Here is a 57,671-nt window from a genome sequence, read left to right on the forward strand (position 1 = left end):
AAAAGGACTTAGTCCTGTGCAATACAGAACTAAATCCTTCACTTAAATTATTTGTCTAACTTTTTGGGGTCAGTACATTAAAACTGTCTTTTTTGTTAACTAGAAAAGAGGTTGGTAGTGGTACCAACCTTCATTTTAAAATTTTTCGTTTAATAATCTTTCGTTGGAGTTGGAGGAGTGTCAAGCTTGCCCCCATAGCAGCAACAAATGATAAAGCTGTGTTCAATTTTAAGGCTAAAAAGATAAAACTAAAAAACACCATAAAAATACAAAAACAAGCAATATTTACAAAAAATAAAATCTCTTTTAAATTGGAGCTAACAGGTGCTTCCAGTGTATAGTCTTGATAAAGCGGAGTTTGATTCGATTCGGGAGTTTGTTCAAACTCATAAGCTTCTAATTTTCTTGCGGGCATGATTCTCTCCTTAACAGTACATAACTATTTTATCATTTTTTATGCAGAGAATTATTACAGAATTGTTACAAAACTACTAAAGTCTCTTATCATCTTCTAAGTCGCTCTTCTTGACACCCACTAGGGAAAGTGATAGCATGGGTGTTACACTTAAAACAGATGACCTGACCTTCTCTATTATAAATATACTGAGTAAGGAAGGGATAACTTATATAAATTGATAGCAAGATGAGGCTTTTTCCTAAGATGATTTGTTGAGTTGCTACCTGGATACTTTTGAAGAGTATTGGTAGGAGTTGTTTTGAATGGATGGAAGGACAGAGATTCTGTCTATTGGACTGGGTGGCATTTTGTTACCTCTGGGAAAGGTTAAAGGAGATAAGCATGTATCTTGCTATCAAAGAAATAGTACGAAACAAACTTCGATATAGTTTGATTCTGACTACCATTTTTCTTATCGCTTTTATGGTCTTTTTTATGACCAGTCTAGCTCTTGGTCTCGTGCGAAACAACCGAGCCGCTATTGATAACTGGCAAGCGACGGGTGTCGTTTTATCCGACTACGCAAATGATAATTTGACAGCATCCTTTATTCCTGAAAAGGACTACAAGGATAAAAATTCTGAAGAGGCTGCTCCATTGGGCTATATGTTTGCTGTAACCAATCTAGTCGATGGTAGTGAAAAGGTCAATGTTTCCATTTTTGCTCAAGAGTGGGACTCTTTTATCTCTCCGAGTTTGACGGAGGGCCGTTATCCTGAAAGAGATGATGAGGTTGTCGTGGATCAGTCCTTTGAGAACTATGGGATGAAGCTAGGTGATGCCATTCAGCTCAATGGAAGCGAGGCAGGTTATAAGATTGTAGGTCTGACTCAAGGAAATAAATTTTTCACCGAGCCTGTTGTCTTTACGAGTCTGACAACTTATTGGACCTTACAAGGAACCTTGAAGGCCAATCGTTCCATCTCTGCCTTGGTATTGAAAAATAACATAGAAGTGGTTGGGGATGGACTGAAACAGATTTCTATTCCAAAAATGATATCAAAAATTCCTGGTTACACACCTCAGGTCAATGTATTTTCAGGAATGATTCTCGCTATGATTGTCATTACAGGCTTGATTGTGGGTATTTTTGTTTATATCATTACCATCCAAAAACTAGGTCTTTATGGAATAATGCGAGCTCAAGGGATACAGATCAAAACCATTGTATGGTCTCTATTCTGTCAAATCTTCCTCCTAGCTGGTATGGGGATTGCTTTAGCCTTGCTGGCAATCGGAGGAGTGATTTTAGTCTTACCAGCTACCTTCTTTTTCTATCCAAGTTGGATAGCCTACTCTGTCCTAAGCTTGGTAATTTCCTTGATGGCCCTTCTAGGTGGTGTCATTTCACTTCCACGCTTGCTAAAGGTGGACCCGATTACTGCGATTGCAGAGTGATAAGGAGAATAGTATGACAGCATTGATTGAAATGACTCAAGTTACAAAAACCTACGGGGAAGGAAAGATGAAAGTCGCTGCCCTGCATGAGACGAATTTTCAGCTAAATGCGGGAGAGTTCGTAGCTATTGTTGGACCTTCGGGATCTGGAAAGACGACCTTTCTAACAACTCTAGGACAACTTCAGGAAGCATCTAGTGGAAAGATTCTAGTAAAGGGGAAGGAAACAGGCAGTTTGACGGAGAAGGAGAAAACAGACCTCCGTTTTAGAGAGTTTGGTTTCATTCTCCAGGCTTCAAACTTAATTCCATTTCTAACGGTCAAGGAACAGCTGGATTTGATTGACAGACTGGATAAGGGAAAAAATAGTAAAAGTGACCGAAAAGAGCTCTTTGAGTTGTTGGATTTGGAAAAAGTACAAGATCATTATCCCAAGGCTCTATCGGGTGGCGAACGTCAACGTGCGGCGATTGCTAGAGCGCTTTATAATAATCCGAGCATCGTTCTTGCAGATGAGCCGACAGCCAGTCTAGATACCCAGCGTGCTTACCAAGTAACGGAGATGTTGGCTGCCATTGCCCATGAACAAGGAAGAGGAGTTGTTATGATTACGCATGATACTCGTCTTCTTGATAAGGTTGATCGTATTTATGTCATGAACGATGGCCACCTAGTTGAAGAAATACATGCATAAAAGAAAGTGGACGGTACTGGTTACTGTTCACTTTTTGATTGGGAAAGATAGAAACAAGTTTAACTTTTTGTGAAACTCTCAATATTCATAGCTGATTTTTGAGAATTGTGGTATAATTTTCCTTATGGAAAAGATTATCATTACAGCAACTGCTGAAAGTATTGAACAAGTTGAACAACTGCTCGAAGCTGGCGTAGATCGTATCTATGTCGGTGAGAAAGATTTTGGTCTTCGTCTGCCAACGACCTTTAGTTATGAAGAGTTGCGCACCATCGCTAATCTCGTTCATGATGCGGGTAAGGAATTAATTGTTGCAGTCAATGCCCTCATGCACCAAGATATGATGGATCGTATCAAGCCTTTTCTAGACTTCTTGGAAGAGATCAAGACAGATTATATCACTGTTGGAGATGCCGGTGTCTTTTACGTAGTCAATCGTGATGGCTATTCCTTTAAGACTATCTACGATGCTTCAACCATGGTGACAAGCAGTCGTCAGATTAACTTCTGGGGCCAAAAGGCAGGAGCTTCTGAGGCGGTTTTGGCGCGTGAAATTCCATCTGCCGAGCTCTTCAAGATGCCAGAGATTTTGGAAATTCCTGCTGAAGTCTTGGTTTATGGTGCCAGTGTCATTCACCATTCTAAGCGTCCGCTCTTGCAAAACTACTATAACTTTACGCATATCGATGATGAAAAGACGCGTAAGCGTGACCTCTTCTTGGCAGAACCAAGTGATCCAGAGAGTCATTACTCGATTTTTGAGGACAATCATGGTACCCACATTTTTGCAAATAACGACCTTGATTTGATGACTAAATTGACAGAGTTGGTGGATCACGGCTTTACTCACTGGAAACTAGAAGGTCTCTACACACCTGGTCAGAATTTTGTAGAAATTGCCAAACTCTTTGTCCAAGCACGCAGCTTGATTCAAGAGGGGAATTTCAGTCATGACCAAGCCTTCTTGTTAGATGAGGAAGTGCGCAAGTTACACCCTAAAAACCGTTTCCTCGATACAGGATTCTATGATTACGATCCTGATATGGTTAAATAGGACATAAAAACCCGAAATAAAAATGTTCGGGTTTTTCCAGTGTATCCATGAAATAAAAACGGATACATGTTATAATAAAAATAGCTCTTTAATGGAGGTGTTTGAGTGGAAAATCTGAAGAAAATGGCAGGTATCAAGGCTGCTGAGTTTGTCAAGGATGGCATGGTAGTCGGACTTGGAACGGGCTCTACTGCCTACTATTTCGTAGAAGAAATCGGTCGTCGGATTAAGGAAGAAGGATTGCAGATTACTGCTGTAACGACTTCCAGTGTGACCAGTAAACAGGCTGAAGGTCTTAACATCCCGCTCAAGTCGATTGATCAAGTGGACTTTGTCGATGTGACAGTCGATGGAGCGGATGAAGTAGATAGCCAGTTTAACGGGATCAAAGGCGGTGGTGGTGCCCTTCTGATGGAGAAGGTTGTCGCAACGCCCTCAAAAGAATACATTTGGGTGGTAGATGAAAGCAAACTGGTAGAGAAACTAGGTGCTTTTAAATTGCCTGTGGAAGTGGTTCAGTATGGCGCAGAACAGGTTTTTCGTCGTTTTGAGCGAGCTGGCTACAAACCAAGTTTCCGTGAAAAAGACGGTCAGCGTTTTGTAACCGATATGCAGAATTTTATCATTGACCTAGCCTTGGAAGTCATCGAAGACCCAATTGCTTTCGGACAAGAGTTAGACCATGTCGTTGGTGTCGTAGAGCATGGCTTGTTTAACCAAATGGTGGATAAGGTCATCGTTGCTGGACGAGACGGGGTTCAGATTTTAACTTCAACAAAAGCAAAATAATCAAAATAATAAGGAGATACACTATGTCAAAATTTAATCGTATTCACTTGGTAGTACTGGATTCTGTAGGAATCGGTGCGGCACCAGATGCCAATAACTTTGTCAATGCAGGGGTTCCAGACGGAGCTTCTGACACACTGGGACACATTTCCAAAACAGTTGGTTTGAATGTGCCAAACATGGCTAAAATTGGCCTAGGAAATATTCCTCGCGAAACACCGCTGAAGACTGTACCAGCTGAAAGCAATCCAACAGGTTATGCAACGAAATTGGAAGAAGTATCACTTGGTAAGGATACCATGACTGGACACTGGGAAATCATGGGACTCAATATTACCGAGCCTTTCGATACTTTCTGGAACGGATTCCCAGAAGAAATCTTGACAAAAATCGAAGAATTCTCAGGACGTAAGGTCATTCGTGAAGCCAACAAACCGTACTCAGGTACAGCTGTTATCGATGACTTTGGACCTCGTCAGATGGAAACTGGGGAGTTGATTATCTATACTTCAGCTGACCCTGTTTTACAAATTGCTGCCCACGAAGACATCATTCCTTTGGATGAATTGTACCGTATCTGTGAATACGCTCGCTCAATTACACTTGAACGACCTGCCCTTCTAGGCCGTATCATTGCCCGTCCTTATGTGGGTGAGCCAGGTAACTTCACTCGTACAGCTAACCGTCGTGATTTGGCCGTTTCTCCATTTGCCCCAACTGTTTTGGATAAATTGAATGAGGCTGGTATCGATACTTATGCTGTTGGTAAAATCAACGATATCTTTAACGGCGCGGGTATCAATCATGACATGGGCCACAACAAGTCAAACAGCCACGGAATTGATACATTATTGAAGACCATGGGACTTGCTGAGTTTGAAAAAGGATTCTCCTTCACAAACTTAGTTGACTTTGATGCCCTTTACGGCCACCGTCGCAATGCCCATGGTTACCGTGATTGCTTGCATGAGTTTGATGAACGCTTGCCTGAAATTATCGCAGCCATGAGAGAGAATGACCTTCTCTTGATTACAGCGGACCATGGAAATGACCCAACCTATGCAGGAACAGACCACACTCGTGAATATATTCCACTTTTGGCATACAGCCCTGCCTTTAAAGGAAATGGTGTCATTCCAGTTGGACATTTTGCAGATATCTCAGCGACTGTTGCCGATAACTTTGGTGTGGAAACTGCCATGATTGGGGAAAGTTTCTTAGATAAATTGGTATAAGATGACGCGCTATGCTTTACTGGTAAGGGGCATTAATGTCGGTGGGAAGAATAAGGTTGTTATGTCGCAACTACGTCAAGAATTGACAGAGTTGGGACTGGGAAAGGTTGAAACCTACATCAACAGTGGCAATATTTTCTTTACTTCGACAGATCCCAAAGCCCGATTGGTTGAAAAGTTAGAGGTTTTCTTTGCAGTCCATTATCCATTTATTCAGAGCTTTTCTTTGCTGAGTCAGGAAGATTATGAAGAAGAGCTGAAGAATCTGCCAGATTGGTGGACCAAAGATTTGGCACGAAAGGATGTCCTCTTTTACACGGAGGGCTTGGATGTGGATCAAGTCATGGCGACAGTTGATAGTTTAGAACTGAAAGATGAAGTGGTTCATTTTGGAAGACTTGGGATTTTCTGGGGGAAATTCTCTGAGGAATCCTACTATGCAACTGCCTATCATAAGTACTTGCTCAAGATGCCTTTTTATAGCAACATCACCATTCGCAATGCCAAAACCTTTGACAAAATCGGTCAAATGCTAAAAAATAATAAAGGAGATACAGAATGACATTTTTAGATAAGATCAAGGAAACAGCTGCTTTCTTGAAAGGCAAGGGAATCCAAGCTCCCGAGTTTGGTCTAATCCTTGGATCAGGTCTTGGAGAACTTGCAGAAGAAATCGAAAATCCAGTTGTAGTAGACTATGCAGATATCCCAAACTGGGGCCGTTCGACAGTAGTCGGTCACGCTGGTAAATTGGTATATGGTGAACTTTCAGGGCGCAAGGTCTTGGCTCTTCAAGGTCGCTTCCATTTCTACGAAGGCAATCCTCTTGAGGTCGTGACTTTCCCAGTTCGTGTGATGAAAGTTCTCGGATGTGAAGGTGTCATTGTAACCAATGCAGCTGGCGGTATTGGATTTGGTCCTGGTACATTGATGGCTATCTCAGACCATATCAATATGACAGGCCAAAATCCATTGATGGGTGAAAACTTGGATGATTTTGGTCCTCGTTTCCCAGATATGTCTAAAGCTTACACACCAGAATACCGTGTTACTGCCCATGAAGTGGCTAAGAAACTTGGTATTGAGCTTGATGAAGGTGTCTATATCGGTGTAACTGGTCCGACATATGAAACCCCAGCAGAAATTCGTGCCTATAAGACATTGGGAGCAGATGCAGTTGGTATGTCCACTGTTCCTGAAGTTATTGTGGCAGCCCACTCTGGCTTGAAAGTTCTAGGAATTTCATGTATCACTAACCATGCTGCAGGTTTCCAAGAAGAACTCAATCATGAAGAGGTTGTAGAAGTGACTGAACGTGTTAAAGGTGACTTCAAAGGTTTGGTTAAAGCTATTCTTGCTGAACTCTAATCCTATGAAAGCACGACTCCAAAGCCTGCCCTACGGACTGAGGCTACTTCTAGCCACTCTATCATTGGGAATAGGGACGGGTCTGGTCGGAATTGCTTGCCATTATTTACTAGAAAGTGTGCAATGGCTGGCCTTTGGCCAAACTAGTTCGGATTTGCTCCAGCAATTTCAAGAAGCTGGGGGTCTCCGTAGATTCCTCGTTCTGTGTGTGACAGGGGTCTTGGCAGCTGGCTTCTGGTATGTCCTACAAAGGCGCCATAAGATTTTGTCTATTCGTCAGCAAATTATATTAGCTGGAGACAGGGAGCCAGCGCTCTTAGCCCACCTCTTTCATGCAGGTATGCAGGTTGCGATTGTCGGAGCAGGCGCATCGGTCGGAAAAGAAGGAGCACCACGCGAGGTTGGGGCCCTTCTAGCTGGTTGCTTGTCAAAGGGGTTCTCTCTAGCCCTTAAAGAACGAAAGGTGTTGGTTGCCTGTGGAGCAGGAGATGGTCTAGCTGCGATCTATCAGGTTCCCTTTGCTAGTAGTTTGTTTGTCTTTGAGACCTTAGAACTTACCTATAGTTGGCAGAACTTTTTGCTGGTTTTGGCTAGTACCTATCTGGCAACCTGGGTGGCTCAGCCCATTGTTGGTCAGGATGCTATTTATCACCTATCTGCGGTCTCTTGGTCGTCTAGCAGTTTCTTGCAGGCGATTCTGATTGCTTCATTGGTTACTCCACTTGCGCTGGGCTTCCGATTTTTAGCTAAACGGGCGGACCACAAGCGACGGAAGAATGGGACAATTCTTTGGGCTCTTCCTCTAGCCTTTCTCGTGCTGGGGAGCCTGGCAGTCTTTTTCCCTATCTTTATGGGAAATGGCCAGGTACTAGCCCAAGCCTTGTTGTCTAGCCAGCCAATTCCCTATCTTCCATTGACTCTTGCGGTGAAGGGGCTTTTAGTTTATTTCCTCTTGCGTAATGGTGCCTATGGAGGAACCTTGACGCCATCATTTGCCTTGGGAATTGGATCTGGCTATTTAGTGACTTTGCTTTTGACAGTAGTTGGCATTCATCTGGATCCAGCTCTAGGAATGCTACTAGGAGCAACAGTCTTTTTAGGAACGACCTTACAAGCTCCTCTGACGACTATTGCTCTGAGCCTTGGATTTACAGGCCAGAATTGGAGTTTGACAATACCGCTTGTACTAGCGGCAGGAATGTCTTACGTAATTCGAAAGAGATGGGAGAAGAAACAATGAAGGTACATTTTGTACTGCATGAAACATTTGAGGTTCCGGGAGCTTATCTAAAATGGGCTCTGGCACGAGGGCATCACATTACATCAACAAAGGTTTACGAAAAAGAACCTCTTCCTGAAACAATTGACGGAATTGATTTTCTGATTGTTATGGGTGGCCCTCAATCACCTGATGAGGATAGAGAAAACTTCCCATACTATGATCCTAAGGCCGAGATTGCTTTTATGAAAGAAGCGATTGCTGCAGATATTTATATTGTTGGTGTCTGTCTTGGTGCGCAGCTCCTGTCTGTTGCCTATGGTGCGAAGTATGAACATAGTCCAGAACGCGAGATCGGCGTTTATCCTGTGACATTGACGATGCAAGGCCTAACAGATCCTCATGTCAGCTTGTTCGGAGAAACCTTAGAAACCGGCCACTGGCACGGTGATATGCCAGGGCTGACAGAAGATGCTGTTGTTCTTGTGACGAGTCAAGGTTGTCCACGTCAGATTATTCGCTTCAGTTCGAAACATTATGCCTTTCAGGCTCATTTGGAATTTGATCCCGAAGCAGTAGAACTCTTAATTACTGCGGATGGTGAGGAGCAATTAAAAGAGCAAAGTGAAAAGTTACCTTTTGTTCAAACACCAGAAGAATTACGTGGGAACAATTACTCTGAAATGAATGTAAAACTGTATGCATTTTTAGATTCGTTGGTAAACTAGGAACTACAGAAAGGCAGGATTCCAGCTTTGGAAGAGAACTTGGAATCATCTTACTATGAAATCAAAAGGTGTAGTAAGTATTTAATACTACCCCTCTTTAAACTTTATATAATATATAAAAAGAAAGGTAGAGCGAGATGTTCTGATTTGAACACGAGCGGAAAACTTTTCATAACAATAAAAGAAAGGATGGGTAAACTGTATTCACTGAACTGAATACGGGCGGAGAACTGTGTAAAAAAGATAAACTGTCTAGCATCTACGATGCCTCGTCAGTTTCCTATTTTTACTTTGTTTTCTGTCGCTATCCTAAATATACAATAAAGAAAGGTAGAGCAAGGTGTTCTAATTTGAACACGAGCGAAAAACTTTTCATAACAATAAAAGAAAGGATGGGTAAACTGTATTCACTGAACTGAATACGGGCGGAGAACTGTGTAAAAAAGATAAACTGTCTAGCATCTGCGATGCGTCGTCAGTTTCCTATTTTTACTTTGTTCTCTGTCGCCCTTTATATCTTAACTATGTCTATCCATATTGCTGCTAAGCAGGGTGAAATTGCTGATAAAATTCTTCTTCCAGGGGATCCTCTTCGTGCTAAGTTTATTGCGGAGAATTTCCTTGAAGATGCTGTTTGTTTTAACGAAGTGCGTAACATGTTTGGTTACACTGGTACTTATAAGGGTCACCGTGTATCTGTCATGGGAACTGGGATGGGGATGCCGTCCATTTCGATTTATGCGCGTGAGTTGATTGTGGACTACGGTGTGAAAAAATTGATCCGTGTGGGAACTGCGGGTTCATTAAATGAGGATGTTCATGTCCGTGAATTGGTTTTGGCGCAAGCAGCTGCAACTAACTCAAACATCATCCGCAATGACTGGCCACAGTATGATTTCCCACAAATCGCTAGCTTTGATTTGCTAGACAAGGCCTACCATATCGCCAAAGATCTCGGTATGACCACCCACGTTGGGAACGTTTTGTCATCTGATGTCTTTTACTCAAACTACTTTGAAAAGAACATTGAGCTTGGTAAATGGGGAGTTAAAGCTGTGGAAATGGAAGCAGCAGCCCTTTACTATCTTGCTGCCCAACACCACGTTGATGCACTTGCTATTATGACCATTTCTGATAGTTTGGTCAACCCAGATGAAGACACTACTGCAGAAGAACGCCAAAATACCTTCACCGATATGATGAAGGTTGGATTGGAAACCTTGATTGCAGAGTAATCAGAGAATAGATTTTCAATTACATTAGTTACAAGGACTGTTGTAAGTGATTTATTTTCAATATCTAAGCAATGATAAAGAAAGAGTTGAAAATCCAACTATTGATTTTCAACTTTTTTAGAACCCAGCTTAAGGAGAGATGTGATGGATAAAATAGAACTATTACAAGATTTGATTGATAAAAGCCACAGAATAGTCTTTTTCGGAGGGGCAGGAGTGTCAACCGAGTCTAATATTCCAGATTTTCGTAGTTCAGATGGTGTTTATAGTCATCAGTTAGGCCGTCATTTTACGGCAGAACAACTCGTTTCTCGGACCATGTTTGAGCGCTATCCAGAAGATTTTTTTGACTTTTATAAGAAATACCTGATTTATCCAGAAGCCAAGCCTAATGCTGCTCATACTTATCTGGCTGCTTTGGAAAAGACAGGCAAGCTAAAGGCTGTTGTGACACAAAATATTGATAGTCTTCATGAAATGGCAGGCTCCCAAAAGGTCTTTAAATTGCATGGGAGCGCGGACCGAAATTACTGCTTAGGTTGTCAACGTTTCTATAACTTAACTGGTTTTCTGGCCCTCGAGGGACCTGTTCCCCACTGCCTAGACTGTGGCAAGGTGGTCAAGCCTGACGTGACCTTGTATGAAGAATCACTTGACATGGATGTTTTTAGTCAAGCTGCACAAGCTATTCGGCAAGCAGACTTGCTGATTATTGGTGGGACTTCCTTGGTTGTTTATCCTGCAGCTAGCCTAGTAAACTATTTTTCTGGGACAAATCTGGTTGTTATCAATAAAACCAGTATTCCACAAGACAGCCAAGCTACATTGGTCATTGAAGGCAAGATTGGGGAAGTCTTTTCGAAATTGAGACAATAAAAGAATTTTAGAAGATAGCAACAAAACCTTGTTACTTGAAAGAGAAAACTATCTCATTTATTGACCACTATCTCGCTCTTTAAGAGTTATTAAAAACTGGCTGAGAAAATCAAAACACCTTCACCGATATGATGAAGGTTGGTTTGGAAACCTTGATTGCAGAGTAAAATGTAAAAGAAAATCCTGATTTCAAGTGGAATCAGGATTTTTTCATAGATGCGATTTTTTCTGGATCTGGTGTAACTCGGAGGGTCTTTTGTCCAGTATAGGTCACAAAGCCGGGTTTGCCACCTGTTGGTTTGTTGAGTTTTTTGACTTCTATCATGTCAACCTGCACCAGATTTGACAGACGTCCCTTGGAGAAGTAGGCAGCTAGTTCGGCCGCATCTGTCTTGACTTCGTCAGAAGGATTGAGATTTCCTGAGATGACGACATGGCTGCCAGGGATGTCCTTGGCATGGAACCAAAGTTCCTCCTTGCGGGCCATTTTAAAGGTTAGTTCCTCGTTTTGCAGGTTATTGCGTCCGACATAGATGATGGTCTTGCCATCGCTCGCCAGATACTGTTCTGGTTTTTTGCGTTTCTGGATTTTTTCACGTTGGCGTCTTCTAATGAAGCCTGTTTGGATTAATTCTTCACGGATTTCAGCGATTTCTTCCAGCCCAGCTTGGTTGAGGACGGTCTCCACGCTTTCCAGATAAAGAATGGTTGCCTTGGTTTCTTCGATCAGCTCAGTCAAGTATTTGACGGCTTCTTTGAGTTTCTGGTAACGTTTGAAATAGCGTTGGGCATTCTGGCTGGGTGTTAGCGCCTTATCAAGCGTGATGGTGATAGGCTGGTTGGTGTAGTAATTATCCAAGGTAACCTGCTCTTGGTCATTGGGAACCTGATGGAGAAAAGTTGTCAGTAATTCTCCTTTTTGGCGAAACTCCTCAGCGTTGTCTGTCGCCAGCAGTTCTTTTTCTTGTTTTTTGAGTTTGTGCCGATTTTTCTGAAGTTCATTTTCAACACGGCGAATGAGTTCGCTGGCTTGCTGTTTGACACGGTCGCGTTCAGCCTTGTCCCTATAGTAGGTGTCCAAGAGCTCTGAAAGGTTGGTAAAAGGCTCTCCTACACGATTCGCAAAAGGAACTGGGCTGAAAGAAGTCTCTGTCAAAAATGGTTTGCTTGCTTGACTGAAAAAGTTACGGAAATTGGAAAGTTTTTCACTAACCAGTATGCTTTCCAATTCATTTGCCGTATCGCGTCCTAGACCTTGAAAGAGACTTTGAAGATTTTTAGCTGTTAATTCCCGTGTTTGCAGGATTTCAAAGAGCTTTTCATCCTTGACAGTAAAAGGATTGAGAGCATCCGTACTAGGTGGAGCGATATAGGTCGATCCAGGAAGCAAAGTGCGGTAGCTATTTTGTGAAAAGCCGACGTGTTTGATGACTTCGAGAATTTTATGACTGCTTTTATCAACCAGTAGAATGTTACTGTGTTTTCCCATGATTTCGATAATCAGGGTAGCCTGGATATGGTCTCCAATCTCGTTTTTATTGGAAACAGTGATTTCCACAATGCGGTCATTTTCCACTTGCTCAATTGACTCAATCATAGCACCCTGCAAATACTTTCTCAAAACCATGATAAAAGTCGAAGGTTGGGCTGGATTTTCAAATGTTGTTTGGGTCAGCTGGATGCGACCAAAAACTGGATGGGCAGAAAGGAGCAGGCGATGGCTTTGGCGATTGCTACGGATTTGCAAGACCAACTCTTGTTCAAAAGGCTGATTGATTTTCTGAATGCGACCATTGACCAACTCGCTTCGCAATTCCTCAACCATGTGGTGTAAAAAAAATCCGTCAAATGACATCGTTCTCTCCTTGTGATTGTATTCCATAGTATTATATCAAAAAGGTAGAATAAAATCATGGAAATATGGTATAATAAAGCCAAGTAAAGAGAATCGAGAAGTACATGTATATTGAAATGGTAGATGAAACTGGTCAAGTTTCACAAGAAATCTTGCAACAAACCCAAGAAATTTTGGAATTTGCAGCCCAAAAAATAGGAAAAGAAGACAAGGAGATGGCAGTCACTTTTGTGACCAACGAGCGTAGCCACGAACTCAATCTCGAGTACCGTGATACCGATCGTCCGACGGATGTCATCAGCCTTGAATATAAGCCAGAGTTGGACATTGCCTTTGACGAAGAGGATTTGCTGGAAAATCCAGAATTGGCAGAAATGATGTCTGAGTTTGATGCCTACATTGGGGAGCTTTTTATCTCTATCGATAAAGCGCATGAGCAGGCCGAGGAATACGGTCACAGCTTTGAGCGTGAGATGGGTTTCTTGGCAGTACACGGCTTTTTACACATTAACGGCTATGATCACTACACTCCGGAAGAAGAAGCGGAGATGTTCGGTTTACAAGAAGAAATTTTGACAGCCTATGGACTCACAAGACAATAAACGAAAATGGAAAAATCGTGATCTGGTATCTAGTTTAGAATTTGCTTTGACAGGTATCTTTACCGCTATCAAGGACGAACGCAATATGCGCAAACATGCAGTGACGGCACTAGTAGTCGTCCTTGCAGGTTTTGTTTTTCAGGTGTCACGAATCGAATGGCTCTTTCTCCTAATGAGCATTTTCTTAGTAGTAGCGTTTGAGATTATGAACTCCGCTATTGAAAATGTGGTGGATTTAGCCAGTCACTATCATTTTTCTATGTTGGCAAAGAAAGCCAAGGACATGGCAGCAGGTGCCGTGCTAGTGGTTTCTCTTTTTGCTGCAGTGACAGGTGCACTTATCTTTCTCCCACGCATTTGGGATATACTATTTTAAACAGTAAGAGGAAATTATGACATTTAAATCAGGCTTTGTAGCCATTTTAGGACGTCCCAATGTTGGGAAGTCAACCTTTTTGAATCACGTCATGGGGCAAAAGATTGCCATTATGAGTGACAAGGCGCAGACAACGCGCAATAAAATCATGGGGATTTACACCACGGATAAGGAGCAAATCGTCTTTATTGACACGCCAGGAATTCACAAGCCCAAAACAGCTCTTGGGGATTTCATGGTGGAATCTGCCTACAGCACCCTTCGTGAAGTAGACACTGTTCTATTCATGGTGCCAGCTGATGAGCCACGTGGTAAGGGGGACGATATGATTATCGAACGCCTGAAAGCTGCCAAGGTTCCAGTTATTTTGGTGGTGAACAAGATTGACAAGGTTCATCCAGACCAACTTCTGGCTCAGATTGATGACTTCCGTAATCAAATGGACTTTAAGGAGATTGTCCCAATCTCAGCCCTTCAGGGAAATAACGTTTCTCGTCTAATTGACATCCTTAGTGAAAATCTAGATGAAGGTTTCCAATATTTCCCATCTGATCAAATCACAGATCACCCAGAGCGCTTCTTAGTATCAGAAATGATTCGTGAGAAAGTTCTTCATTTAACTCGTGAAGAAATCCCTCACTCAGTTGCAGTAGTGGTTGACTCTATGAAGCGTGACGAAGAGACCGACAAGGTTCATATTCGCGCAACTATTATGGTTGAGCGCGACAGCCAAAAAGGCATTATCATTGGTAAAGGTGGCGCTATGCTCAAGAAAATTGGGACCATGGCCCGTCGTGATATCGAACTCATGCTAGGGGACAAGGTTTTCCTAGAAACTTGGGTCAAGGTTAAGAAAAACTGGCGTGATAAAAAGCTAGATTTGGCTGACTTTGGCTATAATGAAAAAGAATACTAAGTAGAGGTGGGCTCATGCCTGCTTCTTGTTTTTACAGAAGGAGGATTTATGCCTGAATTACCAGAGGTTGAAACGGTTCGTCGTGGCTTAGAGAAATTGATTTTGGGCAAGAAGATTTCTAATATAGAAATTCGTTATCCCAAGATGATCAAGACAGATTTGGACGAGTTTCAAAAGGAAGTGCCTGGCCAAGTGATTGAGTCCATGGGACGTCGTGGGAAATATCTGCTTTTTTACCTGACAAACAAGATTTTGATTTCTCATCTGCGAATGGAAGGAAAGTATTTTTACTATCCAGATCAGGTTCCTGAACGCAAGCATGCCCATGTTTTCTTCCAGTTTGAGGATGGAGGAACACTTGTATATGAGGACGTACGCAAGTTTGGTACCATGGAACTATTGGCACCCGACCTTTTGGATGCCTACTTTGTATCTAAAAAACTAGGGCCTGAGCCAAGAGAGCAGGACTTTGATTTGCAGGTCTTTCAAGCTGCCCTAGCCAAGTCTAAAAAGCCTATCAAATCCCATCTCCTAGACCAGACCTTGGTAGCTGGCCTTGGCAATATCTATGTGGATGAGGTTCTTTGGCGAGCTCAGGTCCATCCAGCTAGATCTTCCCAAAGTTTGACAGCAGAGGAAACGAAAGCAATTCATGACCAGACCATTGCTGTTTTGGGACAGGCAGTTGAAAAGGGCGGTTCCACCATTAGAACCTATACCAATGCCTTTGGAGAAGATGGAACCATGCAGGACTTCCATCAGGTCTATGATAAGACTGGACAAGCATGTTCCCGCTGTGGGACAGTGATTGAGAAATTCCAGCTCGGTGGACGAGGAACTCATTTTTGTCCTCAGTGTCAAAGGAGGGGCTGATGGGAAACATCATTGGAATCACAGGAGGAATTGCTTCAGGTAAGTCAACTGTGACAAATTTCCTAAGAGAGCAAGGCTTTCAAGTAGTGGATGCTGACGCAGTCGTCCACCAGTTACAAAAACCTGGAGGGCGCCTATATCAAGTCCTGGTTCAGCATTTTGGGCAGGAAATCATACTTGAAAATGGAGAACTCAATCGCCCTCTCCTGGCTAGTCTTATCTTTTCAAATCCTGAGGAGCAAGAATGGTCTAAGCAAACCCAAGGGGAGATTATTCGTGAGGAATTGGCTGCACTGAGAGACCAGTTAGCCCAGACAGAAGCGATTTTTTTCATGGATATTCCCCTGCTTTTTGAACAGGACTACGCCAACTGGTTTGATGAAACATGGCTGGTCTATGTGGACTATGATATCCAATTAGAACGTTTCATGAGACGGGATCATCTTTCTATGGAAGTAGCTGAGTCCCGTTTGGCTGCCCAGTGGTCTTTAGAAGAAAAGAAAAAATTGGCGAGCCATATATTAGATAATAATGGCAGTCGCGATCAGCTTGTGGGTCAAGTAGTGAAGTTACTTGAAGGAGGCGATAGCTGTGCAAGAGATTAGTTGGAAAGAGAATCTTCGTGTCGCCTGGTTCGGTAGTTTTCTAACGGGAGCCAGTATTTCCTTGGTCGTCCCTTTCATGCCTATCTTTGTAGAGCAGTTGGGAATTGAAGGGGATCAAGTTGCTTTTTATGCTGGATTAGCCATCTCAGTTTCGGCTGTTTCAGCAGCTCTAGTTTCTCCTATCTGGGGTATTCTTGCTGACAAATATGGTCGAAAACCCATGATGATTCGAGCAGGTCTTGCCATGACCATTACGATGGGAGGTTTGGCCTTCGTGCCAAATATCTATTGGCTACTCTTTCTGCGCTTGCTAAATGGTGTATTTACTGGTTTTGTCCCCAATGCAACAGCCTTGATTGCTAGTCAGGTACCCAAAGATAAGTCTGGAGCGGCTCTGGGAACACTATCTACTGGAGTTGTTGCAGGTACACTGACGGGTCCCTTTGTTGGAGGCTTTATTGCTGAAATTTTTGGCATTCGTAATGTCTTTTTATTGGTAGGTGCTTTCTTATTTTTAGCTGCAATTCTAACTATTTTCTTTATTAAGGAAGATTTTCAGCCAGTGGCTAAGGAGAAGGCTATCCCAACGAAAGAATTATTTTCTTCTTTCAAGTATCCTAGGCTTTTAGTAAACCTATTTTTGACTAGTTTTGTCATTCAATTTTCAGCTCAATCAATTGGTCCCATTCTAGCTCTCTATGTGCGGGACTTAGGGCAGACTGAAAATCTCCTCTTTGTATCAGGATTAATCGTATCCAGCATGGGATTTTCTAGCATGATGAGTGCAGGAATTCTAGGAAAACTTGGCGATAAGGTAGGGAATCATAGATTGTTAGTTGCAGCGCAGATTTATTCCGTCATCATTTACCTTCTTTGTGCCCATGCAACCAGCCCCCTTCAACTTGGCTTGTATCGTTTTCTCTTTGGTTTGGGAACAGGTGCTCTCATACCAGGTGTCAATGCCCTTCTCAGCAAAATGACTCCAAAATCAGGTATTTCAAGGATTTTCGCCTTCAACCAAATCTTTTTTTACCTTGGTGGAGTGATCGGACCTATGGCGGGATACGCAGTTGCAGGATATTTGGGCTACCATGCTGTCTTTTATGCGACAGCAGCCTGTGTAGCTTTCAGTTGTTTATGTAACTTAGTGCAATTTAGATCATTATTAAAAGTAAAGGAAATCTAGTGCGAGTAAAAATCAATCTCAAGTGCTCCTCTTGTGGTAGCATGAATTATCTGACCAGTAAGAACTCCAAAACTCATCCTGACAAGATTGAGGTTTTAAAGTATTGTCCCAAGGAAAGAAAAGTAACCCTACATCTTGAATCTAAGTAGATTTTATGGTAAAATAATAGGGATTTTAAGGAGTTTGATATGTATAACCTATTGTTAACCATTTTATTAGTATTATCTGTTGTGATTGTGATTGCGATTTTCATGCAACCAACTAAGAACCAATCCAGCAATGTATTTGATGCCAGCTCAGGTGATTTGTTTGAACGTAGTAAAGCGCGTGGTTTTGAAGCTGTGATGCAACGTTTGACGGGTATTTTAGTCTTTTTCTGGCTAGCCATTGCCTTAGCATTGACGGTATTATCAAGTAGATAAGAAATGGGCGAGACTAGGTCTTAGCCTATTTTTATTTTGAATGAGAAGGAGCTTTAAAATGCATCTATCTGGGGAGTCTATTCAATTAGTTAAAGATTATTTTGAGAGTTACTTAACTGGCTACTCTATTGAGGTATTAGATTTTGACCATTATTCAAAAATATACATACTTAATGACTCCTTAATCTTACTATTTGAAGTTAATAGAAACAAGGTAGATTATGTAAATAATAAAGGTTTATGTAAGGAAGATTTAACAAATAATAAGTATATAGAGCCAGGTATATATGGAAATCACTATTATTCTTTTCGGATTGTTGAATTAACAAATAATGAAATAGGATGGAAATATAATAATGAGGAGGTTAAGAGAAAAGTAATTGCTTATATTGGAGAAGAATTGATATTTGTACCTATTGAGTATGTAAAGTTTAAAGGCTGGTCTAGATATTATTGGTCTATGGATATTCCTTCTGAAATTGAATATATTGATAAAGAAGTACCTCAGTTAAGATTAAAAGAAAGATACGAAAAATGGGACGGATTTCGATATTACTTTATTTTTATAGAATTTAAGAAACCAAATAATACTTATGCAAAAGCTGTAGCATACTCCGTAAGTTCTCCTCGAGTCTATATTAATACACTTTGTAAAAATACGGTGAAAACAGGTAAATTATATAGAGATACTATGAGAGGAGGTAATTATGGTTGGATGACCCCATTGGAAAAAGCATTCAATTTGTGGAAAGGAGTCAAGCGTGTTAGGAGATTAGAAGAAAATTTAACATACTTTTTCATAGAAGAATACTACAAAGAAAAAAGTTTGGTTTATAAAAGAGCAGACGAGCTTGCGAATGAATTTAATGAGAATAGTTGTAAATTTGATAAATTAGAGAGAAGTAGCTGGTTACAACCTAATAATAAATGGATTTCAGAAGAACTTGTTTATCGTTTAACAAAAAAATGTTTAAAGATTACAAGGTAGTATATCAAATGAGACCTTTTTTTCTTCGCAGTAAGACTACCGGAGCACAATTGTCCTATGACATTTTTATATCAGGATTAAATGTTGCAATTGAATATCAGGGGATTCAGCATTTTCAACCGGTAGAATTTTTTGGTGGGGAAAAAAATTTCGAGCGCCAATTAATTAGAGATAGAGAAAAGTATGAATTGAGCAAAGAAAATAATGTTTATCTAGTTTATATAAAATACGATGAAGAAATATCTGAGGAGTTAATAAAAAATAAGGTAAATATTATTTTAAATACTAATAAGGACTGAAAACATAGTTGCTATAGAATTACTAGAAAGAAAACATGAAAGATAAAATAAAAGAATATTTGCAAGAGAAGGGGCGAGTGACGGTAAATGACCTAGCTCAGGCTCTGGGAAAGGATGGGTCCAAGGATTTCCGTGAGTTGATTAAAACCCTGTCTCTGATGGAAAGAAAGCACCAGATTCGTTTTGAAGATGATGGTAGTTTATGTCTAGACCAAAAGAAGAAACATGAAATCACCCTCAAAGGGATTTTTCATGCCCATAAGAATGGCTTTGGTTTTGTCAGTCTAGAAGGGGAAGAGGACGACCTTTTTGTAGGAAAAAACGATGTCAACTACGCTATTGATGGCGATACCGTTGAGGTCGTGATTAAGAAAGTCGCTGACCGCAACAAGGGAACTGCAGCTGAAGCTAAAATTATCGATATCCTAGAGCATAGTCTGACAACAGTTGTTGGGCAAATCGTTCTGGATCAGGAAAAGCCCAAGTATGCGGGCTACATCCGTCCAAAAAATCAGAAAATCAGCCAACCAATCTATGTGAAGAAACCAGCTATCAAGCTGGAAGGTACTGAAGTTCTCAAGGTCTTTATCGACAAATACCCAAGTAAGAAACATGATTTCTTTGTCGCTAGTGTGCTGGACGTGGTGGGACACTCAACTGATGCTGGAATTGACGTTCTTGAAGTCTTGGAATCCATGGATATTGTTTCAGAATTTCCAGAAGCTGTTCTCAAGGAAGCAGAAAGTGTACCAGATGCTCCGTCTCAAAAGGATATGGAAGGCCGTCTTGATTTAAGAGATGAGCTTACCTTTACCATTGATGGTGCGGATGCCAAGGACTTGGACGACGCGGTACACATCAAGCCTTTGAAAAATGGTAATCTAGAACTCGGAGTTCACATCGCAGATGTTTCCTACTATGTGACCGAGGGTTCTGCCCTTGACAAGGAAGCTCTTAACCGCGCGACTTCTGTCTACGTGACAGACCGAGTGGTCCCAATGCTTCCAGAGCGTTTGTCAAACGGCATTTGCTCGCTCAATCCTCAAGTCGATCGCTTGACCCAGTCTGCCATTATGGAAATTGATAAACATGGTCGTGTAGTTAATTACACCATTACCCAAACGGTTATTAAGACTAGTTTTCGTATGACCTATAGCGCTGTCAATGACATCCTAGCTGGCGATGAGGAAAAGAGACAAGAGTTTAAGAAAATTGTTCCTAGTATCGAGCTCATGGCCAAGCTTCATGAAAGGCTAGAAAGCATGCGTGAGAAACGTGGAGCTCTCAATTTTGATACCAGCGAAGCTAAGATTTTGGTGGATAAAAAAGGCAAGCCTGTGGATATTGTCCTTCGTCAGCGTGGTGTTGCTGAGCGGATGATTGAGTCCTTCATGTTGATAGCCAACGAAACGGTTGCCGAGCACTATAGCAAACTGGACCTACCTTTTATCTATCGGATTCACGAGGAGCCTAAGGCTGAAAAAGTTCAGAAGTTTATTGATTACGCTTCGAGCTTTGGTTTGCGAATTTATGGGACTGCCAGTGAGATTAGCCAGGAGGCCCTTCAAGATATCATGCGTGCGGTTGAGGGAGAACCCTATGCGGATGTATTATCCATGATGCTTCTCCGATCCATGCAACAGGCTCGCTATTCAAAGCATAATCACGGTCACTATGGTCTTGCTGCAGACTATTACACTCACTTTACCAGCCCCATTCGCCGTTATCCTGACCTTCTAGTCCATCGAATGATTCGCGACTATGGGCGTTCTAAGGAAATAGCCGAGCATTTTGAACAAGTGATTCCAGAGATTGCAACCCAGTCTTCCAACCGTGAACGTCGTGCAATCGAGGCGGAGCGTGAAGTCGAAGCCATGAAAAAAGCTGAGTACATGGAAGAATACGTGGGCGAAGAGTATGATGCAGTTGTATCCAGCATCGTCAAGTTCGGTCTCTTTGTTGAATTGCCAAATACAGTTGAAGGCTTGATTCACATCACCAATTTGCCTGAATTTTATCATTTCAATGAGCGTGATTTGACCCTCCGTGGGGAGAAATCAGGAATAACTTTCCGTGTAGGACAGCAAATTCGTATTCGAGTTGAAAGAGCCGATAAGATGACAGGAGAGATTGATTTCTCTTTCGTACCTAGTGAGTTTGATGTCATTGAAAAAGGCTTGAAACAAGCTGGTCGCAAAGACAGGGGTCGTGGTTCAAGTCGTCGTTCGGATAAGAAGGAAGACAAGAGAAAATCAGGATGCTCAAATGATAAGCACAAGCGTTCACAAAAAGATAAAAAGAAAAAAGGCAAGAAACCTTTTTACAAGGAAGTAGCTAAGAAAGGAGCCAAGCATGGCAAAGGGCGAGGGAAAGGTCGTCGCACAAAATAAAAAAGCGCACCACGACTATACAATCGTAGATACGCTAGAGGCAGGAATGGTCCTGACAGGAACGGAAATCAAGAGTGTACGAGCTGCTCGAATCAATCTCAAGGACGGCTTTGCCCAAGTAAAAAATGGGGAGGTCTGGCTAAGTAATGTTCATATCGCTCCTTACGAAGAGGGCAATATCTGGAATCAGGAACCAGAACGCCGTCGTAAACTTCTCCTTCATAAAAAACAAATCCAAAAATTGGAGCAAGAAACCAAAGGAACAGGTATGACCTTAGTTCCTCTTAAAGTTTATCTCAAAGATGGCTATGCCAAGTTACTTTTAGGACTTGCAAAAGGGAAACACGATTACGATAAACGTGAGTCTATCAAACGCCGTGAGCAAAACCGCGACATCGCGCGTGTGATGAAAGCAGTCAACCAGCGATAAGAAGAGGAAATGAAAATGGAAAAATTAATTGCCTATAAACGCATGCCCTTGTGGAATAAACAAACTATGCCCGAAGCTGTCAAGCAGAAGCACAATACCAAAGTGGGTACTTGGGGCAAGATTACAGTTGTAAAAGGGGCTCTTAAGTTTATTGAGTTGACAGAAGAAGGTCAAGTTTTAGCTGAACACCTTTTCCAAGCAGGGGCCGACAATCCCATGGCGCAACCGCAAGCCTGGCATCGAGTAGAGGCAGCCACAGATGATGTAGAATGGTACTTGGAGTTTTATTGTAGACCTGAGGATTACTTTTCTAAAAAGTACCAGACTAATCCAGTCCATTCAGAGGTCCTAGAGGCCATGCAGACGGTGAAACCTGGAAGAGTCTTGGATTTGGGTTGTGGTCAAGGCCGTAACTCTCTCTTTCTCGCACAGAATGGTTTTGATGTGACAGCAGTGGATCAAAATGAATTGTCCCTTGAAATCTTGCAAAGCATTGTTGAGCAGGAAGACCTGGATATGCCTGTCGGACTTTATGATATCAATTCAGCCAGCATTAGCCAAGACTATGATTTCATCGTATCGACAGTTGTTCTGATGTTCCTACAAGCGGACCGCATTCCAGCTATTATCCAAAATATGCAGGAGCACACCACGGTCGGTGGTTACAATCTTATCGTCTGTGCCATGGATACAGAGGATTATCCTTGCTCAATCAACTTCCCATTCACCTTTAAAGAAGGGGAGCTAGCGAACTACTACAAGGATTGGGAATTGATTAAGTACAATGAAAACCCAGGACATCTGCACCGTCGTGATGAAAATGGCAATCGCATTCAACTACGATTTGCGACTATGTTAGCCAAAAAAATCAAGTAAATCAAATACCAACAAGCGAATAGAAACCACTTATGAAGCTTTCTATTCGTTTTTATTTGCGGCATCAGATTGGGGCAAGCAAGATTTTATGCTATACTAGAAGTAGGAAATGTGAGCAGTAGAGCTGTATTACTGTTACTCTCAGTTCAAGAAAGTGTAGATGATGGAGGTGGTCCAATGGCGAGTCTTTTGGTGGAATTGTATGATCGGCATGTATTGGAAAAGAATGTCTACCAAGCCTTTATCAGTGATTGTGACGAGATTCTCTTCCTTTCTTTGACGAAAATAAGCAATGAAGAGAAAGTCTCTCTCCGTCAGTTTATCATGGAAGAGGTGCCTCATATCCAACGAGTGACCTTTCGTCAGCTGTCTTTAGAACAACTAGCGAACCAGTTAGATTATTGCCTGGCAGGCTATGACCAAGTCCTTCTCGATGTGTTTGGCGGAGATTCACTACTAGCCTTATCTCTTTATCAATATGGCTTGGATCGCCACCTCCCCATCGTTGCCATGGATGTCGAGCGAGGAAAACAATACAAGTGGGTAGCCGGTCAGTTAGAAAAAGAAGACATGGACATTCCAACCCTAAGCATCCAACAGCTGATAGCCTTGCGTGGTGGAAAAATGCTCAAATCAAAACGCCCTATCCACTCAGTTCAGCAAATTGCAGCCATCAAAAAACTAGCCAGTTCTGCCATTTCCAATCCTGCCCACTGGTATCAAGTGACCCAATTTTTCTCTCTAGCTAAGACCAATGACCTGCATGCTGAGACAGAAAAGATACTGGAAAATAATGGCAGGTATTATCACTATCCAAAATCCCTTATTCCTTTACTTGTGGAAGCAGGGATGCTTTGTATTGAAAGCGAGGACAAGAAACGAGTAGCATACAGCTTTCCAAGTCAAGAAGCTCAAGTCTTTTGTCGCAACAAGGGGCATATTTTAGAGGTATATCTCTATCTCTTGGCGCTTGAATCTCAGCTGTTTGATGAGTGCATGATAGGCGGTGAGATTGATTGGAATGGCATCTTTCCAGAGGCAGACAATGTTCAAAATGAAATTGATGTCATTCTGAGAAAGGGACGCTCGATTACCTTTATCTCCTGCAAGATGACAGATTTATCAGTCGAAGCCATCAATGAGCTAGAAGTCTATGCCAATCATTTTGCTGGGGAGAGTTGCCTCAAGTTAATTGTCTGTACGGGGAAAATCAATCCTGTTTATGCCAATCGCTGCCAGGAATACGGCGTGCTGGTCATTAGAAGTGAGCAGATCCCCAATCTCATTCCCATGCTAAAAAAATATTCTAAGAGACAAAAAAGATAAGAAATAGTATCATGAAAGGCTGGGATTCCAGTCTTTTTTTGCTTCTTTTTCGAATAAATGAGAAAAGGAGGTAGATCATGTTTGTAGCCAGAGATGCCAAGGGAAATTTGGTAAATGCCCTCGAAAAAGACGTGACCAAGCAAGAATATACTTGTCCAACCTGTGGGGGCGGACTACGATTACGCCAAGGACAGAGTATTCGAACGCATTTTGCCCATGAATCTTTAAGAGATTGCATCGCTATTTTCGAAAATGAAAGTCCAGAACACTTGGGCAACAAAGAGGCCCTTTATCACTGGTCCAAGAAGGACAATCAGGTCGCCTTAGAATATAGTTTGCCCGAGATTCAGCAGGTTGCGGATGTTCTCGTCAATGAGAAACTAGCTCTGGAGGTTCAGTGTAGCCCCTTGTCTCAAAAGCTTTTAGGCGATAGAAGTCAAGGCTACCGCAGCCAGGGCTATCAGGTTATCTGGCTACTGGGAGAAAAACTCTGGTTAAAAGAACGATTAACACAACTGCAAAGAGGATTTCTCTATTTTAGTCAAAATATGGGTTTCTATGTTTGGGAACTAGATCTCAAAAAGCAAGTTTTGAGACTGAAATATCTTTTACATCAGGATCTACGTGGCAAGCTTCATTTTCAGGTCAAGGAATTTCCCTATGGTCAAGGAAATCTCTTGGAAATCTTACGATTTCCTTATCAAAAACAAAAACTGCCTCGTTTTGCAGTTGAGCAAGATTCCACTATCTGTCACTACATTCGCCAGCAGTTGTACTACCAAACGCCTTACTGGATGAAGAAGCAAGAAGAGGCCTATCATCAAGGAGACAATCTATTAAACCATCAACTGGACGACTGGTATCCTCAAGTCAGACCGATAGAGTCAGATGATTTTTTGCAGATTGAAACGGATTTGACTAGCTATTATAGAAATTTTCAGGCTTACTATCAAAAAAATCCGAAAAATAATCGCCAAAAGCTCTATCCACCAGCTTTTTATCACTTATATTTCTCAAAAAATGTGGTAAAATAGAAAGGATGGAGGAATCTTATGGTATTACAACGACATGAAATAAATGAAAAAGATACATGGGATCTTTCGACAATCTACCCAACAGACCAGGCTTGGGAAGAAGCCTTGAAAGATTTAACTGAAAAAGTACAAACAGCGTCCCAGTATGAGGGACATCTCTTGGATAGCGCAGACAGTTTGCTTGAGATTACAGAATTCTCACTTGACTTGGAACGCCAAGTTGAAAAGCTTTATGTCTATGCGCATATGAAAAATGACCAGGACACGCGTGAAGCCAAGTATCAAGAGTATTATGCCAAGGCTATGACCCTATACAGTCAGTTAGAACAAGCCTTTTCATTCTATGAACCTGAGTTTATGGAGATTAGCGAAGAGCAGTATGCGGACTTCCTAGAAGCTCAACCAAAACTCCAAGTTTACAAGCACTTTTTTGACAAGCTCTTGCAGAAGAAAGATCATGTTCTTTCGCAACGTGAGGAAGAATTGCTTGCTGGAGCAGGAGAAATCTTTGGCGCTGCTAGTGAAACCTTCGCTATTTTGGACAATGCGGATATTAGCTTCCCATACGTGCTTGATGACGAAGGCAATGAAGTGCAACTCTCACACGGTACTTACATCCGTTTGATGGAGTCTAAAAACCGTGAAGTGCGTCGTGGTGCCTATGAAGCCCTTTATGCGACATATGAGCAATTCCAACACACTTATGCTAAGACTTTGCAGACAAATGTCAAGGTGCAAAATTACCGAGCAAAAGTTCACAACTATAAGAGTGCTCGCCATGCAGCCCTCGCAGCAAACTTTGTTCCAGAGAGTGTCTATGACAATTTGGTAGCAGCAGTTCGCAAGCACTTGCCACTCTTGCATCGATACCTTAACCTTCGTTCTAAAATCTTGGGAATTTCCGACCTCAAGATGTACGATGTCTACACACCACTTTCTTCTGTAGATTATAGCTTTACCTACCAAGAAGCCTTGAAAAAGGCAGAAGAAGCTTTGGCAGTCTTGGGGGAGGATTACTTGAGCCGTGTCAAACGTGCCTTCAGTGAGCGTTGGATTGATGTCTATGAAAACCAAGGCAAGCGTTCTGGTGCCTACTCTGGTGGTTCTTATGATACCAATGCCTTCATGCTTTTAAACTGGCAGGACAATCTAGACAATCTCTTTACCCTTGTACACGAAACAGGTCACAGTATGCACTCTAGCTATACTCGTGAAACTCAGCCTTATGTTTACGGAGATTACTCTATCTTCTTGGCGGAGATTGCCTCAACGACCAATGAAAATATCTTGACAGAGAAATTGTTGGAAGAAGTGGAAGACGACGCAACTCGTTTTGCTATTCTCAATAACTTCTTGGACGGTTTCCGTGGAACAGTCTTCCGTCAAACTCAATTCGCTGAGTTTGAACATGCCATCCACCAAGCAGACCAAAATGGAGAAGTCTTGACAAGTGATTTCCTCAATAAGCTCTACGCTGACTTGAACCAAGAGTACTATGGACTCAGCAAGGAAGACAATCCTCAAATCCAATACGAGTGGGCACGCATCCCACACTTCTACTATAACTACTATGTTTATCAATATTCAACTGGTTTTGCAGCTGCTTCAGCCTTAGCTGAAAAGATTGTCCATGGAAGTCAAGAAGATCGTGACCGCTATATAGACTACCTCAAGGCAGGTAAGTCTGACTATCCGCTCAATGTTATGAGAAAAGCGGGTGTTGATATGGAAAAAGAAGACTATCTTAACGACGCCTTTGCAGTCTTTGAACGTCGCTTGAACGAGTTTGAAGCTCTTGTTGAAAAATTGGGACTAGCTTAAGATGGTAGAGTCTTATAGTAAAAATGCCAATCACAATATGCGTCGTCCCGTCGTCAAGGAAGAAATCGTTGAACTCATGCGCCAACGTCAAAAGCAGGTGACAGGTTCCTTGAAAGAATTGGAAGTCTTCGCTCGCAAGGAAAATATTCCCATTATTCCCCATGAAACGGTCGCTTACTTTCGATTTCTCATGGAAAGTCTGCAGCCTAAGAATATTTTGGAAATTGGGACAGCTATCGGTTTTTCAGCTCTTTTGATGGCGGAGCATGCGCCAGATGCTAAGATTACAACCATTGACCGCAATCCTGAGATGATCGGCTTTGCCAAGGAAAACTTTGCCCAGTTTGACAGTCGTAAGCAAATCACCCTCTTAGAGGGAGATGCCGTCGATGTTTTGTCTAGCCTGACAGAAACTTATGACTTTGTCTTTATGGATTCGGCTAAGTCCAAGTACATCGTCTTTCTACCTGAAATCCTCAAACGACTTGAAGTTGGTGGAGTGGTTGTCTTGGATGATATTTTTCAAGGAGGAGATGTTGCCAAGGACATCATGGAAGTCCGCCGTGGTCAACGAACCATTTATCGTGGTTTGCAAAGACTTTTCGACGCAACTTTGGACAATCCAGGTCTAACAGCAACTCTAGTTCCTCTTGGTGATGGCATTCTCATGCTACGAAAGAATGTAGCAGATGTACAGCTACCTGATGATAAATGATTTTCAGAAAAATTTAAGAAATTATAGTAAAATAGATAAAGTAACACTTACCGTAAAAGGAGTAAACATGAAGAAAAAAATTATGGCAGGAGCCATCACACTTTTATCAGTAGCAACACTTGCAGCTTGTTCAAATAGTTCTGAAGGAAAAGATTTGATCAGCATGAAGGGTGATGTAATTACGGAGCATCAATTTTTTGAAGAAGTAAAGAACAATTCAACCGCGCAACAAGTCTTGCTTAATATGACCATCCAAAAAGTATTTGAACAACAATATGGGTCAGAGGTAACGGATAAAGATGTGGATGACGCTGTTGCTGAAGAACAAAAGAAATACGGCGATAGCTACAACAGTGTACTTCAACGGGCAGGTATGACTGCTGAAACTCGTAAAGCTCAAATTCGTACTAGCAAATTGGTTGAATTGGCAGTTAAGAAAGCTGCCGAGAGTGAATTGACAGATGAGGCTTACCAAAAGGCTTTTGAGTCCTATACACCAGATGTGACAGCTCAAATCATCCGTATGGATAATGAAGACAAGGCAAAAGAAGTGCTTGAGAAAGCCAAAGCAGAAGGTGCAGATTTTGCTCAGTTGGCGAAAGACAACTCTAACGACGACAAAACAAAAGAAAATGGTGGAGAAATCACTTTTGACTCTGCTTCAACAGAACTTCCAGAACAAGTCAAAAAAGCAGCCTTTGCCTTGGATGTGAACGGTGTTTCTGATGTGATTACGGCTACTGGAACACAAGCCTACAGCAATCAATTCTACATCGTTAAAGTAACGAAGAAGACAGAAAAATCTTCTAACTTAGAGGATTACAAAGAAAAATTGAAGACCATCATTTTGACTCAAAAACAAAATGATTCCGCCTTTGTTCAAGGAGTAATTGGTAAAGAATTGCAAGCAGCAAACATCAAAGTTAAAGACCAAGCCTTCCAAAACATCTTCACCCAATACATTGGTGGTGGTGACTCAAGCTCAAGCAGTAGCTCTTCATCTAACTAAGCAATGAAAATACAAATCTCATTTGAGGTTTGTATTTTTTATGCTTGAAGACAAAAAATAAGTAAAATTCGAAGGATTAAAGGATAATAGTTTTTTTCTTTCTGAAAAAGTGGTATAATAACAATCAAAACTAGAAAATAAAACGGAATTAGGGACAACCACCTCTGTTCCTATTAGAGTGGTGAAATATGAAAATTAGTAAAAGGCACCTACTAAACTATTCCATTTTGATTCCTTATTTTCTTCTGTCAATTTTGGGATTGATTGTAGTTTACTCGACAACGAGTGCAACCCTAATTGAAGAAGGAAAAAGCGCTTTTCAATTGGTACGTAACCAGGGAATTTTCTGGGTAGCTAGTTTGGTTTTGATTGCCTTAATCTATAAATTAAAATTAGGTTTCCTGAGAAATGGACGTCTCATTTTTATCGTGATGATTGTGGAGATGATTCTTTTAGCCCTAGCGCGTCTGGTCGGAACACCTGTCAATGGAGCATACGGATGGATTTCTGTAGGACCTGTAACGATTCAGCCGGCTGAATACCTTAAGATTATCATCATATGGTACTTGGCACATCGTTTTTCAAAACAGCAAGATGAGATTGCGGTTTATGATTTCCAGGTGTTGACCCAAAATCAATGGCTACCTCGGGCTTTTAACGACTGGCGTTTTGTTCTGCTGGTTTTGATTGGTAGCTTGGGGATTTTCCCCGACTTGGGAAATGCGACCATCTTGGTCTTGGTGGCGCTCATTATGTATACCGTTAGTGGAATCGCCTATCGTTGGTTCTCAACCATTCTAGCTCTATTAGCAGGGAGTTCAATTTTAGTATTGTCTGTCATTCGTCTCGTTGGGGTTGAAAAATTTTCTCAGATACCGGTATTTGGTTACGTTGCTAAACGTTTCAGTGCCTTCTTTAATCCCTTTAATGACTTGGCGGGTGCAGGACACCAGCTTGCAAATTCCTACTATGCCATGGTAAATGGTGGCTGGTTCGGACTAGGATTGGGAAATTCTATCGAGAAGCGTGGTTATCTGCCAGAAGCCCATACGGATTTCGTCTTTTCGATTGTCATCGAAGAGTTTGGATTCATAGGAGCGAGTATGATTTTGGCTTTACTCTTCTTCTTAATTTTGCGAATCATCTTGGTTGGTATTCGAGCTAAGGATCCCTTTAACTCCATGGTTGCTATCGGTGTTGGAGGGATGATTCTTGTTCAGGTCTTTGTCAATATCGGTGGGATTTCCGGTTTGATTCCTTCTACAGGGGTAACCTTCCCCTTCCTTTCACAAGGTGGGAATAGTCTCCTGGTATTATCCATAGCTATCGCGCTTGTACTAAACATTGATGCAAGTGAAAAACGTGCTAAACTTATCAGAGAATACGAAAATCAAACCGATGAAAGTCTGTAAGGATTGTATGGAAAGGAAAGTATATGTCTCTTCAAAAATTAGAAAACTATAGAAACAAAGCAGTCGTCTACGAAGAAGTCTTGATTTTGACGGAGCTATTAGAAGATATTACAAAAAATTTGCTAGCGCCAGAGACTTTTGAAAAGATCATGCAGTTGAAGGAATTATCAACTAGTAAGAATTGTCAAGGGCTTAATGACTTGGTGACCAACCTTTCAAACGAAGAAATGATTTATATTTCTCGCTATTTCTCTATCCTTCCACTCTTGATCAATATCTCTGAGGATGTGGATTTGGCTTATGAGATCAATCACCGAAATAATGTGGACCAAGACTATCTAGGAAAATTGTCTACAACCATTAAGATGGTAGCTGAAAAAGAAAATGCAGCTGAAATTTTAGAAAAGTTAAATGTCGTTCCTGTCTTGACTGCCCATCCAACGCAAGTACAACGCAAGAGTATGCTGGACTTGACCAACCATATCCATACTCTCTTGCGCAAGTATCGTGATGTCAAACTAGGCTTGATTAATAAAGAAAAATGGCACACGGATCTCCGTCGTTATATTGAAATTATCATGCAAACCGACATGATTCGTGAGAAAAAATTGAAGGTGACCAACGAAATCACCAACGTGATGGAGTACTATCAAAGTTCATTTTTGAATGCTGTTCCGCGTTTGACGGCTGAGTATAAAAAACTAGCTAAGGAACAAGGTATCGAGCTCCAACATCCAAAACCGATTACCATGGGGATGTGGATCGGAGGAGACCGTGATGGGAATCCCTTTGTAACTGCTGAAACCCTCAACAAATCAGCCTTGACCCAGTGTGAAGTCATCATGAACTACTATGATGAGAAGATTTATAACCTCTATCGTGAATTTTCACTTTCAACCAGTATTGTGAATGTCAGTGACAAGGTTCGTGAGATGGCGCTCAAGTCTCAAGATAACTCGATTTATCGTGAAAAAGAACTCTATCGTCGTGCTCTCTTTGATATCCAAGCTAAGATGCAGGCAACCAAGGATTATTTGATTGAAGACAAGGATCTTCAGCCTAGATATGCCACTGCAGATGAATTCTATCAAGACTTGTTGGCCATTCGAGATTCTCTATTAGAGAACAAGGGTGAGTACCTGATTTCAGGAGAATTTGTCGAGTTGATGCAGGCAGTTGAAATCTTTGGCTTCTATCTTGCTTCTATCGATATGCGCCAAGATTCAAGTGTTCATGAAGCTTGTGTGGCTGAATTATTAGCATCAGCTGGTATCAACGACCATTATAGCGACCTTACTGAAGATGAAAAATGCGCCCTTCTCTTAAAAGAGTTGGAAGAAGACCCTCGTATCCTCTCAGCAACTCATGCTGAAAAGTCGGAACTTCTTGAGAAAGAGTTGTCTATCTTCAAAACTGCTCGCAAGTTGAAGGACAAACTGGGTGAAAATGTCATTCGTCAAACCATCATTTCTCACGCAACAAGTGTCTCAGATATGCTTGAGCTAGCAATCATGCTCAAAGAAGTAGGCTTGGTGGATGCCCAAAAAGCCCGTGTTCAAATTGTTCCTCTCTTTGAAACGATTGAAGACTTGTATCATTCGGAAGAAACCATGAGAAGATATTTCTCTCTTCCATTGGCCAAAAAATGGATTGCTTCAAAAGATAACTATCAAGAAATCATGCTTGGCTACTCCGATAGTAACAAAGATGGTGGTTATTTATCATCATGTTGGACTCTATATAAAGCTCAACAACAACTAACTGCTATTGGTGACGAATTTGGCGTTAAGGTCACTTTCTTCCATGGTCGTGGTGGTACTGTAGGTCGTGGTGGTGGCCCAACTTATGATGCCATTACATCTCAACCGCTCAAGTCTATCAAGGATCGTATCCGTTTGACTGAGCAAGGAGAAGTGATTGGAAACAAATATGGTAACAAAGACGCTGCCTACTATAACCTTGAAATGTTGGTATCCGCGGCCATTAACCGTATGATTACCAAGAAAAAGAGCGATACCAATACCTCAAATCATTATGAGTCTATCATGGATCAAGTAGTGGACCGTAGCTACGATATCTACCGTGATTTGGTCTTTGGAAACGAACATTTCTATGATTATTTCTTCGAGTCAAGCCCAATCAAGGCTATATCAAGCTTCAACATTGGTTCACGTCCTGCAGCTCGTAAGACTATCACTGAAATCGGTGGTTTGCGTGCCATCCCTTGGGTCTTCTCATGGTCACAAAGTCGTGTCATGTTCCCTGGATGGTATGGTGTAGGATCAAGCTTTAAAGAGTTTATTGATCAAGATCCAAAGAATATCGAGTTTCTTCGTGATATGTATCAAAACTGGCCTTTCTTCCAATCACTACTTTCCAATGTGGACATGGTCTTATCTAAGTCTAACATGAACATTGCTTTTGAATATGCTAAGCTCTGTGAAGATGAAGAAGTGCAGGCTATCTACTACACTATTTTGGATGAATGGCAATTGACCAAGAACGTTATTCTAGCTATCGAAGGCTATGACGAACTTTTGGCAGAAAATTCCTACCTAAAAGATAGTCTAAACTATCGTATGCCTTACTTTAATATTCTTAACTACATCCAATTAGAGTTAATCAAACGTCAACGTCGTGGTGAATTGTCAGCAGACGAAGAAAGATTGATTCATACAACCATTAACGGAATTGCAACAGGTTTGCGTAATTCAGGTTGATATTCTACAAACTTCCTCTTTTTTCAAGGGGAAGTTTTTGAATTGTTTGAAAAATTCTAAAAATAGTATTGACAAGTAATTAAAAAATGATATAATTTAAACATTCAGAAAGTAATCATTGAAGTTTTTAAGAGAGTCTGTGGTTGGTGAAAACAGATAGATGAAAGTGATGAAAATTGGGCTGAATGTACTTAAGAATTTGAAATCATAAAAATTCGGTGAGCACACCTTATAGTGCAACTCGTTATTGCGAGAAAGAGCGATAGGGATATTCCCTATAATTGAGGTGGCACCGCGTATCGACGTCCTCACACAAGTTTTTTGTGTGAGGATTTTTTCTATGGGAGGAAAGATTATGAAATTTAGACGATGGCGTCGCTTGTTTTGAGTGAAAAGAGTATTATACAAGTGATTTAAAAGGAGAAAGAATATGAAAAATAAACGTTTGATTGGAATTATCGCTGGATTAGCTATATTGGTGGTGGCTAGCTTGATTTATTCATCAATGAACAAGCCAGCAACTAAGGAAGAGCAAAAGGTCGCTAAGGTTGGTGTCCTTCAATTTGTTAGTCACCCATCCTTAGACTTGATTTACCAAGGGATTCAAGATGGACTAGCTGAAGAAGGTTATAAGGACGACCAGGTAAAAATCGACTTTATGAACTCTGAAGGAGATCAGAGCAAGGTTGCAACCATGAGTAAACAATTGGTGGCAAATGGTAATGACCTTGTTGTTGGGATTGCAACACCAGCTGCTCAAGGACTTGCTAGTGCTACAAAAGACCTACCTGTTATCATGGCTGCTATTACAGACCCAATCGGTGCTAACTTGGTCAAAGATTTGAAAAAACCAGGTGGCAACATCACAGGGGTGTCAGACCACAACCCTGCTGAACAACAAGTAGAGTTGATTAAAACCCTCACACCAGATGTTAAAACCATCGGAGCTCTCTATTCAAGTAGCGAAGATAACTCAAAATCACAAGTTGAAGAATTCAAGGCTTATGCTGAGAAAGCAGGTTTGAAAGTCGAAACCTTTGCCGTTCCCTCCACTAACGAAATTGCTTCAACTGTTAATGTTATGACCAGCAAGGTCGACGCAATCTGGGTTCCAATTGACAATACCATTGCATCAGCCTTCCCAACAGTTGTATCAAGCAACCAAACAACTAAAAAACCAATCTACCCAAGCGCAACTGCTATGGTAGAAGCAGGTGGTCTGGCTTCTGTAGTAGTTGACCAACATGACCTTGGGGTTGCTACTGGTAAAATGATTGCCAAAGTTTTGAAAGGTGAAAAACCAGCTGATACTCCAGTTAATGTCTTCTCAACTGGTAAGTCGGTTATCAATAAAAAACTAGCGCAGGAACTTGGTATCACCATTCCTGAGTCTGTTCTAAAAGAAGCAGGACAAGTGATTGAATAAAGATAAAGGAGGAGTTGGGGACATCTCCTCCCATTTTTACTAAAGAAAGAAATGAGTGAAAGATTATGATAGTATCCATTATTTCTCAGGGGATGGTGTGGGCGATTTTAGGTTTGGGAATCTTTATGACCTTTCGAATTTTAAATTTCCCTGATATGACGACTGAGGGCTCTTTTCCTCTAGGGGGAGCAGTAGCTGTAACCTTGATAACACAAGGAGTCAATCCATTTTTAGCGACCTTGGCTGCAGTAGGAGCAGGCTGCCTAGCTGGTATGGCAACAGGTCTCTTATATACCAAAGGAAACATTCCAACCCTCTTATCAGGAATTTTAGTAATGACTTCTTGCCATTCCATCATGCTGATGATTATGGGACGTGCCAATCTGGGACTTCTTGGAACCAAGCAAATTCAGGATATTTTGCCTTTCGATTCAGACCTCAATCAACTCCTGACAGGCTTTATCTTTGTAGCTCTTGTTATTGGTCTCATGCTCTTTTTCCTAGATACCAAACTAGGTCAGGCTTACATCGCTACAGGTGACAATCCCGATATGGCTCGTAGCTTTGGTATCAATACAGGACGAATGGAACTTATGGGCTTGGTTCTCTCAAATGGGATCATCGCACTTGCAGGAGCCTTAATTGCTCAACAAGAAGGATACGCGGATGTTTCTCGTGGAATCGGCGTGATTGTCGTAGGGCTTGCTAGCTTGATTATTGGTGAGGTTTTGTTCAAGAGTTTGACCTTGGCAGAGCGACTCATAACCATCGTTGTAGGGTCTATTGCTTATCAGTTCCTCGTCTGGGGAGTGATTGCTCTTGGCTTTAACACCAGCTATTTAAGACTCTACAGCGCCTTGATTTTGGCAGTTTGCCTCATGATTCCAACCTTCAAAAGCAAATACCTGAAAGGAGTCAAGTTTAGCAAATGACAGCAATTGTAGAATTAAAAAATGCTACCAAAGTCATCACGAATGGCTTTGATGAGGAAAAAATCATTCTGAATGATGTTTCTCTTGAAATTTTCGAACATGATTTCATTACCATCCTAGGTGGAAATGGAGCAGGGAAGTCAACGCTTTTTAACACTATTGCAGGTACCCTACCTTTAACAAGTGGAAGTATCCGTATCATGGGGGAGGATGTGACGCATTTTTCACCTGAGAAGCGGGCTAAGTACTTGTCTCGTGTCTTTCAGGATCCTAAAATGGGTACGGCTCCTCGTATGACGGTGGCGGAAAATCTCTTGATTGCCAAGTTTCGTGGTGAGAAGAGAGGCCTCCTTTCTAGAAGGCTATCAAGTCACCGCGAGGAGTTTCAGGCAACCATTGAAAAAGTGGGAAATGGCCTTGAAAAACATCTCGACACTCCGATTGAGTTTCTTTCAGGCGGTCAGCGTCAGGCACTGAGTCTCTTGATGGCAACCTTGAAACGACCAGAGTTACTCTTGTTGGATGAACACACAGCAGCCCTTGACCCAAAGACCAGTGTGGCCTTGATGGAGTTAACAGATGAATTTGTCAGCAAAGACCATCTGACAGCCTTGATGATTACTCACCATATGGAAGACGCCCTCAAGTATGGCAATCGTCTGATTGTCATGAAGGAAGGTCGTATCATCCAAGACCTTAATAAAGAAGAAAAAGCTAAGATGAAAATCTCAGACTACTATCAATTATTTGAATAGATGAGTTAAATCATCATCAAAAATAGTGAATAAAAGCTTAGAAGCCTGAAAGTGTTTCTGAGTTTTTTATCTTCCATTTTAATATGGAAAAATATAGCAAAGAGAATTCCGGAAAGCGTATGAAATGGTTTACTTTTTTTCAGAAATAAGCTATACTAGTTAACGTAAAACTATGATAAGATGGAGGTATTGTGTATGGTTGACAAGCAAGTTATTGAAGAAATCAAAAACAATGCCAACATTGTGGAAGTCATAGGTGACGTGATTTCTTTACAAAAGGCTGGACGGAACTATTTAGGGCTCTGTCCTTTTCATGGTGAGAAGACCCCTTCTTTCAACGTTGTGGAAGACAAGCAGTTTTATCATTGCTTCGGTTGTGGTCGTTCAGGAGATGTTTTTAAGTTCATCGAAGAATACCAAGGTGTGTCCTTTATGGAAGCCGTTCAGCTCTTAGGGGAGCGCGTCGGTATTCAACTAGCCATGCCTGTCCAGTCTCGTCCTCAACAGGCTTCGCCTCATCAAGCTTTATATGATATGCATGAAGAAGCTGCCCGTTTTTACCATGCAATTCTCATGACGACCAAGATGGGAGAAGAAGCAAGGGCTTATCTCTACAAACGCGGATTGACGGATGATGTTCTGAAGCACTTCCAGATTGGACTAGCTCCAGTAGAGAGAACTTATCTCTATCAACGTTTGGCTGACAAGTTTGAGGAAAAGGATTTATTGGATTCGGGCTTGTTTTATCTGTCAGATGGTAATCAATTTTATGATACTTTTTTTGGACGGATCATCTTTCCTTTGACCAATGACAAGGGGCAGGTTATTGCTTTTTCAGGTCGTATCTGGCAAGAAACGGATAGTCAGACTGCCAAATATAAAAATAGTCGCTCGACTGCAATTTTTAACAAGAGTTACGAATTGTATCATTTGGACAAGGCAAAAAAGGGAACAGGCAAGATTACAGAGCTCTATCTGATGGAAGGCTTCATGGATGTGATCGCGGCCTACCGTGCCGGTATAGAAAATGCTGTGGCTTCTATGGGGACAGCGCTGAGCAAGGAGCATGTTGACCACCTCAAACGCTTCACCAAAAAGATTGTTCTCAGCTATGATGGCGACAAGGCAGGACAGGCAGCAACAGCCAAAGCTCTGGAAGAATTAAAAGATTTCTCTGTGGAAGTTGTCCGAGTACCTGATGCCATGGACCCAGATGAGTATTTACAAAAGAATTCTCCTGAAGATTTGGCCTACCTCTTAACCAAGACACGTATCAGTCCCATAGAGTTCTATATTCACCAACTCAAACCTGAGAATAGTGATAACTTGCAAGCACAAATAGAGTTCATTGAAAAGATTGCGCCCCTAATTGCCAAAGAAAAGTCTATCACTGCCCAGAATTCTTACATCCACATTCTGGCGGATAACCTACCTTCTTTTGATTACCAGCAGGTGGAGCAGATTGTAAATGAAAGTCGGATTGTTCAGAGGCAGGAGAGAGTCAAAGAGGAGCAACCTCCAGCAGCGATTAGTCTACCTGTAACGCGGCAACTGACAGCAGTCATGAGAGCAGAGGCTCATCTCCTCTATAGGATGGCTGAGAATCCAGTTGTTTTGAATGACTATCGATTAAGAGAAGATTTTTTCTTTGATACCCCAGAATTTCAGATTCTTTACGAATTATTAAGTGAGCAGGGAGAAATCGGCTCAGAGGAGCTTTCTCATCAGACGCCTGAAGTTGAAAATGCCTGGTACCACGTGCTTAGCCTGGATTTGCCAACAGAGATGTCGCCTCAAGAACTTTCTGAAGTCGAAGAGACTCGTAACCGTGCCCTCCTCAGCAAGGACAATTTAAGGATTAAAAAGAAAGTGCAGGAAGCTAGTCATGTAGGAGATACAGACACAGCATTGGAAGAATTGCAACGATTGATTTCCCAAAAGAGAAGAATGGAGTAATAATGGCAACAAAACAAAAAGAAGTAACCACATTTGATGTGCAAGTAGCAGATTTTATCCGTAACCACAAAAAAACAGGAACAGCAACAGACGACGAAATCAATTCAAGTCTGGTTATTCCTTTTACCCTGGATGCAGATGGCATTGAAGACCTTTTGCAACGGATTCAGGATGCTGGAATTTCTATCACAGATGACGAAGGAAATCCAAGCGCGCGTGTGCTTAGTGCAGAAGAAGAACCAGAACTCAGTGATGAGGACTTGATTGGCTCAACTTCAGCCAAGGTTAATGACCCTGTTCGTATGTATTTGAAGGAAATCGGGGTTGTTCCTCTCTTGACCAACGAAGAGGAAAAAGAATTGGCCCTAGCAGTTGAAGCAGGTGATATCGAAGCTAAACAACGTCTTGCGGAAGCCAACCTTCGTTTGGTGGTATCCATCGCTAAACGCTATGTAGGACGTGGTATGCAGTTTCTTGACTTGATTCAAGAAGGAAACATGGGCTTGATGAAGGCAGTTGACAAGTTTGACTACTCAAAAGGATTTAAGTTTTCTACTTACGCAACTTGGTGGATTCGTCAGGCGATTACTCGTGCCATCGCTGATCAGGCGCGTACTATTCGTATCCCTGTCCACATGGTGGAAACCATTAACAAGCTTGTCCGTGAACAGCGTAATCTCCTTCAAGAATTGGGTCAAGATCCGACACCTGAACAAATCGCTGAGCGTATGGATATGACACCTGACAAGGTCCGTGAAATCTTGAAAATCGCCCAAGAGCCAGTATCGCTTGAAACACCGATTGGTGAAGAGGACGATAGCCATCTTGGGGACTTTATCGAAGACGAAGTGATTGAAAATCCAGTAGACTACACAACTCGTATCGTCTTACGTGAGCAGTTGGATGAAGTCTTGGATACTCTCACAGACCGTGAAGAAAACGTTTTGCGTCTTCGTTTCGGGCTGGACGATGGGAAAATGCGCACCCTTGAAGATGTTGGTAAAGTCTTTAACGTGACTCGTGAACGTATTCGTCAGATTGAGGCTAAGGCTTTGAGAAAACTACGTCAACCAAGTCGCAGCAAACCGCTTCGTGATTTTATTGAAGATTAAGAGTGAGGATGAACATGGCTTATACAGAAGAGCAAATTGAAACGATTAAAACACGCATTTTAAATGCCTTGGAAGAAGTAATTGACCCTGAGTTGGGAATTGATATTGTCAACCTAGGTTTGATTTATGAAATTCGTTTTGATGGTGAAACTGGTCACACTGAAATTGATATGACCTTGACAACTATGGGGTGCCCACTGGCTGACCTCTTAACAGACCAGATACACGATGCGATGACAGAGGTTCCTGAGGTAACCAATATCGAAGTTAAATTGGTCTGGTATCCAGCATGGACGGTTGAAAAAATGAGTCGCTATGCGCGTATCGCCCTAGGAATTAAGTAATCGATTGGAAAATTGCGAGAGACGATTGGAAAATAGAGGGGCTCCTCCATTTTCCTCTGGTCTCTTCTTTCTTTTACTGATTTTCTTGAAATAAAATGGTATAATGAGTAGTATGGAAAACAAAAAATTGCGTATTAATATGCTAAGTTCAAGTGAAAAAGTGGCTGGTCAAGGAGTGTCAGGAGCCTACCGTGAATTGGTGAGTCTCCTTCATCGTGATGCCAAAGATCAGTTGATTGTTACGGAGAATCTTCCTGTAGAGGCAGATGTAACCCACTTTCACACCATTGATTTCCCTTATTATTTATCCACATTTCAAAAGAAACGCTCAGGGAGAAAAGTTGGCTATGTGCATTTCTTACCTGAGACACTCGAGGGGAGTTTGAAGATTCCATTTTTCTTAAAAGGAATTGTCAAACGCTATGTTTTTTCCTTTTACAACCGAATGGAGCACTTGGTGGTGGTTAATCCCATGTTTATCGAGGATCTAGTTGCTGCGGGTATTCCACGTGAAAAAGTAACTTATATTCCAAACTTTGTAAATAAGGAAAAATGGCATCCATTACCAGCTGAACAAGTTGCACAACTTCGTAAGGAAATGGATCTCGCCAAAGATCAGTTTGTCGTGGTTGGTGCAGGTCAGGTTCAGAAACGAAAAGGGATTGATGATTTTATCCGTCTTGCTGAAGAATTGCCAGAAATTACCTTTATCTGGGCTGGTGGTTTTTCATTTGGTGGAATAACAGATGGTTATGAACGCTATAAGAAGATTATGGACAATCCACCTAAAAATCTAATTTTCCCAGGTATTGTGTCACCGGAGAGGATGCGGGAACTGTATGCTTTAGCTGATTTGTTCTTACTACCTAGCTATAATGAACTATTCCCTATGACCATCTTAGAGGCAGCTAGTTGCGAAGCGCCGATTATGTTAAGAGATTTGGACTTGTATAAGGTCATTCTTGAGGGAGATTATCGTGCTACAAGTGATGTCTCTGAGATGAGAGAAGCAATCCTAGAATATAAAGAAAATCCTGAAGCGTTGAAAGAATTGAAAGAAAAAGCTAAAAGGATATCCAAGCAGTATTCAGAAGAGCGTTTACTGGGAATTTGGTTAAAATTTTATCGGGAACAGGCTGCTCTAGGTAAAAAGTGAGGTAATCTATGCGAATTGGTTTATTTACAGACACCTATTTTCCTCAGGTTTCCGGGGTTGCGACCAGTATTCGAACCTTGAAGACAGAGCTTGAGAAGCAAGGCCATGCAGTTTTTATCTTTACAACAACAGATAAAGATGTGAACCGCTACGAGGATTGGCAAATTATTCGAATTCCAAGTGTCCCTTTCTTTGCATTTAAAGATCGACGATTTGCCTATCGAGGTTTTACAAAGGCACTTGAAATCGCCAAGCAGTATCAACTCGATATCATTCATACCCAGACAGAATTTTCACTTGGATTATTAGGGATTTGGATTGCACGAGAATTGAGAATTCCAGTTATTCATACCTACCATACCCAGTATGAAGACTATGTGCATTACATTGCTAAGGGGATGTTGATTCGTCCAAGTATGGTAAAATATCTGGTACGTGGTTTCCTTCGTGATGTAGATGGAGTGATCTGTCCTAGCGAGATTGTTCGGGACCTTTTATCTAAATACAAAGTGAAGGTTGAAAAACGTGTCATTCCAACCGGAATTGAGCTAGCTAAGTTTGAACGACCTGAGATTAAAGAGGAAAACTTGCAAGAACTTCGTTCGAAGTTAGGTATTCAGGAAGACGAGAAAATGCTACTGAGCCTTTCGCGTATTTCTTACGAGAAGAATATCCAAGCAGTTCTAGATGCTTTTGCTGAAGTATTGAAAGAAGAAGATAAAGTAAAGCTGGTCGTTGCTGGAGATGGTCCTTATCTGGATAGTCTGAAAGAGCAAGCAGTGAAATTAAACCTGCAAAAACATGTGATTTTTACAGGGATGATTGCTCCAAGTGAGACAGCTTTATACTATAAGGCTGCAGATTTCTTCATCTCTGCCTCTACTAGTGAAACCCAAGGATTAACTTATCTAGAGAGTTTAGCCAGTGGAACGCCCGTCATTGCTTATGGCAATCCTTATCTTGATAACCTGATCAGTGACAAAATGTTTGGAACCCTCTACTATGGAGAACAGGAGTTAGCAGGGGCCATCCTTGAAGCCTTAATCGCTACTCCGGATATGTCTGAACAAAAGTTGGCGGATAAGTTGTACGAAATTTCGGCTGAAAACTTTGGAAAACGAGTACATGAGTTTTACCTTGATGCCATTATCTCCAATAACTTTGAACATGAATTACATGATGGAAAACCTGTCAGTCAGCGCTTTTTGAAAACGATTTTATATCTACCCCAACAGGCTGTTACAAGCCCAGTAAAAGAGTCTAAGCGTATTTTGCGGGCTTCTCGGAAGCAATTATCCAGCATCAGAGATTATTGGAAAGATGAATTCAAATAATAGAATAAGAGGAAAATATTATGAAAAAATTAATGCGAAGTGGAAAAAATCAAATAATTGGTGGAGTCTGTGCAGGTGTTGCCCATTATTTTGATATTGACCCAACAATTGTTCGTGTTGTTTGGGGTGTTCTTGCATTTTGTTATGGAGCAGGAATCCTTGCTTACATCATTTTATGGGTGGTTGCACCGGTTTCGACAGACTATTAAACTAGAATTATAAAGTGAAAAGGAGAAGTTATGGCTTTTGGAGATAATGGAAAACGTAAAAAAACATTGTTTGAGAAAGTGACACTTGTTGTCGTGCTCATCATGTTGTTTGTAACCCTTGCTGGTATCTTTGCGACAGCGCTTGGAGCGTTTAGCAGATTCTAAGCAAGCTGCGAGGTTTGAAACAATAACTAATGACTGGGTTCTCCCCAGCCTTTTTAAAGTGAGAAGAAAATATGAGTATGTTTTTAGATATAGCCAAGATCAAGGTCAAGGCTGGTAATGGTGGCGATGGCATGGTTGCCTTTCGCCGTGAAAAATATGTCCCGAATGGTGGTCCTTGGGGCGGTGATGGTGGACGTGGTGGTAACGTTGTTTTCGTTGTAGACGAAGGTTTGCGCACCTTGATGGATTTCCGCTATAACCGTCATTTCAAGGCGAATTCTGGTGAAAAAGGAATGACCAAAGGGATGCATGGACGTGGTGCAGAAGATCTTCGTGTTCGTGTGCCACAGGGAACTACTGTACGTGATGCAGAAACAGGTAAAGTCATTACAGACTTGATTGCACATGGTCAAGAATTTATCGTGGCTCATGGCGGTCGAGGTGGTCGTGGGAATATCCGTTTTGCAACACCAAAAAATCCTGCGCCTGAAATCTCTGAGAATGGAGAGCCAGGTCAAGAACGTGAGTTGCAACTGGAATTGAAGATTCTAGCGGATGTTGGTCTAGTCGGTTTCCCATCTGTCGGCAAGTCAACTTTGCTCAGTGTCATTACTTCAGCTAAACCCAAAATCGGTGCTTACCACTTTACGACGATTGTCCCTAATTTGGGTATGGTTCGTACACAGTCAGGTGAATCTTTTGCAGTAGCTGACCTTCCAGGTTTGATTGAAGGGGCTAGTCAAGGTGTTGGTCTTGGAACCCAGTTTCTCCGTCATATCGAACGTACACGAGTTATCCTCCATGTCATCGATATGTCAGCTAGCGAAGGACGTGATCCTTACGAGGATTACCTTGCTATCAATAAAGAATTGGAATCCTACAACCTTCGTCTCATGGAACGTCCGCAGATCATCGTAGCCAACAAGATGGATATGCCTGAAAGTCAGGAAAATCTTAAAACTTTCAAGGAAAAGTTGGCAGCAAACTACGACGAGTTTGAGGAACTTCCAGCTATCTTCCCTATTTCTGGATTGACCAAGCAAGGTTTGGCGCCTCTTTTGGATGCGACAGCTGAATTGTTGGACAAGACTCCAGAATTCCCGATTTATGATGAATCCGATATGGAAGAAGAGGCGTACTACGGCTTTGACGAGGAAGAAAAGGCCTTTGAGATTAGTCGTGATGATGATGCGACATGGGTACTTTCTGGTGAAAAACTCATGAAACTCTTTAACATGACCAACTTTGACCGTGACGAATCAGTTATGAAATTTGCCCGCCAACTTCGTGGTATGGGGGTTGACGAAGCCCTTCGTGCGCGTGGAGCTAAAGATGGCGACTTGGTTCGCATCGATAAATTTGAGTTTGAATTTGTAGACTAGGAGAGTGATATGGGAGATAAACCGATATCATTCCGAGATGCAGATGGAAATTTTGTTTCTGCAGCAGATGTGTGGAATGAAAAGAAACTAGAAGAATTGTTTAATCGTCTCAATCCTAAACGTGCTCTTCGATTAGCACGCACAAAGAAAGAAGAAACACAGTCAAAGAAATAAAAAATTCCCGTGATTTTTTGATCACGGGATTTGTGTTATTCGCCAAAGAAAAATGGTGGTGCGTATTTTTTAAGGCTTTCAAAACAAGCTTGCGCTTTTGTAGCATCCTCACAGATAATCATGCAGACATCATCTCCACAAAGCGTTGCAATGACATCTGGAAAGTCCAAGGAATCAATTACAGATCCAAATGATTGAGCTAAACCGGGTAAGGTTTTCAAAATAACTTGGTGTTGGACAGGACGCAACATAACAAGAGCATCTTCCATATAATTTTCTAGACGTTTTTCCCACTTGGAGATAGAGCCTGTATTTAACACGTAGTAAGAATTATCTTCTTCGCGAATTTTTGAAAGGTTCATGGTTTTGATATCGCGTGATAAGGTAGCCTGTGTAACTTGGATATCGTTTTCGGCTAACAAGGCTTGCAATTCCGCTTGGGTATGGATTTTATTTTTTGAAACGAGGGCACGAATAAGTTGGTGTCTGTGTTCAGATTTGTTCATAAGTGTTAATAGCTCCTTTTATGAGGGAATAGTGATAGTAGACTGTGCTAAATCAACAGTCAAGTGATAGTCTGTATTATCTCGAATTGTAATCTCAAAGTCTGTTGTGTAGAGGACTAAGCGGAGAATGTCTCCTTCCTTAAGTTTGTAAATAGTTGGTTGAAGCTCTAGCTTGAAGTCCATCCATTCATTTGGTTGGATTTCTTCGATTGTCAAGAGATGATCTCGGTTTTGAAGATTGAGGTAGCCTTTAGTGATGACACGTTGAGCACTTGGATTGAATGGCAGTTCACAGAGATTTTCTAACATGTGGTAACGACCATTGTCAATTGTTCGGACTGATTGAACTGCTGGATAGGGTTGAAGGTACTTCTGTTGTCCTAGTTGGAGGAGTTGAGCAGACAATAAGCCCTTGTTTGTACTTGATTTGACACGAAGTTTAAGCTCCACTCGCCCATTTAAGTGAATGTCTTGACTTACTGGAAGGTCAATGGTGATTTGATTGGCTTTTCCTTGGTAAAGTTCTGTGTTGAAGGTCTGGTAAGTCTTGCCATAACGCTCAAAATCTTTTTGATCATACTGGTTTTGAATCACTTTTTCTTCAGTTCCAAGTGGGAAAGTATGCAGTTTATTCTGTTTGCCAAAGTCGTCAAGGCTCTGCCATGTTTGCGGTGTAGTATTGTCCTGCCAGATGACAGTAGGGAGTTGATAGCTTGAGTCAAGTCCTAACAATTTTTTACTTAACAAGGCATTCATGGATTCGCGGAAGTCAATTGACTGCCAATTGTTCATATAGACATGGGCACCATGATGGAAAAAGAGGCGCTTATTGATATGAGTTGGAAGAGCATGAAACATCTGGTAAACATGAAGAGGTTTGACGTTCCAATCTTGAGAACCATGCGTAAAGACGACCTCAGCTTGAACCTTATGAGCATTGAGCAGATAGTTGCGGTTATGCCAAAACTGATTGTAGTCACCAGTCTTGCGATCGAGTTTCTCTTTTACCTTCTCTAAGTCTGCCTGATGAGCTCCATTACCACGAATATAATCACCAGCTAGGAGATTACGGGAGTAGGTCAATTCAGCAAGTGAGTCAAAATCCTCACCTGGATAACCACCTGGGCTAGTCACCAAACCATTTTCCCGATAGTAGTTGTACCATGAGGAAATACCTGCTTCTGCGATGATCACTTCTAAGCCATCAACACCAGTGGTCGCAAGTCCATTGGACATAGTCCCTAGATAGGAAATTCCTGTTGTTGCGACTTTACCGTTTGACCAATCAGCCTTGACTTGACGTTTGCGCGTGTGGTCCGTGAAAGCCCGGCAACGACCATTAAGCCAGTCAATCACGTTTTTATATGCTTCAATTTGATGGTAGTCCCCATTAGTCATGAGACCTTGGGAATCCCTGGTACCAACACCCGATACATATAGATTGGCAAATCCTCGTGGGAGGAAGTAGTCGTTGAGGGTGTATGAGCTATTGATATGAGCTAACTTTTCTTCAGCTTCAGAGACGAGTTCAGCTTGGCCTAGAGGCCCGACTAAATTCAGCTTAGGCTCCTCAAGCTCAATGGTGTGGGCAGGTTTGACCTCAAGTTCTCCTTCCATTTTGTAGAGAGCTTTATCGCTAGCTTTGACGTTGGTCCCTTGGTGATAAGGGCTGGCAGTCATAACTGAAGGAATCTGTCCATCATAACGCGGGCGAATAATGCTGACCTTGACTAAATCAGGGAGACCGTCTTTATCAGTATCCACACGACTTTCGACATAGACGACTTCACGAATGACATCATGAGTAGAGAAGGTTGCCAAGCTCTTACCGTTAAAGTAGTGGTAGTGATTGTCTTCTAAAATGAGTCCGTCACTAACCAGTTGGTCGATGAGCGTATTTCCTTTTTTAGTTCGTGTATTGAGCAATTGATAAAGATTTTCGATGAGATCTCCATAAACAATAGGAAATCCAGTTTTTTTACGGAATTGTTCGACATCCTCAAAGTCAACAAGATAGTTAAAGCCTAAAAGTTGAAAAACTACCGTATAGAAAACATCAGCAGTTAAATCACGCTCTGATTGGAAAAAAGTTAATAGATCTGTTTCGTTATCCGCGGCCAAAGTGGATAAGGCATAATCCGTGTTAGAATAAGTGAAAAAACTCCAACGGATGAAGTCTTCAAATTGCTTTTTTAAGGGAAGTTGAGGTGACAATTCCAGACCAAGACTTGCTAGTTCATCTAATTGTTGAGAACTAGGGGTCGGAAGATAGCTAAATTGATTAAAACGCATGGTTCTCTCCTTTGAAAACAGACTGAATTTATTATATCAAAAAATAAGGAAAAATGGAATAAATAAACTTTAATGCAATAAATTTCGTGAAGCGGAATACCTATTTAGTAAGTTATTATAAAACGATGAATAAATACTATAATAAAAAGCCCTTTCTTAGAATTTTTTATATGTGAAATTGCATATAGAGTCTGACTTTATTATACTTTACTTAGTATAAAAATGTCTAAAATGATATTCAAATCCATCTTATAATATTAAAAATTAAAGGGAAGAAAGACGGAGAGGTTGTAAATGCTGACGTTGAAAAGAAAGCATCCGAGTTGCTTCAATATCCAACTTAAAATGGTATAATAGTAGTAAAACGAAAGCAAGGAGGAGAAGAAATGATTGCACAGCTCTACACCAAGACTGTTTATAGTTTTATGGAAAGTGTGGTTTCGATTGAAAAATATGTACAAACAGCTAAAGAGTACGGCTATTCTCACCTTGCTATCATGGATGTGGATAATCTCTATGGAGCCTATCATTTTCTAGAAGTGACTCGTAAGCATGGCATTCGACCTTTAATTGGTCTAGAAATGACCTTGGTCAAAGATGAGGACAATATTTCTCTTCGTTTTCTAGCCCTATCCACTAAAGGTTATCAAGAGTTGATGAAGTTATCCACTTTAAAAATGACTGGACGGAAAAATTGGTCTGACTTCACCTCCCACCTCGAAGATGTGGCCATTATTGTTCCTTATTTTAATGGGGTCGAACAACTGGATTTGGGGCATGATTATTTTATCGGTGTTAGTCCAGATACTCCTCAAGAAGTCTTTACCAGACCGATTCTTCCACTCTATCAAGTCAACTCTTTTGAAAAAGAAGATATACAAGTTTTGCAAATCTTGTCGGCAGTCAAGGACAATGTCAGTCTTAGGGAAGTGGATGTGCATTCACAACAAGGGGTTTTTCTACCTGCCTCAGATTTAGAAGCTCGGTTTAAAAATCGCTTCCCTCAGGCTCTTGCCAATCTTCAGGATTTGATAGAGAATGTAAGCTATCAAATCGACCCAAGTTTAAAACTTCCTCGCTTTAATCCTGAAAGACCAGCGGTGAAAGAGCTTCGAGCAAGAGCTGAGCAAGGCTTGAGTGACAAGGGGCTAACCTCAATTATCTATCGTGAGCGGCTGAATGAAGAATTAGCTGTGATTCATGATATGGGCTTTGATGACTATTTTCTTGTAGTTTGGGATTTGCTCCGTTTTGGACGTTCCCAAGGCTACTATATGGGAATGGGGCGTGGGTCTGCTGTTGGTAGTCTGGTGGCCTACTCACTTGACATTACAGGAATTGATCCGATTGAAAAGAACCTGATTTTCGAACGCTTTTTAAATCGTGAGCGCTACACCATGCCTGATATCGATATCGACATCCCTGACCTTTATAGACCAGAGTTCATTCGCTATGTTCGTGATCGCTATGGTAGTCAACATGTGGCACAGATTGTCACTTATTCGACATTTGGAGCAAAACAGGCAATTCGTGATGTTTTCAAACGCTATGGCGTTCCAGAGTACGAATTAACAAATATTACGAAAAAAATCAGTTTCCGAGATACGCTAACGACGGCCTATGAAAAGAATTTGCAGTTTAGGCAGTTAATCAATAGTAAGATTGAATACCAAAAAGCTTTTGAGATTGCTCGAAAGATTGAAGGGTATCCTCGTCAGACCTCTATCCATGCTGCAGGAGTCGTTATGAGTGACCAAGATCTGACAGACTATATCCCACTCAAATATGGTGAGGATATGCTAATCACTCAATATGATGCACATGCAGTTGAAGCCAATGGACTTCTAAAAATGGATTTCCTAGGTCTGCGTAACTTGACTTTTGTCCAAAAAATGCAGGAATTACTAGCCGAGTCAGAAGGTATTCATTTGAAAATCGAAGAGATTGATTTGGAAGACAAAGAAACTCTGGCCCTTTTTGCTTCTGGAAATACCAAGGGGGTTTTCCAATTTGAACAACCTGGCGCCATTCGACTCTTGAAACGAGTCAAACCACAAGTCTTCGAAGAAGTGGTAGCAACAACATCCCTCAACAGACCAGGTGCTAGTGATTATATCGATAATTTTGTGGCTCGCAAGCATGGCAAAGAAAAGGTGACGGTGCTGGATCCTACATTGGAAGACATCCTGTCATCAACCTATGGCATTATGCTCTATCAAGAGCAAGTCATGCAGGTTGCTCAACGCTTTGGAGGTTTCAGTCTTGGTAAAGCTGACATTCTCAGACGAGCCATGGGTAAGAAAAATGCTAAAGAGATGCATTTGATGAAGGAAGATTTTATCACAGGAGCTATGAAATTGGGGCATTCAGAAGAAAAAGCTAACCAAGTCTTTGCAGTGATGGAAAAGTTTGCGGGCTATGGATTTAACAGATCCCACGCTTATGCCTACTCAGCGCTGGCTTTCCAGCTTGCTTATTTCAAGACACACTATCCTGCTATTTTCTTCCAAGTCATGTTGAATTATTCCAGTAGCGATTACATTGTGGATGCATTGCAGATGGGCTTTGAAGTAGCCCCGTTAGCAATCAATAGCATTCCCTATCACGATAAAATTGCTCAGAAGAAAATCTATCTTGGTCTAAAAGCCATTAAGGGCATGCCAAGAGATTTTTCTTACTGGATCATCGAAAATCGTCCTTTTTCAAGTGTAGAAGATTTCGTCACACGTCTCCCCAAGAATTACAAGAAACTGTCTCTTTTGACTCCTTTGGTTGAACTAGGGCTTTTTGATGAATTTGACAAGAATCGCCAGAAAATCTTAGTGAACCTACCAAACTTATTTGTCTTTGTTGAGGAGTTAGGAGGTCTCTTTGCGGATACAAATTATAGTTGGACTGAAGCTGATGATTTTACTGAGGCAGAGAAATTTTACAAAGAGCAGGAACTGATTGGGGTAGGTATCAGTGACCATCCTCTCCAAACTATTGCCAAACAAGCCATTTATCCGACGGTGCCAATTGCTAATCTTACTGAGGGAGCTCAAGCTACTCTCCTAGTTGAGGTGCAAAAACTAAAAGTGATTCGAACCAAGAAGGGAGAGAACATGGCTTTCCTACAGGTTCATGACAGTAAGTCTCGGATGGATGTGACTGTATTTTCAGATCAATATAGAAAATTCGCCTCTATCCTCTCCGAAGGGAAATTTTACTATATCAATGGGAAGGTTCAATCTCGAGATGGCCGTTTGCAAATGATTGCACAAGATTTGAAAGAAGTAGTGGCGGAACGATTCTGGATTCAAGTTAAAAATCATGAATACGATAAAGAGATTTCAAATATCCTAGAACAATACAAAGGCCCATTTCCTGTGATTATCAGGTATGAAGAGGAGCAAAAAACAGTTGTTTCTACACGGCATTTTGTAAAAAAAGAGCCTGCTTTACAGGAGAAATTAAAGGAAATTACCATGAAAACGATTTATCGCTAAAAATACGAAAAATAGAAGAATTTTCGATTTAAATGTGGTATAATCAGTAAGAATGTTAAAAGGAAAAGGAGCAAAAACCAAATGAAACGTATTGCTGTTTTGACCAGTGGTGGAGACGCCCCTGGTATGAATGCTGCCATCCGTGCAGTAGTTCGCCAAGCAATCTCAGAAGGAATGGAAGTATTTGGTATCTATGATGGATATGCAGGTATGGTTGCCGGCGAAATTTATCCACTTGATGCTGCTTCAGTAGGAGACATCATTTCCCGTGGTGGTACTTTCCTTCACTCTGCTCGTTACCCTGAGTTTGCACAACTTGAAGGTCAACTTAAAGGGATTGAACAGTTGAAAAAACACGGTATCGAAGGTGTCGTTGTTATCGGTGGTGACGGTTCTTATCACGGAGCTATGCGCTTGACTGAGCATGGATTCCCTGCTATCGGGCTTCCAGGTACAATCGATAACGATATCGTAGGTACTGACTTCACAATCGGATTTGATACTGCAGTTACGACCGCAATGGATGCAATCGATAAGATTCGTGATACATCATCAAGTCACCGTCGTACTTTCGTTGTTGAAGTAATGGGACGTAATGCTGGTGATATCGCACTTTGGGCAGGTATTGCAACTGGTGCTGATGAAATCATTATCCCTGAAGAAGGCTTTAAGATGGAAGATATCGTAGCTAGTATCAAAGCTGGTTATGAATGTGGTAAAAAACACAACATCATCGTTTTGGCCGAGGGGGTTATGTCAGCCGATGAATTCGGTAAGAAACTCAAGGAAGCAGGAGATACTAGTGACCTTCGTGTGACTGAGCTTGGACATATCCAACGTGGTGGTTCACCAACCGCTCGTGACCGTGTATTAGCGTCACGTATGGGAGCACACGCTGTTAAACTTCTCAAACAAGGAATCGGTGGTGTCGCTGTTGGTATCCGTAACGAAAAAATGGTTGAGAATCCAATTCTTGGAACAGCAGAAGAAGGAGCCTTGTTCAGCCTAACAGCTGACGGCAAAATCGTTGTTAACAACCCTCACAAAGCTGACCTTGGACTTGCTAGCTTGAACAAGAGCTTGTCATAATCAACTTTAACTAATCTGGTAAAATGACCATAAAAGGTCAAATTATATAAAGGAGTCACAAATCATGAATAAACGTGTAAAAATCGTTGCAACTTTGGGTCCTGCGGTTGAAATCCGTGGTGGAAAGAAATTCGGTGATGACGGATACTGGGGTGAAAAACTTGACGTTGAAGCTTCAGCAAAAAACATTGCTAAATTGATTGAAGCGGGAGCCAACACTTTCCGTTTCAACTTCTCACACGGTGACCACCAAGAACAAGGTGAACGTATGGCAACTGTTAAACTTGCAGAAAAACTTGCAGGTAAAAAAGTTGGTTTCCTTCTTGATACTAAAGGACCAGAAATCCGTACTGAGTTGTTCGAAGGTGAAGCTAAAGAGTACTCATACAAAACTGGTGAAAAAATCCGTGTTGCAACTAAACAAGGAATCAAATCAACTCGTGAAGTGATTGCTTTGAACGTTGCTGGTGCTCTTGACATCTATGATGACGTTGAAGTTGGTCGTCAAGTATTGGTTGACGATGGTAAACTTGGTCTTCGCGTTGTAGAAAAAGACGATGCAACTCGTGAATTTGTAGTTGAAGTTGAAAATGATGGTGTTATCGCTAAACAAAAAGGTGTAAACATCCCTAACACTAAAATTCCTTTCCCAGCTCTTGCTGAACGTGATAACGATGATATCCGCTTTGGTCTTGAACAAGGTATTAACTTCATCGCGATTTCATTCGTCCGTACTGCAAAAGACGTTAACGAAGTTCGTGCAATCTGTGAAGAAACTGGTAACGGTCACGTTCAATTGTTCGCTAAAATCGAAAACCAACAAGGTATCGATAACTTGGATGAAATCATTGAAGCTGCTGACGGTATCATGATCGCTCGTGGTGACATGGGTATTGAAGTACCATTCGAAATGGTTCCAGTTTACCAAAAAATGATTATCACTAAAGTGAACGCAGCAGGTAAAGTTGTTATCACAGCAACAAACATGCTTGAAACAATGACTGAAAAACCACGTGCAACTCGTTCAGAAGTATCAGACGTATTTAATGCTGTTATTGACGGAACTGACGCAACAATGCTTTCAGGTGAGTCTGCAAATGGTAAATACCCACTTGAGTCAGTTACAACAATGGCTACAATTGACAAGAACGCTCAAACTCTTCTTAACGAATACGGACGTTTGAACTCAGATTCATTTGAACGTAACTCTAAGACAGAAGTTATGGCTTCAGCAGTTAAAGATGCAACAAACTCAATGGACATCAAATTGGTTGTAACTCTTACTAAGACTGGTCACACTGCACGTTTGATCTCTAAATACCGTCCAAATGCTGATATCTTGGCATTGACATTTGACGAATTGACAGAACGTGGATTGATGTTGAACTGGGGTGTTATCCCAATGTTGACAGATGCTCCATCATCAACTGACGATATGTTCGAAATTGCTGAACGTAAAGCAGTTGAAGCAGGTCTTGTACAATCTGGTGACGATATCGTTATCGTTGCAGGTGTGCCAGTTGGAGAAGCTGTTCGTACAAACACAATGCGCATCCGTACAGTACGCTAATCTAACATTACAAAGCCTATCATATCAAGCTTTATCGCTTGTGTGATAGGTCTTTTTTTATCGAAATGGAATGTTTAATCAATAGGAATGGGAAAAAAATGAAAATTATGGTATAATAGAACGAAAAGACCTTTTTAGTAAATTTTGAAAGAGTAAAACATGAGAAAAATTGTCATCAATGGTGGACGTCCATTGCAAGGTGAGATCACCATTAGTGGTGCTAAAAATAGTGTTGTAGCACTTATTCCAGCTATTATCTTATCAGATGATATTGTCACTTTAGATTGTGTTCCAGATATTTCAGACGTTGCTAGTCTTGTCGAAATCATGGAGATTATGGGGGCAACTGTTAAGCGTTATGACGATGTCTTGGAAATCGATCCAAGAGGCGTTCAAAATATTCCTATGCCTTATGGTAAGATTAATAGCTTGCGTGCTTCTTATTATTTCTACGGAAGTCTCTTAGGTCGCTTTGGTGAAGCTACAGTTGGACTTCCTGGTGGATGTGATCTGGGGCCTCGTCCGATTGACCTTCACTTAAAAGCCTTTGAAGCCATGGGTGCTAAGGTCAGCTATGAGGGAGATAATATGAATTTATCTGCCCAAGGTAAGGGACTTCACGGAGCAAGTATTTACATGGATACCGTCAGCGTTGGTGCAACGATTAACACTATGATTGCTGCGGTCAAAGCTAAGGGGCGTACTGTCATTGAAAATGCGGCTCGTGAACCGGAAATTATCGATGTTGCTACCCTTTTGAACAATATGGGCGCCCACATTCGTGGTGCAGGAACTGATATTATCATTATTGATGGTGTTGAGAAACTTCATGGGACGCGTCACCAAGTCATTCCAGATCGTATCGAAGCTGGAACCTATATTTCACTTGCTGCAGCGGTAGGAAAAGGAATTCGCATTAACAACGTTCTCTATGAGCACTTAGAAGGTTTTATCGCCAAACTAGAGGAAATGGGTGTTCATATGACGGTCTCAGAAGACAGTATCTTCGTTGAAGAACAGTCTGATTTGAAGGCCATCAATATCAAAACAGCTCCTTATCCTGGATTTGCAACCGATTTGCAACAGCCTATAACTCCGCTATTGCTGACTGCTCAAGGTCGTGGAACCATTATTGATACGATCTATGAAAAACGTGTTAACCATGTTTTTGAATTAGCAAAAATGGATGCGGATATTACGACCACAAATGATCACATTATTTACAACGGTGGTCGTAGATTGCACGGGGCAAGTGTAAAAGCTACAGACTTGCGAGCTGGTGCAGCACTTGTCATCGCTGGCTTGATGGCTGAAGGTAAAACTGAAATTACAAATATCGAGTTTATCCTGCGAGGCTATTCAGATATTATTGAGAAATTGCGTAGTCTTGGAGCGGATATTACACTCGTTGAAGACTAAACCGTTGAGGTGATTATGAATATTTGGACCAAATTAGCAATGTTTTCTTTTTTTGAAACGGAGCGCTTGTATTTGCGTCCTTTCTTTTTTAGTGACAGTCAAGCATTTTACGAGATTGCTTCCAATCCTGAAAATTTGCAGTTTATTTTTCCCAGTCAATCAAGTTTAGAAGAAAGTCAATACGCGCTTGCCAACTATTTTATGAAGGCTCCTCTAGGTGTTTGGGCTATTTGTCTCCAAGGAAATCAGGAAATGATTGGCTCCATTAAATTTGAAAAGATTGATGAAATCAAAAAAGAAGCAGAAATTGGTTATTTCTTAAAAAAGGATTCTTGGTCACAAGGTTATATGACAGAAGTAGTTACCAAGCTTTGTCAGCTTTCCTTTGAAGAATTTGGTTTAAAACAATTATCCATCATCACTCATCTGGAGAATCAAGCTAGTCAAAAAGTAGCCTTAAAATCAGGCTTTAGTCTCTTCCGACAGTTTAAGGGGAGCGACCGCTATACACGAAAAATGAGGGACTATCTTGAATTTCGATTTCTAAAAGGAGAATTCAATGAGTAAACACCAGGAAATCTTGTCCTATTTGGAATCGTTGCCAATTGGGAAAAGAGTTAGTGTTCGCAGTATCTCTAATCATCTAGGTGTTAGTGACGGAACCGCCTACCGAGCTATCAAAGAAGCTGAAAATCGTGGCATCGTTGAAACTCGACCACGTAGTGGAACCATACGAGTTAAGCCAAAGAAAGTGGCTATTGAACGGCTAACCTATGCTGAAATCGCTGAAGTCACCTCCTCTGAGGTTTTAGCCGGTCAGGAAGGGCTAGAGAGAGAGTTTAGCAAATTCTCAATTGGGGCTATGACAGAGCAGAATATCCTCTCTTATCTCCATGATGGAGGTCTTTTGATCGTAGGTGACCGTACTCGTATTCAACTTTTAGCGCTGGAAAACGAAAATGCAGTCCTTGTAACTGGTGGTTTTCATGTTCAAGATGATGTATTGACTCTAGCTAATAAAAAAGGTATTCCAGTTCTAAGAAGTAAACATGATACTTTTACTGTAGCGACCATGATTAACAAAGCTCTCTCAAATGTTCAAATCAAGACCGACATTTTGACAGTCGAAAAGCTCTATCGTCCGAGTCATGAGTATGGCTTTTTGAGAGAAACGGATACAGTCAAGGACTATCTAGACCTGGTACGTAAGAATAGAAGTAGCCGTTTCCCAGTCATTAACCAACACCAAGTGGTTGTCGGTGTTGTTACCATGCGTGACGCGGGAGATAAGTCACCTAGCACGACGATTGATAAGGTGATGACGCGAAGTATCTTCGTAACAGGTTTAGCGACCAATATTGCCAATGTCAGTCAACGAATGATCGCAGAAGACTTTGAGATGGTTCCAGTCGTTCGAAGTAACCAGACTCTACTTGGAGTCGTAACACGACGAGATGTCATGGAAAAAATGAGCCGTTCTCAGGTATCAGCCTTGCCAACTTTTTCAGAGCAAATTGGGCAAAAACTCTCTTATCATCATGATGAAGTCGTTATAACTGTTGAGCCCTTCATGTTGGAGAAAAATGGGGTCCTTGCTAATGGAGTCTTGGCTGAAATCCTCAACCATATGACACAAGACCTCGTTGTGAATAGCGGACGCAATCTCATCATTGAACAGATGTTGATTTATTTCTTGCAGGCTGTACAGATAGATGATACTTTGCGGATTCAGGCTCGTATTATTCACCACACGAGACGCTCAGCTATTATTGATTATGATATTTATCATGGTCATCAGATTGTTTCAAAAGCAAATGTTACGGTTAAAATTAATTAGAATCTAGGAGAAAAAATGATAACTTTAAAATCAGCACGTGAAATCGAAGCCATGGACAAGGCTGGTGATTTCCTAGCAAGTATCCATATCGGCTTACGTGATTTGATTAAGCCAGGCGTAGATATGTGGGAAGTTGAAGAGTACGTTCGTCGACGTTGTAAAGAGGAAAATTTCCTTCCTCTACAGATTGGCGTGGATGGCGCAGTTATGGATTATCCCTATGCTACTTGTTGCTCTCTCAATGACGAAGTTGCTCATGCTTTTCCACGTCATTACATCTTGAAAGATGGCGATTTGCTCAAGGTTGACATGGTACTTGGTGGTCCGATTGCCAAATCCGACCTCAATGTATCTAAACTCAACTTTAACAATGTCGAGCAAATGAAAAAATACACCCAAAGTTATACTGGCGGTTTAGCAGACTCATGCTGGGCTTATGCGGTTGGTACACCGTCTGAAAAAGTGAAGAACTTGATGGACGTGACCAAAGAAGCTATGTACAAAGGGATTGAGCAAGCAGTCGTTGGAAACCGTATTGGCGATATCGGTGCTGCCATTCAAGAATACGCTGAAAGTCGCGGTTACGGTGTTGTTCGTGATTTGGTTGGTCATGGTGTTGGTCCCACTATGCATGAAGAGCCAATGGTTCCTAACTACGGTATTGCAGGCCGTGGACTCCGTCTCCGTGAAGGAATGGTACTAACTATTGAACCCATGATCAATACTGGTGACTGGGAAATTGATACAGATATGAAGACTGGCTGGGCTCATAAGACTATAGATGGTGGCCTATCTTGCCAATATGAACACCAGTTCGTGATTACCAAAGACGGTCCAGTTATCTTGACTAGTCAAGGTGAAGAAGGAACTTATTAGAACGATAAAAGGGAGCTTAGCTCCTTTTTTTGTACCTAGTCGAGATAAAAAAGATAAGCGTAGCAGACTTCTTACAATTTTTTTCTTTTATAGTAAAATAAGATTAGAATTTTGAGAAAGTAGGTAATTCGTTGGAGTCGATTATATTTCTAGTATCCGTTTTTTTAGCAGGTATTCTGTCCTTCTTTTCACCCTGCATCTTTCCTTTGCTACCTGTCTATGCTGGCATTTTACTGGATGATCAGGGAAATTCGAAAAGTTTCCGCTTTTTTGGAAGAGACGTTGCCTGGTCAGGCTTAATTCGGACCTTGTGTTTTATTGCAGGAATCTCCCTCATTTTCTTTATTCTAGGATTTGGAGCTGGATTCCTAGGGCACATGCTCTATGCAGACTGGTTTCGTTATGCTATGGGGACAGTCATTATTCTTTTAGGGCTTCACCAGATGGAAATCTTGCATTTCAATAAACTGGAAGTTCAAAAGACAGTCACCTTCAAACAATCAAAGTCAAATCACTATCTATCAGCCTTTTTACTTGGGATAACCTTTAGTTTTGGCTGGACTCCTTGTATCGGACCAGTTTTAAGTTCGGTCTTAGCTCTAGCGGCTTCAGGAGGGAATGGTGCTTGGCAAGGAGCCATACTAACCTTAGTGTACACATTGGGGATGGCACTTCCTTTCCTTGTTTTGGCCTTAGCTTCGGGCTGGATTATGCCCTATTTTAGTAAATTAAAACCCCATA

General features: G+C 41.4%; 55 protein-coding genes and 1 other annotated feature (1 of these 56 running past the window's edge). Of the genes, 51 read left to right on the forward strand and 4 right to left on the reverse strand.

Features of this window, described 5'->3' with window-relative positions; genetic code table 11:
• Window positions 1-130 precede the first annotated feature (130 nt).
• A complete protein-coding gene (locus tag ACIY14_RS06845; protein WP_409002050.1) occupies window positions 131-415 on the reverse strand; it encodes a DUF3270 domain-containing protein in 285 nt (94 codons plus the stop codon).
• A 384-nt stretch (window positions 416-799) separates the two neighbouring features.
• Between ACIY14_RS06845 and ACIY14_RS06850 the strand changes: the two genes are divergently transcribed.
• The 11 genes from ACIY14_RS06850 (at window position 800) to ACIY14_RS06900 (ending at window position 11,053) form a co-directional block, all read left to right on the forward strand.
• Window positions 800-1,855: an ABC transporter permease gene (locus ACIY14_RS06850; protein ID WP_409002051.1), complete on the forward strand. Its 1,056-nt coding sequence runs from the start codon at window positions 800-802 to the stop codon at window positions 1,853-1,855.
• A 13-nt stretch (window positions 1,856-1,868) separates the two neighbouring features.
• Window positions 1,869-2,549, forward strand: a complete 681-nt coding sequence (locus tag ACIY14_RS06855) for an ABC transporter ATP-binding protein (protein ID WP_409002052.1) — start codon at window positions 1,869-1,871, stop codon at window positions 2,547-2,549.
• Between the two features lie 124 nt (window positions 2,550-2,673).
• Window positions 2,674-3,603: a peptidase U32 family protein gene (locus tag ACIY14_RS06860; protein ID WP_409002053.1), complete on the forward strand. Its 930-nt coding sequence runs from the start codon at window positions 2,674-2,676 to the stop codon at window positions 3,601-3,603.
• A 105-nt stretch (window positions 3,604-3,708) separates the two neighbouring features.
• Window positions 3,709-4,392 carry a ribose-5-phosphate isomerase RpiA gene (rpiA, locus tag ACIY14_RS06865; RefSeq protein ID WP_409002054.1) on the forward strand — a complete coding sequence of 228 codons (684 nt, stop codon included), beginning with the start codon at window positions 3,709-3,711 and terminating at the stop codon, window positions 4,390-4,392.
• Between the two features lie 23 nt (window positions 4,393-4,415).
• Window positions 4,416-5,627: a phosphopentomutase gene (locus ACIY14_RS06870; RefSeq protein WP_000033118.1), complete on the forward strand. Its 1,212-nt coding sequence runs from the start codon at window positions 4,416-4,418 to the stop codon at window positions 5,625-5,627.
• Between the two features lies 1 nt (window position 5,628).
• On the forward strand, window positions 5,629-6,189 hold the full coding sequence (locus tag ACIY14_RS06875; RefSeq protein ID WP_409002055.1) for a DUF1697 domain-containing protein: 561 nt from the start codon (window positions 5,629-5,631) through the stop codon (window positions 6,187-6,189).
• Window positions 6,186-6,995, forward strand: coding sequence for a purine-nucleoside phosphorylase (locus ACIY14_RS06880; RefSeq protein ID WP_409002056.1), 810 nt, complete (start codon window positions 6,186-6,188; stop codon window positions 6,993-6,995). Before ACIY14_RS06875 ends, ACIY14_RS06880 begins: the two co-directional genes overlap by 4 nt.
• 4 nt (window positions 6,996-6,999) lie before the next feature.
• A complete protein-coding gene (locus ACIY14_RS06885) occupies window positions 7,000-8,235 on the forward strand; it encodes a chloride channel protein (RefSeq protein WP_409002057.1) in 1,236 nt (411 codons plus the stop codon).
• Window positions 8,232-8,942 carry a type 1 glutamine amidotransferase gene (locus ACIY14_RS06890; RefSeq protein ID WP_409002058.1) on the forward strand — a complete coding sequence of 237 codons (711 nt, stop codon included), beginning with the start codon at window positions 8,232-8,234 and terminating at the stop codon, window positions 8,940-8,942. The genes ACIY14_RS06885 and ACIY14_RS06890 overlap by 4 nt, the downstream gene beginning before the upstream one ends.
• 524 nt (window positions 8,943-9,466) lie before the next feature.
• Window positions 9,467-10,177: a purine-nucleoside phosphorylase gene (gene deoD / locus ACIY14_RS06895; protein ID WP_025173256.1), complete on the forward strand. Its 711-nt coding sequence runs from the start codon at window positions 9,467-9,469 to the stop codon at window positions 10,175-10,177.
• 144 nt (window positions 10,178-10,321) lie between these two features.
• On the forward strand, window positions 10,322-11,053 hold the full coding sequence (locus ACIY14_RS06900) for an NAD-dependent protein deacylase (protein ID WP_409002059.1): 732 nt from the start codon (window positions 10,322-10,324) through the stop codon (window positions 11,051-11,053).
• A 199-nt stretch (window positions 11,054-11,252) separates the two neighbouring features.
• Here the strand turns inward: ACIY14_RS06900 and pavA are convergent, their stop codons facing one another.
• Window positions 11,253-12,908 (reverse strand): Rqc2 family fibronectin-binding protein PavA, encoded by a 1,656-nt coding sequence (gene pavA / locus ACIY14_RS06905; RefSeq protein ID WP_409002060.1) that lies wholly within the window; start codon window positions 12,906-12,908, stop codon window positions 11,253-11,255.
• 104 nt (window positions 12,909-13,012) lie between these two features.
• Here pavA and ybeY point away from each other — a divergent pair, with 104 nt between their 5' ends.
• The 32 genes from ybeY (at window position 13,013) to ACIY14_RS07065 (ending at window position 43,853) form a co-directional block, all read left to right on the forward strand.
• Window positions 13,013-13,510, forward strand: coding sequence for an rRNA maturation RNase YbeY (gene ybeY, locus ACIY14_RS06910; protein ID WP_000275169.1), 498 nt, complete (start codon window positions 13,013-13,015; stop codon window positions 13,508-13,510).
• A complete protein-coding gene (locus ACIY14_RS06915) occupies window positions 13,491-13,886 on the forward strand; it encodes a diacylglycerol kinase family protein (RefSeq protein ID WP_084933324.1) in 396 nt (131 codons plus the stop codon). Before ybeY ends, ACIY14_RS06915 begins: the two co-directional genes overlap by 20 nt.
• A 16-nt stretch (window positions 13,887-13,902) precedes the next feature.
• Window positions 13,903-14,802 (forward strand): GTPase Era, encoded by a 900-nt coding sequence (era, locus tag ACIY14_RS06920; protein WP_409002061.1) that lies wholly within the window; start codon window positions 13,903-13,905, stop codon window positions 14,800-14,802.
• A 48-nt stretch (window positions 14,803-14,850) separates the two neighbouring features.
• Complete coding sequence (mutM, locus tag ACIY14_RS06925; protein ID WP_409002062.1) at window positions 14,851-15,675, forward strand: DNA-formamidopyrimidine glycosylase; 825 nt, start codon at window positions 14,851-14,853, stop codon at window positions 15,673-15,675.
• Entirely contained in the window at window positions 15,675-16,280 is a 606-nt protein-coding gene (coaE, locus tag ACIY14_RS06930; RefSeq protein ID WP_409002063.1) for a dephospho-CoA kinase, read from the forward strand. Before mutM ends, coaE begins: the two co-directional genes overlap by 1 nt.
• Window positions 16,267-17,466 (forward strand): multidrug efflux MFS transporter, encoded by a 1,200-nt coding sequence (locus ACIY14_RS06935; RefSeq protein ID WP_409002064.1) that lies wholly within the window; start codon window positions 16,267-16,269, stop codon window positions 17,464-17,466. The genes coaE and ACIY14_RS06935 overlap by 14 nt, the downstream gene beginning before the upstream one ends.
• Window positions 17,466-17,615, forward strand: a complete 150-nt coding sequence (rpmG, locus tag ACIY14_RS06940) for a 50S ribosomal protein L33 (RefSeq protein WP_007519517.1) — start codon at window positions 17,466-17,468, stop codon at window positions 17,613-17,615. The genes ACIY14_RS06935 and rpmG overlap by 1 nt, the downstream gene beginning before the upstream one ends.
• A 39-nt stretch (window positions 17,616-17,654) precedes the next feature.
• A complete protein-coding gene (secG, locus tag ACIY14_RS06945; protein WP_000282517.1) occupies window positions 17,655-17,888 on the forward strand; it encodes a preprotein translocase subunit SecG in 234 nt (77 codons plus the stop codon).
• Between the two features lie 58 nt (window positions 17,889-17,946).
• Window positions 17,947-18,876, forward strand: coding sequence for a hypothetical protein (locus tag ACIY14_RS06950; protein ID WP_409002065.1), 930 nt, complete (start codon window positions 17,947-17,949; stop codon window positions 18,874-18,876).
• Between the two features lie 8 nt (window positions 18,877-18,884).
• A complete protein-coding gene (locus tag ACIY14_RS06955; protein WP_247917960.1) occupies window positions 18,885-19,175 on the forward strand; it encodes a hypothetical protein in 291 nt (96 codons plus the stop codon).
• Window positions 19,176-19,210: 35 nt separating this feature from the next.
• A complete protein-coding gene (gene rnr, locus ACIY14_RS06960; RefSeq protein ID WP_409002066.1) occupies window positions 19,211-21,565 on the forward strand; it encodes a ribonuclease R in 2,355 nt (784 codons plus the stop codon).
• Complete coding sequence (gene smpB, locus ACIY14_RS06965) at window positions 21,528-21,995, forward strand: SsrA-binding protein SmpB (RefSeq protein WP_001051743.1); 468 nt, start codon at window positions 21,528-21,530, stop codon at window positions 21,993-21,995. Before rnr ends, smpB begins: the two co-directional genes overlap by 38 nt.
• Before the next feature lie 15 nt (window positions 21,996-22,010).
• Window positions 22,011-22,871 (forward strand): SAM-dependent methyltransferase TehB, encoded by an 861-nt coding sequence (gene tehB, locus ACIY14_RS06970; RefSeq protein ID WP_409002067.1) that lies wholly within the window; start codon window positions 22,011-22,013, stop codon window positions 22,869-22,871.
• Window positions 22,872-23,048: 177 nt separating this feature from the next.
• Window positions 23,049-24,197: a hypothetical protein gene (locus ACIY14_RS06975; protein WP_409002092.1), complete on the forward strand. Its 1,149-nt coding sequence runs from the start codon at window positions 23,049-23,051 to the stop codon at window positions 24,195-24,197.
• Between the two features lie 77 nt (window positions 24,198-24,274).
• A complete protein-coding gene (locus tag ACIY14_RS06980; RefSeq protein ID WP_409002068.1) occupies window positions 24,275-25,231 on the forward strand; it encodes a competence protein CoiA in 957 nt (318 codons plus the stop codon).
• 18 nt (window positions 25,232-25,249) lie between these two features.
• Entirely contained in the window at window positions 25,250-27,052 is a 1,803-nt protein-coding gene (gene pepF, locus ACIY14_RS06985) for an oligoendopeptidase F (RefSeq protein WP_409002069.1), read from the forward strand.
• Between the two features lies 1 nt (window position 27,053).
• Window positions 27,054-27,767 carry an O-methyltransferase gene (locus ACIY14_RS06990; RefSeq protein ID WP_084940208.1) on the forward strand — a complete coding sequence of 238 codons (714 nt, stop codon included), beginning with the start codon at window positions 27,054-27,056 and terminating at the stop codon, window positions 27,765-27,767.
• 67 nt (window positions 27,768-27,834) lie between these two features.
• Window positions 27,835-28,776 (forward strand): peptidylprolyl isomerase PrsA, encoded by a 942-nt coding sequence (gene prsA / locus ACIY14_RS06995; RefSeq protein ID WP_409002070.1) that lies wholly within the window; start codon window positions 27,835-27,837, stop codon window positions 28,774-28,776.
• Window positions 28,777-28,964: 188 nt separating this feature from the next.
• Window positions 28,965-30,188 carry a cell division peptidoglycan polymerase FtsW gene (gene ftsW, locus ACIY14_RS07000; RefSeq protein ID WP_409002071.1) on the forward strand — a complete coding sequence of 408 codons (1,224 nt, stop codon included), beginning with the start codon at window positions 28,965-28,967 and terminating at the stop codon, window positions 30,186-30,188.
• Between the two features lie 23 nt (window positions 30,189-30,211).
• Window positions 30,212-32,908, forward strand: a complete 2,697-nt coding sequence (ppc, locus tag ACIY14_RS07005) for a phosphoenolpyruvate carboxylase (protein ID WP_409002072.1) — start codon at window positions 30,212-30,214, stop codon at window positions 32,906-32,908.
• A gap of 96 nt (window positions 32,909-33,004) precedes the next feature.
• Window positions 33,005-33,221 (forward strand) — a binding site (T-box leader).
• 117 nt (window positions 33,222-33,338) lie between these two features.
• Window positions 33,339-34,334 carry a tryptophan ABC transporter substrate-binding protein gene (trpX, locus tag ACIY14_RS07010; RefSeq protein ID WP_409002073.1) on the forward strand — a complete coding sequence of 332 codons (996 nt, stop codon included), beginning with the start codon at window positions 33,339-33,341 and terminating at the stop codon, window positions 34,332-34,334.
• Between the two features lie 65 nt (window positions 34,335-34,399).
• Window positions 34,400-35,266: an ABC transporter permease gene (locus ACIY14_RS07015; RefSeq protein WP_409002074.1), complete on the forward strand. Its 867-nt coding sequence runs from the start codon at window positions 34,400-34,402 to the stop codon at window positions 35,264-35,266.
• Entirely contained in the window at window positions 35,263-36,021 is a 759-nt protein-coding gene (locus ACIY14_RS07020; protein WP_033605668.1) for an ABC transporter ATP-binding protein, read from the forward strand. The genes ACIY14_RS07015 and ACIY14_RS07020 overlap by 4 nt, the downstream gene beginning before the upstream one ends.
• Before the next feature lie 195 nt (window positions 36,022-36,216).
• Window positions 36,217-37,977, forward strand: coding sequence for a DNA primase (gene dnaG, locus ACIY14_RS07025; protein ID WP_409002075.1), 1,761 nt, complete (start codon window positions 36,217-36,219; stop codon window positions 37,975-37,977).
• Between the two features lie 2 nt (window positions 37,978-37,979).
• Entirely contained in the window at window positions 37,980-39,089 is a 1,110-nt protein-coding gene (gene rpoD, locus ACIY14_RS07030) for an RNA polymerase sigma factor RpoD (RefSeq protein ID WP_409002076.1), read from the forward strand.
• A 14-nt stretch (window positions 39,090-39,103) separates the two neighbouring features.
• Window positions 39,104-39,433 carry a metal-sulfur cluster assembly factor gene (locus tag ACIY14_RS07035; RefSeq protein WP_000331931.1) on the forward strand — a complete coding sequence of 110 codons (330 nt, stop codon included), beginning with the start codon at window positions 39,104-39,106 and terminating at the stop codon, window positions 39,431-39,433.
• Window positions 39,434-39,545: 112 nt separating this feature from the next.
• Entirely contained in the window at window positions 39,546-40,589 is a 1,044-nt protein-coding gene (locus tag ACIY14_RS07040) for a glycosyltransferase family 4 protein (RefSeq protein ID WP_409002077.1), read from the forward strand.
• Between the two features lie 8 nt (window positions 40,590-40,597).
• The gene (locus tag ACIY14_RS07045) at window positions 40,598-41,923 is read left to right on the forward strand and encodes a glycosyltransferase family 4 protein (RefSeq protein ID WP_409002078.1); all 1,326 of its coding nucleotides are present in this window, start codon (window positions 40,598-40,600) and stop codon (window positions 41,921-41,923) included.
• Between the two features lie 20 nt (window positions 41,924-41,943).
• Window positions 41,944-42,132 carry a PspC domain-containing protein gene (locus ACIY14_RS07050; protein ID WP_000735791.1) on the forward strand — a complete coding sequence of 63 codons (189 nt, stop codon included), beginning with the start codon at window positions 41,944-41,946 and terminating at the stop codon, window positions 42,130-42,132.
• A gap of 30 nt (window positions 42,133-42,162) precedes the next feature.
• Window positions 42,163-42,297 (forward strand): DUF4044 domain-containing protein, encoded by a 135-nt coding sequence (locus tag ACIY14_RS07055; RefSeq protein WP_000863851.1) that lies wholly within the window; start codon window positions 42,163-42,165, stop codon window positions 42,295-42,297.
• Window positions 42,298-42,368: 71 nt separating this feature from the next.
• Window positions 42,369-43,679: a GTPase ObgE gene (gene obgE, locus ACIY14_RS07060; protein WP_409002079.1), complete on the forward strand. Its 1,311-nt coding sequence runs from the start codon at window positions 42,369-42,371 to the stop codon at window positions 43,677-43,679.
• A gap of 9 nt (window positions 43,680-43,688) precedes the next feature.
• A complete protein-coding gene (locus ACIY14_RS07065) occupies window positions 43,689-43,853 on the forward strand; it encodes a hypothetical protein (protein ID WP_000502578.1) in 165 nt (54 codons plus the stop codon).
• 35 nt (window positions 43,854-43,888) lie between these two features.
• Here the strand turns inward: ACIY14_RS07065 and ACIY14_RS07070 are convergent, their stop codons facing one another.
• Both ACIY14_RS07070 and ACIY14_RS07075 read right to left on the reverse strand, forming a co-directional pair.
• Entirely contained in the window at window positions 43,889-44,359 is a 471-nt protein-coding gene (locus tag ACIY14_RS07070; RefSeq protein ID WP_409002080.1) for an arginine repressor, read from the reverse strand.
• 18 nt (window positions 44,360-44,377) lie between these two features.
• Window positions 44,378-46,651 (reverse strand): Xaa-Pro dipeptidyl-peptidase, encoded by a 2,274-nt coding sequence (locus ACIY14_RS07075; protein WP_409002081.1) that lies wholly within the window; start codon window positions 46,649-46,651, stop codon window positions 44,378-44,380.
• A 386-nt stretch (window positions 46,652-47,037) separates the two neighbouring features.
• On the opposite strand from ACIY14_RS07075, the gene ACIY14_RS07080 reads away from it, so the two are divergent.
• The 8 genes from ACIY14_RS07080 to ccdA2 form a co-directional block, all read left to right on the forward strand.
• Window positions 47,038-50,139, forward strand: a complete 3,102-nt coding sequence (locus ACIY14_RS07080) for a DNA polymerase III subunit alpha (protein WP_409002082.1) — start codon at window positions 47,038-47,040, stop codon at window positions 50,137-50,139.
• Between the two features lie 81 nt (window positions 50,140-50,220).
• Window positions 50,221-51,228, forward strand: a complete 1,008-nt coding sequence (gene pfkA, locus ACIY14_RS07085; protein ID WP_000820880.1) for a 6-phosphofructokinase — start codon at window positions 50,221-50,223, stop codon at window positions 51,226-51,228.
• Window positions 51,229-51,292: 64 nt separating this feature from the next.
• Complete coding sequence (gene pyk / locus ACIY14_RS07090) at window positions 51,293-52,798, forward strand: pyruvate kinase (protein WP_001042796.1); 1,506 nt, start codon at window positions 51,293-51,295, stop codon at window positions 52,796-52,798.
• Between the two features lie 159 nt (window positions 52,799-52,957).
• Window positions 52,958-54,217 carry a UDP-N-acetylglucosamine 1-carboxyvinyltransferase gene (locus tag ACIY14_RS07095; RefSeq protein ID WP_009730073.1) on the forward strand — a complete coding sequence of 420 codons (1,260 nt, stop codon included), beginning with the start codon at window positions 52,958-52,960 and terminating at the stop codon, window positions 54,215-54,217.
• Between the two features lie 15 nt (window positions 54,218-54,232).
• Window positions 54,233-54,784 (forward strand): GNAT family N-acetyltransferase, encoded by a 552-nt coding sequence (locus ACIY14_RS07100; RefSeq protein WP_409002083.1) that lies wholly within the window; start codon window positions 54,233-54,235, stop codon window positions 54,782-54,784.
• On the forward strand, window positions 54,777-56,054 hold the full coding sequence (gene spxR / locus ACIY14_RS07105) for a CBS-HotDog domain-containing transcription factor SpxR (protein ID WP_409002084.1): 1,278 nt from the start codon (window positions 54,777-54,779) through the stop codon (window positions 56,052-56,054). The genes ACIY14_RS07100 and spxR overlap by 8 nt, the downstream gene beginning before the upstream one ends.
• A gap of 15 nt (window positions 56,055-56,069) precedes the next feature.
• The gene (locus tag ACIY14_RS07110) at window positions 56,070-56,930 is read left to right on the forward strand and encodes a methionyl aminopeptidase (protein ID WP_033629862.1); all 861 of its coding nucleotides are present in this window, start codon (window positions 56,070-56,072) and stop codon (window positions 56,928-56,930) included.
• A 131-nt stretch (window positions 56,931-57,061) separates the two neighbouring features.
• On the forward strand, window positions 57,062-57,671 hold the 5' portion of the coding sequence (ccdA2, locus tag ACIY14_RS07115; protein WP_409002085.1) for a thiol-disulfide oxidoreductase-associated membrane protein CcdA2. It continues 98 nt past the right edge of the window; 610 of the gene's 708 nt are visible here — the first part of the coding sequence; the start codon lies at window positions 57,062-57,064; its stop codon lies off the right edge, out of view.

The organism is Streptococcus sp. ST16, from assembly GCF_046098135.1.
GTDB lineage: Bacteria > Bacillota > Bacilli > Lactobacillales > Streptococcaceae > Streptococcus.

Coding starts and splice junctions, on each gene's coding strand:
- ACIY14_RS06845 (WP_409002050.1), bottom strand. CDS start 415: ATGCCCGCAAGAAAATTAGAAGCTTATGAGTTTGAACAAACTCCCGAA.
- ACIY14_RS06850 (WP_409002051.1), top strand. CDS start 800: ATGTATCTTGCTATCAAAGAAATAGTACGAAACAAACTTCGATATAGT.
- ACIY14_RS06855 (WP_409002052.1), top strand. CDS start 1,869: ATGACAGCATTGATTGAAATGACTCAAGTTACAAAAACCTACGGGGAA.
- ACIY14_RS06860 (WP_409002053.1), top strand. CDS start 2,674: ATGGAAAAGATTATCATTACAGCAACTGCTGAAAGTATTGAACAAGTT.
- ACIY14_RS06870 (WP_000033118.1), top strand. CDS start 4,416: ATGTCAAAATTTAATCGTATTCACTTGGTAGTACTGGATTCTGTAGGA.
- ACIY14_RS06875 (WP_409002055.1), top strand. CDS start 5,629: ATGACGCGCTATGCTTTACTGGTAAGGGGCATTAATGTCGGTGGGAAG.
- ACIY14_RS06880 (WP_409002056.1), top strand. CDS start 6,186: ATGACATTTTTAGATAAGATCAAGGAAACAGCTGCTTTCTTGAAAGGC.
- ACIY14_RS06885 (WP_409002057.1), top strand. CDS start 7,000: ATGAAAGCACGACTCCAAAGCCTGCCCTACGGACTGAGGCTACTTCTA.
- ACIY14_RS06890 (WP_409002058.1), top strand. CDS start 8,232: ATGAAGGTACATTTTGTACTGCATGAAACATTTGAGGTTCCGGGAGCT.
- deoD (WP_025173256.1), top strand. CDS start 9,467: ATGTCTATCCATATTGCTGCTAAGCAGGGTGAAATTGCTGATAAAATT.
- ACIY14_RS06900 (WP_409002059.1), top strand. CDS start 10,322: ATGGATAAAATAGAACTATTACAAGATTTGATTGATAAAAGCCACAGA.
- pavA (WP_409002060.1), bottom strand. CDS start 12,908: ATGTCATTTGACGGATTTTTTTTACACCACATGGTTGAGGAATTGCGA.
- ybeY (WP_000275169.1), top strand. CDS start 13,013: ATGTATATTGAAATGGTAGATGAAACTGGTCAAGTTTCACAAGAAATC.
- ACIY14_RS06915 (WP_084933324.1), top strand. CDS start 13,491: ATGGACTCACAAGACAATAAACGAAAATGGAAAAATCGTGATCTGGTA.
- era (WP_409002061.1), top strand. CDS start 13,903: ATGACATTTAAATCAGGCTTTGTAGCCATTTTAGGACGTCCCAATGTT.
- mutM (WP_409002062.1), top strand. CDS start 14,851: ATGCCTGAATTACCAGAGGTTGAAACGGTTCGTCGTGGCTTAGAGAAA.
- coaE (WP_409002063.1), top strand. CDS start 15,675: ATGGGAAACATCATTGGAATCACAGGAGGAATTGCTTCAGGTAAGTCA.
- secG (WP_000282517.1), top strand. CDS start 17,655: ATGTATAACCTATTGTTAACCATTTTATTAGTATTATCTGTTGTGATT.
- ACIY14_RS06950 (WP_409002065.1), top strand. CDS start 17,947: ATGCATCTATCTGGGGAGTCTATTCAATTAGTTAAAGATTATTTTGAG.
- ACIY14_RS06955 (WP_247917960.1), top strand. CDS start 18,885: ATGAGACCTTTTTTTCTTCGCAGTAAGACTACCGGAGCACAATTGTCC.
- rnr (WP_409002066.1), top strand. CDS start 19,211: ATGAAAGATAAAATAAAAGAATATTTGCAAGAGAAGGGGCGAGTGACG.
- smpB (WP_001051743.1), top strand. CDS start 21,528: ATGGCAAAGGGCGAGGGAAAGGTCGTCGCACAAAATAAAAAAGCGCAC.
- tehB (WP_409002067.1), top strand. CDS start 22,011: ATGGAAAAATTAATTGCCTATAAACGCATGCCCTTGTGGAATAAACAA.
- ACIY14_RS06975 (WP_409002092.1), top strand. CDS start 23,049: ATGGCGAGTCTTTTGGTGGAATTGTATGATCGGCATGTATTGGAAAAG.
- ACIY14_RS06980 (WP_409002068.1), top strand. CDS start 24,275: ATGTTTGTAGCCAGAGATGCCAAGGGAAATTTGGTAAATGCCCTCGAA.
- pepF (WP_409002069.1), top strand. CDS start 25,250: ATGGTATTACAACGACATGAAATAAATGAAAAAGATACATGGGATCTT.
- ACIY14_RS06990 (WP_084940208.1), top strand. CDS start 27,054: ATGGTAGAGTCTTATAGTAAAAATGCCAATCACAATATGCGTCGTCCC.
- prsA (WP_409002070.1), top strand. CDS start 27,835: ATGAAGAAAAAAATTATGGCAGGAGCCATCACACTTTTATCAGTAGCA.
- ftsW (WP_409002071.1), top strand. CDS start 28,965: ATGAAAATTAGTAAAAGGCACCTACTAAACTATTCCATTTTGATTCCT.
- ppc (WP_409002072.1), top strand. CDS start 30,212: ATGTCTCTTCAAAAATTAGAAAACTATAGAAACAAAGCAGTCGTCTAC.
- trpX (WP_409002073.1), top strand. CDS start 33,339: ATGAAAAATAAACGTTTGATTGGAATTATCGCTGGATTAGCTATATTG.
- ACIY14_RS07015 (WP_409002074.1), top strand. CDS start 34,400: ATGATAGTATCCATTATTTCTCAGGGGATGGTGTGGGCGATTTTAGGT.
- ACIY14_RS07020 (WP_033605668.1), top strand. CDS start 35,263: ATGACAGCAATTGTAGAATTAAAAAATGCTACCAAAGTCATCACGAAT.
- dnaG (WP_409002075.1), top strand. CDS start 36,217: ATGGTTGACAAGCAAGTTATTGAAGAAATCAAAAACAATGCCAACATT.
- rpoD (WP_409002076.1), top strand. CDS start 37,980: ATGGCAACAAAACAAAAAGAAGTAACCACATTTGATGTGCAAGTAGCA.
- ACIY14_RS07035 (WP_000331931.1), top strand. CDS start 39,104: ATGGCTTATACAGAAGAGCAAATTGAAACGATTAAAACACGCATTTTA.
- ACIY14_RS07040 (WP_409002077.1), top strand. CDS start 39,546: ATGGAAAACAAAAAATTGCGTATTAATATGCTAAGTTCAAGTGAAAAA.
- ACIY14_RS07045 (WP_409002078.1), top strand. CDS start 40,598: ATGCGAATTGGTTTATTTACAGACACCTATTTTCCTCAGGTTTCCGGG.
- ACIY14_RS07050 (WP_000735791.1), top strand. CDS start 41,944: ATGAAAAAATTAATGCGAAGTGGAAAAAATCAAATAATTGGTGGAGTC.
- ACIY14_RS07055 (WP_000863851.1), top strand. CDS start 42,163: ATGGCTTTTGGAGATAATGGAAAACGTAAAAAAACATTGTTTGAGAAA.
- obgE (WP_409002079.1), top strand. CDS start 42,369: ATGAGTATGTTTTTAGATATAGCCAAGATCAAGGTCAAGGCTGGTAAT.
- ACIY14_RS07065 (WP_000502578.1), top strand. CDS start 43,689: ATGGGAGATAAACCGATATCATTCCGAGATGCAGATGGAAATTTTGTT.
- ACIY14_RS07070 (WP_409002080.1), bottom strand. CDS start 44,359: ATGAACAAATCTGAACACAGACACCAACTTATTCGTGCCCTCGTTTCA.
- ACIY14_RS07075 (WP_409002081.1), bottom strand. CDS start 46,651: ATGCGTTTTAATCAATTTAGCTATCTTCCGACCCCTAGTTCTCAACAA.
- ACIY14_RS07080 (WP_409002082.1), top strand. CDS start 47,038: ATGATTGCACAGCTCTACACCAAGACTGTTTATAGTTTTATGGAAAGT.
- pfkA (WP_000820880.1), top strand. CDS start 50,221: ATGAAACGTATTGCTGTTTTGACCAGTGGTGGAGACGCCCCTGGTATG.
- pyk (WP_001042796.1), top strand. CDS start 51,293: ATGAATAAACGTGTAAAAATCGTTGCAACTTTGGGTCCTGCGGTTGAA.
- ACIY14_RS07095 (WP_009730073.1), top strand. CDS start 52,958: ATGAGAAAAATTGTCATCAATGGTGGACGTCCATTGCAAGGTGAGATC.
- ACIY14_RS07100 (WP_409002083.1), top strand. CDS start 54,233: ATGAATATTTGGACCAAATTAGCAATGTTTTCTTTTTTTGAAACGGAG.
- spxR (WP_409002084.1), top strand. CDS start 54,777: ATGAGTAAACACCAGGAAATCTTGTCCTATTTGGAATCGTTGCCAATT.
- ACIY14_RS07110 (WP_033629862.1), top strand. CDS start 56,070: ATGATAACTTTAAAATCAGCACGTGAAATCGAAGCCATGGACAAGGCT.